Annotated in this window: 53 protein-coding genes and 9 pseudogenes (1 of these 62 running past the window's edge); 28 read left to right on the forward strand and 34 right to left on the reverse strand. The window is 69.1% G+C overall.

The window, feature by feature from the left end; genetic code table 11:
* Together ACFYZB_RS37895 and ACFYZB_RS37900 are read right to left on the reverse strand one after the other, a co-directional pair.
* Positions 1–85 (reverse strand): helix-turn-helix domain-containing protein (locus ACFYZB_RS37895; RefSeq protein ID WP_388766411.1); only part of this gene is annotated, 85 nt, incomplete at its 3' end.
* A 106-nt stretch (positions 86–191) separates the two neighbouring features.
* Positions 192–476, reverse strand: coding sequence for a DUF6233 domain-containing protein (locus ACFYZB_RS37900; protein WP_388766225.1), 285 nt, complete (start codon positions 474–476; stop codon positions 192–194).
* Positions 477–623: 147 nt separating this feature from the next.
* Between ACFYZB_RS37900 and ACFYZB_RS37905 the strand changes: the two genes are divergently transcribed.
* The gene (locus ACFYZB_RS37905) at positions 624–1,118 is read left to right on the forward strand and encodes a protease pro-enzyme activation domain-containing protein (RefSeq protein ID WP_388766413.1); all 495 of its coding nucleotides are present in this window, start codon (positions 624–626) and stop codon (positions 1,116–1,118) included.
* A 70-nt stretch (positions 1,119–1,188) separates the two neighbouring features.
* Here ACFYZB_RS37905 and ACFYZB_RS37910 read toward each other — a convergent pair whose 3' ends face one another.
* Positions 1,189–1,560 (reverse strand): hypothetical protein, encoded by a 372-nt coding sequence (locus ACFYZB_RS37910; RefSeq protein WP_388766227.1) that lies wholly within the window; start codon positions 1,558–1,560, stop codon positions 1,189–1,191.
* Positions 1,561–1,599: 39 nt separating this feature from the next.
* Here ACFYZB_RS37910 and ACFYZB_RS37915 point away from each other — a divergent pair, with 39 nt between their 5' ends.
* Entirely contained in the window at positions 1,600–1,734 is a 135-nt protein-coding gene (locus ACFYZB_RS37915; RefSeq protein ID WP_388766228.1) for a hypothetical protein, read from the forward strand.
* A gap of 854 nt (positions 1,735–2,588) precedes the next feature.
* Positions 2,589–3,488 (forward strand): FG-GAP repeat domain-containing protein, encoded by a 900-nt coding sequence (locus ACFYZB_RS37920; protein WP_388766231.1) that lies wholly within the window; start codon positions 2,589–2,591, stop codon positions 3,486–3,488.
* Between the two features lie 7 nt (positions 3,489–3,495).
* Here ACFYZB_RS37920 and ACFYZB_RS37925 read toward each other — a convergent pair whose 3' ends face one another.
* Entirely contained in the window at positions 3,496–4,182 is a 687-nt protein-coding gene (locus ACFYZB_RS37925) for a cysteine hydrolase family protein (RefSeq protein WP_388766232.1), read from the reverse strand.
* Positions 4,183–4,239: 57 nt separating this feature from the next.
* On the opposite strand from ACFYZB_RS37925, the gene ACFYZB_RS37930 reads away from it, so the two are divergent.
* From ACFYZB_RS37930 to ACFYZB_RS37940, 3 genes and pseudogenes are all read left to right on the forward strand, one after another.
* Positions 4,240–4,752, forward strand: coding sequence for a PadR family transcriptional regulator (locus tag ACFYZB_RS37930; RefSeq protein WP_388766234.1), 513 nt, complete (start codon positions 4,240–4,242; stop codon positions 4,750–4,752).
* 70 nt (positions 4,753–4,822) lie between these two features.
* A pseudogene (locus ACFYZB_RS37935) lies at positions 4,823–5,335 on the forward strand (transposase); the annotation flags it as partial.
* A gap of 132 nt (positions 5,336–5,467) precedes the next feature.
* Positions 5,468–5,935: an SRPBCC family protein gene (locus ACFYZB_RS37940; protein ID WP_388766235.1), complete on the forward strand. Its 468-nt coding sequence runs from the start codon at positions 5,468–5,470 to the stop codon at positions 5,933–5,935.
* A 132-nt stretch (positions 5,936–6,067) separates the two neighbouring features.
* Here ACFYZB_RS37940 and ACFYZB_RS37945 read toward each other — a convergent pair.
* The 4 genes and pseudogenes from ACFYZB_RS37945 to ACFYZB_RS37960 all read right to left on the reverse strand — a co-directional run.
* Positions 6,068–6,292, reverse strand: a pseudogene (locus ACFYZB_RS37945) (IS256 family transposase); the annotation flags it as partial.
* A 363-nt stretch (positions 6,293–6,655) separates the two neighbouring features.
* Positions 6,656–8,161: a UbiD family decarboxylase gene (locus ACFYZB_RS37950; protein WP_388766236.1), complete on the reverse strand. Its 1,506-nt coding sequence runs from the start codon at positions 8,159–8,161 to the stop codon at positions 6,656–6,658.
* The gene (locus ACFYZB_RS37955) at positions 8,136–8,738 is read right to left on the reverse strand and encodes a UbiX family flavin prenyltransferase (RefSeq protein WP_388766238.1); all 603 of its coding nucleotides are present in this window, start codon (positions 8,736–8,738) and stop codon (positions 8,136–8,138) included. The genes ACFYZB_RS37950 and ACFYZB_RS37955 overlap by 26 nt, the downstream gene beginning before the upstream one ends.
* A 29-nt stretch (positions 8,739–8,767) precedes the next feature.
* A complete protein-coding gene (locus ACFYZB_RS37960) occupies positions 8,768–9,640 on the reverse strand; it encodes an SDR family oxidoreductase (RefSeq protein ID WP_388766239.1) in 873 nt (290 codons plus the stop codon).
* A gap of 161 nt (positions 9,641–9,801) precedes the next feature.
* Here ACFYZB_RS37960 and ACFYZB_RS37965 point away from each other — a divergent pair, with 161 nt between their 5' ends.
* On the forward strand, positions 9,802–10,698 hold the full coding sequence (locus ACFYZB_RS37965; protein WP_388766240.1) for a LysR family transcriptional regulator: 897 nt from the start codon (positions 9,802–9,804) through the stop codon (positions 10,696–10,698).
* On the opposite strand, the gene ACFYZB_RS37970 is transcribed toward ACFYZB_RS37965, so the two are convergent.
* Positions 10,655–10,993: a hypothetical protein gene (locus ACFYZB_RS37970; protein WP_388766242.1), complete on the reverse strand. Its 339-nt coding sequence runs from the start codon at positions 10,991–10,993 to the stop codon at positions 10,655–10,657. The genes ACFYZB_RS37965 and ACFYZB_RS37970 overlap by 44 nt on opposite strands.
* A 140-nt stretch (positions 10,994–11,133) precedes the next feature.
* Between ACFYZB_RS37970 and ACFYZB_RS37975 the strand changes: the two are divergent.
* Positions 11,134–11,517: pseudogene (locus ACFYZB_RS37975) on the forward strand (NAD(P)H dehydrogenase); the annotation flags it as partial.
* A 468-nt stretch (positions 11,518–11,985) separates the two neighbouring features.
* On the opposite strand, the gene ACFYZB_RS37980 reads toward ACFYZB_RS37975, so the two are convergent.
* Entirely contained in the window at positions 11,986–12,720 is a 735-nt protein-coding gene (locus ACFYZB_RS37980) for a nitroreductase (RefSeq protein ID WP_388766244.1), read from the reverse strand.
* Positions 12,721–13,162: 442 nt separating this feature from the next.
* Here ACFYZB_RS37980 and ACFYZB_RS37985 point away from each other — a divergent pair, with 442 nt between their 5' ends.
* From ACFYZB_RS37985 to ACFYZB_RS37995, 3 genes are all read left to right on the forward strand, one after another.
* Entirely contained in the window at positions 13,163–13,849 is a 687-nt protein-coding gene (locus ACFYZB_RS37985) for a TetR/AcrR family transcriptional regulator (protein ID WP_388766245.1), read from the forward strand.
* Positions 13,850–14,021: 172 nt separating this feature from the next.
* Complete coding sequence (locus tag ACFYZB_RS37990; protein WP_388766246.1) at positions 14,022–14,555, forward strand: DUF4863 family protein; 534 nt, start codon at positions 14,022–14,024, stop codon at positions 14,553–14,555.
* A 264-nt stretch (positions 14,556–14,819) separates the two neighbouring features.
* Positions 14,820–15,719, forward strand: a complete 900-nt coding sequence (locus ACFYZB_RS37995; RefSeq protein ID WP_388766248.1) for a DMT family transporter — start codon at positions 14,820–14,822, stop codon at positions 15,717–15,719.
* Positions 15,720–15,739: 20 nt separating this feature from the next.
* On the opposite strand, the gene ACFYZB_RS38000 is transcribed toward ACFYZB_RS37995, so the two are convergent.
* From ACFYZB_RS38000 to ACFYZB_RS38010, 3 genes are all read right to left on the reverse strand, one after another.
* Positions 15,740–16,132, reverse strand: coding sequence for a nuclear transport factor 2 family protein (locus ACFYZB_RS38000; protein ID WP_388766249.1), 393 nt, complete (start codon positions 16,130–16,132; stop codon positions 15,740–15,742).
* A gap of 52 nt (positions 16,133–16,184) precedes the next feature.
* The gene (locus ACFYZB_RS38005; protein WP_388766251.1) at positions 16,185–18,386 is read right to left on the reverse strand and encodes an FUSC family protein; all 2,202 of its coding nucleotides are present in this window, start codon (positions 18,384–18,386) and stop codon (positions 16,185–16,187) included.
* A gap of 83 nt (positions 18,387–18,469) precedes the next feature.
* Positions 18,470–19,099: a cysteine hydrolase family protein gene (locus ACFYZB_RS38010; RefSeq protein WP_388766253.1), complete on the reverse strand. Its 630-nt coding sequence runs from the start codon at positions 19,097–19,099 to the stop codon at positions 18,470–18,472.
* Between the two features lie 334 nt (positions 19,100–19,433).
* Here ACFYZB_RS38010 and ACFYZB_RS38015 point away from each other — a divergent pair, with 334 nt between their 5' ends.
* Positions 19,434–20,414, forward strand: a complete 981-nt coding sequence (locus ACFYZB_RS38015; protein ID WP_388766255.1) for a GlxA family transcriptional regulator — start codon at positions 19,434–19,436, stop codon at positions 20,412–20,414.
* A gap of 3 nt (positions 20,415–20,417) precedes the next feature.
* On the opposite strand, the gene ACFYZB_RS38020 is transcribed toward ACFYZB_RS38015, so the two are convergent.
* The 3 genes from ACFYZB_RS38020 to ACFYZB_RS38030 form a co-directional block, all read right to left on the reverse strand.
* Complete coding sequence (locus ACFYZB_RS38020; protein ID WP_388766256.1) at positions 20,418–21,416, reverse strand: GlxA family transcriptional regulator; 999 nt, start codon at positions 21,414–21,416, stop codon at positions 20,418–20,420.
* Between the two features lie 202 nt (positions 21,417–21,618).
* Positions 21,619–22,257: an HD domain-containing protein gene (locus ACFYZB_RS38025; protein WP_388766257.1), complete on the reverse strand. Its 639-nt coding sequence runs from the start codon at positions 22,255–22,257 to the stop codon at positions 21,619–21,621.
* 304 nt (positions 22,258–22,561) lie between these two features.
* Positions 22,562–22,963 carry an aquaporin gene (locus ACFYZB_RS38030; protein WP_388766259.1) on the reverse strand — a complete coding sequence of 134 codons (402 nt, stop codon included), beginning with the start codon at positions 22,961–22,963 and terminating at the stop codon, positions 22,562–22,564.
* 26 nt (positions 22,964–22,989) lie between these two features.
* Between ACFYZB_RS38030 and ACFYZB_RS38035 the strand changes: the two are divergent.
* Positions 22,990–23,151: pseudogene (locus tag ACFYZB_RS38035) on the forward strand (hypothetical protein); the annotation flags it as partial.
* Between the two features lie 448 nt (positions 23,152–23,599).
* On the opposite strand, the gene ACFYZB_RS38040 reads toward ACFYZB_RS38035, so the two are convergent.
* Entirely contained in the window at positions 23,600–24,760 is a 1,161-nt protein-coding gene (locus ACFYZB_RS38040; protein WP_388766260.1) for an aromatic acid exporter family protein, read from the reverse strand.
* A 281-nt stretch (positions 24,761–25,041) separates the two neighbouring features.
* Between ACFYZB_RS38040 and ACFYZB_RS38045 the strand changes: the two genes are divergently transcribed.
* The 3 genes and pseudogenes from ACFYZB_RS38045 to ACFYZB_RS38055 all read left to right on the forward strand — a co-directional run bounded on the left by ACFYZB_RS38045 (position 25,042) and on the right by ACFYZB_RS38055 (position 26,933).
* Positions 25,042–25,386, forward strand: a complete 345-nt coding sequence (locus tag ACFYZB_RS38045; RefSeq protein WP_388766264.1) for a hypothetical protein — start codon at positions 25,042–25,044, stop codon at positions 25,384–25,386.
* Positions 25,387–25,459: 73 nt separating this feature from the next.
* Positions 25,460–26,216 (forward strand): annotated as a pseudogene (locus ACFYZB_RS38050) (transposase); the annotation flags it as partial.
* Positions 26,217–26,387: 171 nt separating this feature from the next.
* Positions 26,388–26,933, forward strand: a complete 546-nt coding sequence (locus ACFYZB_RS38055) for a hypothetical protein (protein WP_388766266.1) — start codon at positions 26,388–26,390, stop codon at positions 26,931–26,933.
* A gap of 195 nt (positions 26,934–27,128) precedes the next feature.
* Here ACFYZB_RS38055 and ACFYZB_RS38060 read toward each other — a convergent pair whose 3' ends face one another.
* From ACFYZB_RS38060 to ACFYZB_RS38070, 3 genes are all read right to left on the reverse strand, one after another.
* Positions 27,129–27,734, reverse strand: coding sequence for a dihydrofolate reductase family protein (locus ACFYZB_RS38060; RefSeq protein WP_388766268.1), 606 nt, complete (start codon positions 27,732–27,734; stop codon positions 27,129–27,131).
* A gap of 194 nt (positions 27,735–27,928) precedes the next feature.
* Complete coding sequence (locus tag ACFYZB_RS38065) at positions 27,929–28,366, reverse strand: cupin domain-containing protein (RefSeq protein ID WP_388766270.1); 438 nt, start codon at positions 28,364–28,366, stop codon at positions 27,929–27,931.
* Between the two features lie 470 nt (positions 28,367–28,836).
* Positions 28,837–29,502 carry a nitroreductase gene (locus ACFYZB_RS38070; protein WP_388766272.1) on the reverse strand — a complete coding sequence of 222 codons (666 nt, stop codon included), beginning with the start codon at positions 29,500–29,502 and terminating at the stop codon, positions 28,837–28,839.
* Positions 29,503–29,866: 364 nt separating this feature from the next.
* Between ACFYZB_RS38070 and ACFYZB_RS38075 the strand changes: the two genes are divergently transcribed.
* Entirely contained in the window at positions 29,867–30,379 is a 513-nt protein-coding gene (locus tag ACFYZB_RS38075) for a GNAT family N-acetyltransferase (protein WP_388766273.1), read from the forward strand.
* A gap of 303 nt (positions 30,380–30,682) precedes the next feature.
* Here ACFYZB_RS38075 and ACFYZB_RS38080 read toward each other — a convergent pair whose 3' ends face one another.
* Entirely contained in the window at positions 30,683–31,411 is a 729-nt protein-coding gene (locus ACFYZB_RS38080; RefSeq protein WP_388766275.1) for an SDR family oxidoreductase, read from the reverse strand.
* 100 nt (positions 31,412–31,511) lie between these two features.
* On the reverse strand, positions 31,512–32,180 hold the full coding sequence (locus ACFYZB_RS38085) for a nitroreductase (protein WP_388766276.1): 669 nt from the start codon (positions 32,178–32,180) through the stop codon (positions 31,512–31,514).
* Between the two features lie 147 nt (positions 32,181–32,327).
* Here ACFYZB_RS38085 and ACFYZB_RS38090 point away from each other — a divergent pair.
* Positions 32,328–32,984 (forward strand): annotated as a pseudogene (locus ACFYZB_RS38090) (FMN-dependent NADH-azoreductase).
* Between the two features lie 382 nt (positions 32,985–33,366).
* On the opposite strand, the gene ACFYZB_RS38095 reads toward ACFYZB_RS38090, so the two are convergent.
* Both ACFYZB_RS38095 and ACFYZB_RS38100 read right to left on the reverse strand, forming a co-directional pair.
* On the reverse strand, positions 33,367–33,852 hold the full coding sequence (locus tag ACFYZB_RS38095; protein WP_388766277.1) for a MarR family winged helix-turn-helix transcriptional regulator: 486 nt from the start codon (positions 33,850–33,852) through the stop codon (positions 33,367–33,369).
* A gap of 115 nt (positions 33,853–33,967) precedes the next feature.
* Entirely contained in the window at positions 33,968–36,037 is a 2,070-nt protein-coding gene (locus tag ACFYZB_RS38100; RefSeq protein WP_388766280.1) for a SpoIIE family protein phosphatase, read from the reverse strand.
* 355 nt (positions 36,038–36,392) lie between these two features.
* Between ACFYZB_RS38100 and ACFYZB_RS38105 the strand changes: the two are divergent.
* The 4 genes and pseudogenes from ACFYZB_RS38105 to ACFYZB_RS38120 all read left to right on the forward strand — a co-directional run bounded on the left by ACFYZB_RS38105 (position 36,393) and on the right by ACFYZB_RS38120 (position 39,792).
* Positions 36,393–37,004 (forward strand): annotated as a pseudogene (locus tag ACFYZB_RS38105) (alpha/beta fold hydrolase).
* A gap of 292 nt (positions 37,005–37,296) precedes the next feature.
* Positions 37,297–37,935 (forward strand): HD domain-containing protein, encoded by a 639-nt coding sequence (locus ACFYZB_RS38110; RefSeq protein ID WP_388766282.1) that lies wholly within the window; start codon positions 37,297–37,299, stop codon positions 37,933–37,935.
* A gap of 439 nt (positions 37,936–38,374) precedes the next feature.
* Positions 38,375–39,313 carry an NADP-dependent oxidoreductase gene (locus tag ACFYZB_RS38115; protein ID WP_388766284.1) on the forward strand — a complete coding sequence of 313 codons (939 nt, stop codon included), beginning with the start codon at positions 38,375–38,377 and terminating at the stop codon, positions 39,311–39,313.
* Positions 39,310–39,792 (forward strand): cupin domain-containing protein, encoded by a 483-nt coding sequence (locus tag ACFYZB_RS38120; protein ID WP_388766287.1) that lies wholly within the window; start codon positions 39,310–39,312, stop codon positions 39,790–39,792. Before ACFYZB_RS38115 ends, ACFYZB_RS38120 begins: the two co-directional genes overlap by 4 nt.
* A gap of 182 nt (positions 39,793–39,974) precedes the next feature.
* Here ACFYZB_RS38120 and ACFYZB_RS38125 read toward each other — a convergent pair.
* A pseudogene (locus ACFYZB_RS38125) lies at positions 39,975–40,127 on the reverse strand (hypothetical protein); the annotation flags it as partial.
* 677 nt (positions 40,128–40,804) lie between these two features.
* On the opposite strand from ACFYZB_RS38125, the gene ACFYZB_RS38130 reads away from it, so the two are divergent.
* Entirely contained in the window at positions 40,805–41,479 is a 675-nt protein-coding gene (locus ACFYZB_RS38130; RefSeq protein WP_388766288.1) for a hypothetical protein, read from the forward strand.
* 339 nt (positions 41,480–41,818) lie between these two features.
* Here the strand turns inward: ACFYZB_RS38130 and ACFYZB_RS38135 are convergent, their stop codons facing one another.
* Positions 41,819–42,673 (reverse strand): NAD(P)H-binding protein, encoded by an 855-nt coding sequence (locus tag ACFYZB_RS38135; protein ID WP_388766289.1) that lies wholly within the window; start codon positions 42,671–42,673, stop codon positions 41,819–41,821.
* 87 nt (positions 42,674–42,760) lie between these two features.
* Here ACFYZB_RS38135 and ACFYZB_RS38140 point away from each other — a divergent pair, with 87 nt between their 5' ends.
* Entirely contained in the window at positions 42,761–43,357 is a 597-nt protein-coding gene (locus ACFYZB_RS38140; RefSeq protein WP_351217632.1) for a TetR family transcriptional regulator, read from the forward strand.
* Between the two features lie 293 nt (positions 43,358–43,650).
* Positions 43,651–43,908: pseudogene (locus ACFYZB_RS38145) on the forward strand (ATP-binding protein); the annotation flags it as partial.
* Positions 43,909–43,994: 86 nt separating this feature from the next.
* Here the strand turns inward: ACFYZB_RS38145 and ACFYZB_RS38150 are convergent.
* The 4 genes from ACFYZB_RS38150 to ACFYZB_RS38165 all read right to left on the reverse strand — a co-directional run bounded on the left by ACFYZB_RS38150 (position 43,995) and on the right by ACFYZB_RS38165 (position 49,569).
* The gene (locus tag ACFYZB_RS38150; RefSeq protein ID WP_388766415.1) at positions 43,995–45,092 is read right to left on the reverse strand and encodes a MerR family transcriptional regulator; all 1,098 of its coding nucleotides are present in this window, start codon (positions 45,090–45,092) and stop codon (positions 43,995–43,997) included.
* An 811-nt stretch (positions 45,093–45,903) separates the two neighbouring features.
* Positions 45,904–48,417, reverse strand: coding sequence for an FtsX-like permease family protein (locus tag ACFYZB_RS38155; RefSeq protein ID WP_388766290.1), 2,514 nt, complete (start codon positions 48,415–48,417; stop codon positions 45,904–45,906).
* Positions 48,418–48,425: 8 nt separating this feature from the next.
* On the reverse strand, positions 48,426–49,193 hold the full coding sequence (locus ACFYZB_RS38160; RefSeq protein WP_388766292.1) for an ABC transporter ATP-binding protein: 768 nt from the start codon (positions 49,191–49,193) through the stop codon (positions 48,426–48,428).
* Positions 49,194–49,197: 4 nt separating this feature from the next.
* Positions 49,198–49,569, reverse strand: coding sequence for an MmpS family transport accessory protein (locus ACFYZB_RS38165; protein WP_388766294.1), 372 nt, complete (start codon positions 49,567–49,569; stop codon positions 49,198–49,200).
* Between the two features lie 32 nt (positions 49,570–49,601).
* Here ACFYZB_RS38165 and ACFYZB_RS38170 point away from each other — a divergent pair, with 32 nt between their 5' ends.
* On the forward strand, positions 49,602–50,909 hold the full coding sequence (locus ACFYZB_RS38170) for a sensor histidine kinase (protein WP_388766296.1): 1,308 nt from the start codon (positions 49,602–49,604) through the stop codon (positions 50,907–50,909).
* Positions 50,910–50,926: 17 nt separating this feature from the next.
* Positions 50,927–51,598 carry a response regulator gene (locus tag ACFYZB_RS38175; RefSeq protein ID WP_388766297.1) on the forward strand — a complete coding sequence of 224 codons (672 nt, stop codon included), beginning with the start codon at positions 50,927–50,929 and terminating at the stop codon, positions 51,596–51,598.
* Positions 51,599–51,777: 179 nt separating this feature from the next.
* On the opposite strand, the gene ACFYZB_RS38180 is transcribed toward ACFYZB_RS38175, so the two are convergent.
* The 4 genes from ACFYZB_RS38180 to ACFYZB_RS38195 form a co-directional block, all read right to left on the reverse strand.
* Positions 51,778–52,071, reverse strand: coding sequence for a hypothetical protein (locus ACFYZB_RS38180; protein WP_388766299.1), 294 nt, complete (start codon positions 52,069–52,071; stop codon positions 51,778–51,780).
* Between the two features lie 271 nt (positions 52,072–52,342).
* Positions 52,343–53,269, reverse strand: coding sequence for an MBL fold metallo-hydrolase (locus ACFYZB_RS38185; RefSeq protein ID WP_388766300.1), 927 nt, complete (start codon positions 53,267–53,269; stop codon positions 52,343–52,345).
* 84 nt (positions 53,270–53,353) lie between these two features.
* Positions 53,354–54,562: an MFS transporter gene (locus ACFYZB_RS38190; RefSeq protein WP_388766302.1), complete on the reverse strand. Its 1,209-nt coding sequence runs from the start codon at positions 54,560–54,562 to the stop codon at positions 53,354–53,356.
* Between the two features lie 198 nt (positions 54,563–54,760).
* On the reverse strand, positions 54,761–55,321 hold the full coding sequence (locus tag ACFYZB_RS38195) for a TetR/AcrR family transcriptional regulator (RefSeq protein WP_388766304.1): 561 nt from the start codon (positions 55,319–55,321) through the stop codon (positions 54,761–54,763).
* Positions 55,322–55,532: 211 nt separating this feature from the next.
* On the opposite strand from ACFYZB_RS38195, the gene ACFYZB_RS38200 reads away from it, so the two are divergent.
* Positions 55,533–55,544, forward strand: partial view of a hypothetical protein gene (locus ACFYZB_RS38200; protein ID WP_388766306.1) — the 5' end (the start) only. Its footprint extends 147 nt past the window's final position; 12 of the gene's 159 nt are visible here — the first part of the coding sequence; its start codon is at positions 55,533–55,535; its stop codon lies beyond the right edge, outside the window.

The raw sequence follows: 55,544 nt of genomic DNA on the forward strand, positions 1-55,544 counted from the left end.
CCGACCGGCACACGTCCGCGAACTTCTCACACTGCTCTGCCTGTTCGGCCGTCAGCTCAAGCCGGTACCTGCGACCCGACAGCATAGGCCCCCCCACGCCAACTGATGTGATGACGCTAGCGCGGGCCACTGACAACGCAGCGAACTCCGCCGCTTCGCGGCTCCGGCACGAGGATGAGCCAACCCCGTCCTCAAGTACGGGGCTTGCGCTCAAGACATCCGGTCAACTGGCGCAGCCCTTCCCGGCGTAGGACTGTGTGCGATAGGAACCGCTGACGGGCGGGGTTGAGCAACCAGCTCCGCGCCAGGCTCCCCGCCCGTGCGGCAGGGCACCTGCCGCAGCATCCCGCGACGCGTCCGAGCTTGGCGTCGGGTTCGCACAGCGGGCAGGCCCGGACGCCTTGTGTGACCGCGTACCGCGCGGCGGCCTGGTCGATGTCCTTGCTGCGGCGTCCAGCAGTCTCCAGCCTGGACACACGGCGCCGCCGAGTCTTTGTTCAGTCCCATTCCAGCAGGCACTCGGGCGCCCGGCGGCCGGGCTTCTTCGCCGCGTTGCTGCTCCGTCTGCCGGCGTTGCTCGTCGGCGCTTCACTGGTCGATGACGGCCAGGTGTCGCGCAGTGGCTGAGCGCCGAAGGCCTGACGCGGGTCGACATCAGCCGGGGCCGCGACTACGTCTCGGCGACCGGGCCGGTCTCGACGGCCCGGTCGGCGTTCCGGGTGCGGATCAACCGCTACCGGACCGAAGACGCCAACGGCACACCGACGGTCGTTCAGTCCAACGACCGCGACGTGTCGGTCCCGGCCTCGCTCGCACCCGACGTCCTGGGCGTGACCGGGATGAGCGGCGCCCGTCCGGCCACATCCCGGAGCACGACCGTACGGGAAGGGCCGGGGCGGCCCCTCGCGGCGGCGCCGGCACCGACGTGCTCCCGGTACTGGGCGCAGCACACCCACACCCTCGCCCCGGCCTACCGGGGCAAGCGCCTCGAACGCGGTGGCCCCGCACCAGGCGAAACGATGGAGACCGCAGCACAGGCCCAGTACGAGGTCTGGGAGATGCTCCGAGCCATGAGAACCGCTATGCGCCATGACCTCGGTGTGTCGCATGAAGATTGAGGGCTGGCACTCAGCGCCGTGCGGGCTCTCTTGTCTACCTCGACCAGCCGAAAAATGATCGAGGCCGAGGTTAAAGCGCAAGCTTCAACGTTTCCGCGACGATTGGGAGGCTCGAGTGAGCACCCCTGTTCCCCGATCCCGCCGACGCCTGCGCGTCCCCGCGCCCGACACAGCCGCCGCGCCCCGCCAGCCGGTCGATCAGGCGAAGGTCGGCCCCCGCTCGGTCCGCCGGCGTGCCACGGGCATGAGTGCCACTGAGGCCGCGGCTGCTCGCCACCACCGGCGACGTCCAGACCCGTAGGCCGACGCCGTCGTCCAGGACGAGCTCGCCGCCGACGCCGAAGACGAACGGGCGCAGCAACTGCAGGACGAGCAGCACCGCCAGGAGCAGGAAGCCGAAGCCGCCCGCAGCGCCGCCCTCGCCCCGGACGTCCTGCGCCACGCCCTGCTGGGCACACTGGCCCGTACCGGCCTGCTGGACTTGTTCAGTGAGGATGAGCGGGCGGGCGTGGGCCGACTGCCCGGGCCCGACCCTGCGGCCGCGCTCGCCTTCAACGCGCTGCTCGCCCGCGCGTACAAGGCCGGCACCGCAGCTCGCGCGGGGACCGCATCATGACGGGCCGCCCGGAGGAACTGGTGGTTGCCACATGGGTCGAGCCGACTGCCCGGCGGCATCCGCCACAAGGCGCTCACCGCCGACGGGCAGGTCCAGGTCGAACTACACGCCTCCGCTCGGCGAGCCGTACTTCGAGGGCGACGACGCCTCCGATCACAACCCGATCGGCAACTACCCGCTGGGTAGGTGCTGGTATCGGGCTGGTATCGGGTGGATCGTCACCACCCGAACTCTCGTCAGGTCACGGCTCCTGGCGTCCAGCATCGCGACCATGTTCTTCGTGCGCGGCTGCGGCAGGGCGGACGCCGACGTGGCGGCGTTGAGGCACACGGGCGTTGGCGGGCATGACGAAGCCGGTGCCTCGCGTGAGGCACCGGCTCCAGGGCGAAACGGAAGGACTCGCTGTTCAGCGACGCTCGGTGAGAGCCCTTCTGCTCGGGGTCTGAACCGGTCGGACGCGGCGGGACGGTGCGACGCGCACATGTTCCTCGACGCCTGAACAGTCCACCGGGCCGATCGAAGGCGGCGTCACGCAGGGCGAGCGGGCCATTCCGACCACGGTGGCCTTGGACGGAGGTCCGCCGGATCTCACACCAGGCACGCCGTCGTGAACACATACGGCCAGCCGGCCTCCGGCAGCTCGGCGAGCGCCTTGCCGACCAGCTCCTCGGAGCGCCCGAGACCGTACACGGCGCGGTGTCGATCCAGTTGACGCCCGGCTCGACCGCCTGGTGCACGGTCTCGACCCCTGGGCGGAGCGCGTGGAGTTCGGCAAGGGGCGGAGTAGCGGTGGTCTTGTGTACGCTGCCGCCCAGCCGGCAGCAGCCTGCGCTCTCCTCTTCTGGGGGTACGACTTGAGAACGCGTTGGCGTGCTCTGATCTCCGCCTTCGCCGCGCTCGCGGCCACCACGATGACCACGCCGGCGCACCGGGCCGACGCGGCTCCGCCGCTCTTCGCCTGCTCCGGCAGTCCACGGGACTTCAACGTCGACAAGAAGGCCGACGTGTACGGGTTCGACCGCTCGGCGCGCATCTGGCTGATGCGGGGGACGGGGTCGGCGAGCGCCCCGTTCAGTCATCGGATCGCTGCGCAGGACCAGGGCACCTGGGACCACCACGACAACTTCACGTACGTCGGCAGGACGAGGAACTGGCCGTGCGCGGTGTACGCGCGCGACACCACAAACGGCACTCTGGAGGCCTTCGAGCCCGACCGGTACGGCCGCGTCCACGCGTTCTGGTCGAGCATCAACATGCGCGCCTACAGCATGTTCACCGGCGTCGGCGACCTGACGGGGAGCGGGTACGGCGACATGCTCGCCCGTGACAAGGCGGGGGCTCTCTGGCTCTTCCGCGGAGAGAACGGGCCCGACTACTGGGACGTCTTCAAACCACCCCTCCGCGTGCCCGGCACGTGGAAGTCCGTCACCGCGCTGGTGGGTGCTGGAGACGTGACTGGTGACGGAAGGCCCGATCTGCTCGCGCGGGACGGCACCGGAGTCCTGAGGCTCTACCCGGGCACCGGTCAGGCCACCAAGCCGTTCGGGCCCGCGGTCCGGCTGGGCGGCGACTGGAAGTGGGCGACGGCCTTCATCGGCGCAGGCGACTACACCGGTGACGGAAGGCCCGATCTGCTGGCCCGGGACGGCACCGGCCGGGTCTGGCTCTCGCCCGGCAGGCTTTCGTCGGCCGCACCCTTCGGCGGGCGCACGGTGGTCGGTACGGGCTGGGGCGCGTACACCTTCCTGTTCTAGTGCCGCATCAGGCAACGTTCGCCCGCTCCTCGTCCTGTGATGCCGGGGTGGCTGCGGTCAGTCGGTTGATGATCTCCTCGGCGGTCAGCACGAGCGCGAAGCCCTTGCGCAGGACGGCGAGTTCGGGTTCGTGCCTGGACTCGTCATCGGTGGCCGTGACGTCGGATCCGAAGACGACCTTGTAGCCGCGTTCGTATGCCTGCCGGGCGGTGGTGCCACAGCAGTAGTTGGTGAGCGTTCCCGTGACGATGACCGTGTCGCGGCCGAGGTTGCGCAGCATCGTGTCGAGCGGGGTGTCGTAGAACGCCCCGTAGGAGGGCTTGCGGATCACGGCCTCGTCGGGGCGGCGGCCCATCGGGGCCCACACCTCGGCAGGGCCTGGTCGGCGCCACTCGGTGTCGGCGTGCGGGAGGAACTGCAGGGCGTGCGGCCGGTCCAGGCCGAGATGGGTGTCATCGAAGATGGTCCAGAGCACCGGGACCGAGGCGCCCCGGCAGTCTTCGACCAGTTGCTGCAGCCGTGGCGCCATCCGAGTGGCCGCGGGCACCCAGTAGGGACTCCAGCCGGGCCGGACGAACTCGTCCTGCATGTCGATGACCAGCAGTGCTGTTCGTTCGGGCCGCACGCCGAACGATGCCCGGCCGCGCTCGTAGGCGTCACGCGCTCGCGTGGTCACCCATTCCTCGGTGTACATACCCTCGCCTCCTACATCGGTTCGAGGTACCTCGATTCGATGTGCGAGAGTAGCAGCATGCTCGAACTCGCGATCCTGGGATTCCTGGCTGAGGAGCCGCTGCACGGCTATCAACTGCGCTACCGCATAGCTCAGTTGTCGGGCCATGCCCGGCCGGTCAGCGACGGCAGCCTCTACCCGGCGATCAACCGGCTGGTCCGCGCCGGACTGCTCGATCGGCGGACCGAACCGGGCGCTTCGGCCGCTCGGCGGCACACCCTGCGCCTGACCGATGCCGGGCGCTGCGAGCTGCTGCGCCGACTGCGGGATGCCAACGGCCTGGACATCAGCGACAGCACTCGCTACTTCACGGTCCTGGCCTTCCTCTCCCATCTGCCCGACACCGCTGACCAGCACGCGGTACTGCGCCGCCGACTGGAGTTCCTCGAACAGCCGGCGAGCTTCTTCCACGATGGTGACCGCCCACTGGGTGTCGACGACACTGACGATCCGTACCGGCGCGGCATGCTGACCATCGCCCGTGCCACCAGCCGCGCGGAAAGGGCCTGGCTTCGGGAGGTGTTGGGCTGACGCGGGCACCACCAGCAGGTACCTCCCCCGTTCTCAACTCGGACCCTCTCCTTCCCGAGAGACTGTGCGGGTGGCAGAGCCAGTACGGGTCCGCGAGGCCGATGACGACGGGGGGCAGCGTCTGCTGCGGATCATCCGCCGGGGCACCGGCTCGGTGGTGACTTGGCGGCGGGCCCAGATGGTGCTGCTGTCCGCGCGCAGGGCATGGCCGTGGCGAAGATCGCCGAGGTGACCTTCACCAGCGACGACCGGGTCCGGGACGTGATCCACAACTTCAACGCCGACGGCTTCGACTCCCTCCCCCCCCAAGTACAAGGGCGGCTGACCGAGGACCTTCACGCTGCCCGAGCGCCGCGAGATCAAGAAGATCGCCAAGTCCAAGCCGGCCGGGCACGGCCTGCCGTTCTCGACGTGGAGCCTGGCCAAGCTGGCCGACTTCCTGGTCGCCGAGGCGGTGGTCGATGACATCAGCCACGAGGGCCTGCGGGTCCTGCTCCGCGAGGAGGGCGTCTCGTTTCAACGCATAAAGACCTGGAAGACCTCCCGTGACCGGGACTACGCCGCCAAGAAGGCCCGCGTCGAGCCCCAGCAAGCTCGGATGTCTGTGGATCATCGTGTCATGCGACTTGGTGGTCGTTCCTGGTTCCGGGGCGGCTTCTTCGGCGAGTTGGTCGCTGAGGATGGGCTGGCGGAACCCCGGTCGTAGAATCGGGCCATGGGTAGGACAGACCGCGCCAGCCGGGTGATCGCGGCACCACCGGCGACCGTCTACGGCGCCCTCCTTGACCGGGAGTCCCTCGAGGTCTGGCTGCCGCCGGACGGCATGCGCGGGCGGGTCGAGCGGTGGGATCCTCGGCCTGGTGGCGGGTTCCGGATGGTCCTCACCTATCTCGACCCCGCCGACAGCCCCGGCAAGACGTCAGATGCGACGGATGTCGTCGACGTCGGGTTCGCCGCCCTGGTGCCTCCGGAGCGCGTGGTGCAGCGGGCGGTGTTCGAGGCTGACGATCCATCGTACGCGGGCACCATGACGATGACTTGGCATCTCACTGCCGCCGGTGAGGGGACCGAGGTGACCGTCACCGCCACGGGCGTGCCACCCGGCATCAACCAAGCGGACCACGAGGCCGGGATCGCCTCCTCGCTGGCCAACCTGGCGTCCTACGTCGAAGCGGCCGACTGACTCAGTTCGGCTGTCGCGCTGGGCTCGGCCACGTCGTCGAGGAAGCGGTCGAGCACTCACATCCGTCATCGCGCGCATTCCATCAGATGACGGCGGAGGAATTGCCAAGATCAATGGAACTGGTGAGGTTGTTCAGGCTGCGTGGGCTTCGGGGCGTTCGACAAGGTGGCCGCGTTCGAAGCGGGCTCCGGCGCGGACGAGGGCGACGAGGTGGGGTGCGTTCATGGCCCGCCAGGGTGCCTGGGCGGACTCGACGGGCTTGAAGATCATCGCCAAGGCTGCCGCCGCGCTGCCGGTGCCCTTGGTGACCTTCGTGCGGAGCCGGAGGGTGGAGAAGGTCGACTCGATGGGGTTTGTACCCGGTATGAACATCGGTGGAGGCCCGTTCTGGTACCGGTAGTGACGGGACGTGGTTCTCGCCGAACGGTGCGACCGTCCGGGCCAGGGGCATCCGGGGATTCGGTATGGGCAGGCAGGTGTTGAACGATGGGCTGTGCGCCCGAGTTGGTAGTTGGCCGCCCCTGCGACCTGCCAGGATGCGCTGCGAGCGCGTCCGGCACGTTTGACACCGTCCGGCGGTGATACGCGTGCACCTTTGCCGTCGGCGTCCCGCACACCGGACACGGCACCGCCACATCCCGAGTGTGGGCCGCGACCACCACCGCTACTCGGCTTCACCACCGACTACGGGCCAGACCAGTTCGCTGGACACACCCATCCCTACTCTTCCGGCCGCTCCGGGTAGCCGTACGAGGTGGTCCAGTTCGCCAGGATGCGCTCGCGGATGTGGGCCGGCCAGCCGTTGGTGAAGCTGCCTTTGACCGGGCGCTGGTCCTTGGGGAAGCGGTCGGCGAGCAGGCAGTTGTGGACGACCTTACCGGCGCGGTAGGTGTGCTGTTCTTCCTCGGTGAGGTAGACGGAGAGTGCGGCGGTGGGTTTGGCGGGGAAGTGGACTTCGCCGCGTTCAGGGTGGGTGCGAGTGGCGAAGGCCCAGACGACGTCGTTGACGTCGGCGATGTCGATGTCGTCCTCGACGAGCAGTACCTTGGGGACGCCGAAGCCGGCCTTGCCGGTGAAGACGATGTCGCCGACCCGGCGGGCCAGTTCGGGGGAGGATGTGGCGAGCGTTTCGTGCCAGTCGGGGGTCACGGAGACGATCAGCCAGTGCAGGGCGGACTCGTAGGAGAACCAGGCGGAGGCTGCCGGCAGGCCGGCCTTGCGGAGTTGGTAGAGGATCTCGGCTGCATGCATGGTGCCGGTGCCGGTGTGGTCCTCCTCGACCGGCGGCCCGGCCGCGACGACCGGGAGGATCGCCCCGTGCCGGTGGGTGATCGCGCTGACGTGGAAGACCGGCTTGGGGGAGGCCTCGAAGCTGTTGTATCCGGGGTACTCGTTCATGGGACCTTCGTCGGCCGTCTCGTCGAAGGCGATGTGTCCTTCGATGACGATCTCGGCGGTGGCCGGCACGGACAGGTCCACGGTCTCGGCGGGGACGACCGCGATGCCCTCGCCGAACAGGGCGCCGACGAAGTGGCTTTCGTCCGCTCCTTCCGGCAGCGGCATCGCGCCCGCATACGGCAGTGCCGGCTCGACCCCGAGGGCGAGTGCGATCGGCATCGGCTCGCCGCGCTCGGCCCATTGGGTGCGGATGATGCCGAGGTGCTGGGGCCCGGGGATGAGGCAGGCGAGCCGGTTCCTGCCGGCGATCATCATGCGATTGATGGACCAGTTCGTCCAGGAACCGTCGGGCGTGCGGGCGATGTTCATGCCGTAGGTCTGGATGTACCGTCCGCCGTCGTTGCCGTGGATCAGCGGGGTAGGGAAGGCGAACAGGTCGATGGCGTCGCCGAGCAGGACGTTCTCCTTGCAGGGGGCTTCGGCTGCCGGGACCTGGATCGGCGGGATGCCAGGGCGGGCGCGGGCGGCGACCACGGCCTCCATGATGTCTCTGCCGGAGGTTTCGGCGGGCAGGCCGAGTGCGAGGGCGATCCGGGCCAGCCGGTGCCGGGGCCCGGACAGGCCGCCGGGCGCGCCGAGTACCCGGAAGCCGGTGCCGGTGTAGCCGGAGATCGTGTTGAACAGTGGGGCGGGGGCCTTGAGGTCGTAGGAGCGGCGGACGATCGCGCCGATCTCCAGGTTCCAGTCGACCTCGGCGTCGATCTCGTTGATCTCGCCGATCGCGTCCAGCTCCGCGATGAACTCACGCAGGCTGCGCAGATGCTTCATGGGATTCCTCGTCGTTCGGTCGCCGGGCGGCACTGCCGTCCCAGCGCGCAAGCTCGGATACCTCGATGCCCAGCAGATCAAGGGAGCGGCCGACGGTGTGGTCGATGATGTCCTCGACCGTGCCGGGCCGCAGGTAGAACGCGGGTACCGGAGGCATGACGATCCCGCCGGCCTCGGTCACCGCAGTCATGGCGCGCAGATGGGTGAGGGTCAACGGGGTCTCGCGGACCATCAGGACCAGGCGGCGGCGTTCCTTCAGCGTCACGTCCGCGGCGCGGGTGAGCAGGTTGTCGCCGCCCGCGAAGGCGATCGCGGACAGGGTGCGCACGGAGCAGGGCGCCACGATCATCCCGTCGGTGGGGAAGGAGCCCGAGGCGATCGCGGCCCCGACGTCGGCGGGCCGGTGGCTGACGTCTGCGAGGGCAGCCAGGTCACGGGCGCTCAGATCCGTCTCGTACGCCCTCGTCCGCTGGCCCGCGGGGGTCACGACCAGGTGCGTCTCCACGCCCGCCTTGCGGGCCAGTTCCAGCACGCGAACGCCGTAGGCGATGCCGGTCGCGCCGCTGATGCCCACCACCACACGACGCGGCTGGCCTGTCCGGCTGTTCAGTGGTCCGCCCCGCTCTGCCAGGCGGCCGCGTGTTCGGCTGCGAAGGCGGCGAACGACCGCGCCGGTCGGCCGGTCAGCTTCTCCACGTCCGTCGTGACGGCCGACGCGCCGTCGGCCGCGTACAGCCCGTACAGCTCGACCATGCCCTGCGCCCGCCAGGGATCCCACCCGTCGGCGAGCAGCCCGGCGAGAGCCGCTTGCGGGTCCGCCGCCTCGTACGTCACCGGGTGGCCGGCCGTCTGGCCGAGCACCTCGGCGATCTCGGCGTGCGTCAGCGCGGCCGGGCCGGTCAGCGTGTAGAAGGCGCCGTCGTGGCCGTCGCCGGTCAGCACCGCGACCGCGGCCTGCGCGACGTCCCGCGTGTCGACGTAGGACACCGCGCCCGTTCCGCCCGGCAGCGCCAGCCGGCCGCTGCGCACCGCCTCGGCCATGCCCAGGAAGTTCTGGAAGAAACCGTTCGGCGCCAGCACCGTCCAAGGGAGCCCGGACGCGCCCAGGTGCGCGAACCCGGCGGTGTGCGCGGTGAGGAACCGCACGCCCTCGCCATGCTGCCCGACCCCGGCGGCGGTGTGCAGCACGATCCGCGGGTGCCGCCCGGTGCGTACGGCGGCGTCGATCACGTTCCGTTCGTGCGCGTCCATCTCCGGGTGGACCGCGACCAGCAGATAGACGACGTCGGCGTCGGCCAGGGCCACGTCCAGCGAGGCCGGGTCGGTGAAATCGGCGGCCACCACCTCCACACCGGCGTCCCATCCGGCCGGTACCGCCGAGCCCGCCCGTACCAGCGCCCGGACGTGAGCGCCCTGCGCCCGCAGGCGGGTGACGACGTCCGATCCGACGGTTCCGGCCGCTCCGGTGACGACGATCATTCATTTCCCCCTGAGTCGACTGCCGCAGTGGTGCCTCGAACACCGCGGGGGACCGATCCAGTCGCCCGCGCCAACCAGACGATCTCAGCCGGGAGTTGCTGGAACAAGGCGGGATCGGTACACAATCGATCAGCCACACTCATTGATCAGGGGGCAGTGGAGTGGACCTGACGGAGATCGAGGCCTTCCTCACGCTGTCGGAGGAACTGCACTTCGGCCGCACCGCCGAGCGGTTGCTGCTGTCCCAGTCCCGGGTCAGCCAGCTGATCCGGTCGCTGGAACGCCGGATCGGCGCACCGCTGTTCACCCGCACCAGCCGCCGAGTCGCCCTGACCCCGCTGGGTGAGCACACCCGGCACACCCTCGGGGCGGCCTACACAAGTCTCAGAAAGAGCTACGAGGAGGCACGCGCGATCGCCCAGGGCGTGACCGGCACGCTCTGCGTCGGCTTCCTCGGCTGCCTCAACGGGCCGCCGCTGACCGAGCTGATGCTCGACTTCGGCCGCCGGCACCCGGCCTGCGAGATCACGGTCGCGGAAGTGCCCTGGACCGACCCCTACGGACCGCTGCGCAAAGGCGAGATGGACGTCGTGTTCACCCTGCTGCCACTGGACGAACCGGACCTGAAGGTGGGGACGGTCCTGGTGTCTCATGGCCGCGTGCTGGCCGTGGCCCGCGACCATCTGCTGGCGCGGCGGGACTCGGTAGATATCGAGGACCTGGCGGACTGGGTGCTGCTCGACGGCCCCGCCGAACTGCCCGAGGCCCTGCGGCACGGCTTCTGCCCGCCCTTCACCCCGCTGGGCCGGCCCCTGCGCCGCGGTCCGGGCGGCCGCACCTACCAGGAGGCGCTGCACCGGGTCGCCACCGGGGAACGCGTGTGGACCACTCACGAGGGGCTCTTCCAGACTTACGCGCACCCCGGAGTGGTCCACCGTCCGTTGACCGGCCTACCCCCGGCCAGCGGCGCGCTGGTGTGGCGTGCGGACGCGGAAACCGCCAAGTTGCGCGCCTTCACGGCGCTGGGCACGCAGATGGTCTCCGGCTGGACCGGGTGAGGAGCCGGGTCGCCGGGTTCTCCGCGACGTCGAGGGCGCGCTTCCAGCCGAGCAGCGGCACGACCTTCGCTGCGTTCTCCGGCGCCTGCAGAAAACGGGCGCTCGCGCGGAGGCGTTCACCGGCACGGCGGGGGTCTGCAGCTGGGCGGAACTTGGCCACGGCCTCGGGGAGCACTGGGTAGTACACCCAGGTGGCGCGCCACTCGGAGCTGGCCAGCAAGGCCTCGCGCAGCACCGTCAGATGGTGGGAGACAGCCGGTTGCAAGACGTCGAACGGTCCGATCAGGTCGCACACGCACGCCTCCCCGCCCTCCCGCGCAGTCGACGCACTGACCATGGTCGAGCAGGTCGAACAGGATGTGCCGTACCCGCTCGGCATCGTCGGCGGCCTCCTCCTTCGACGTGGCGAAAGCAGCGGCGGTGAGCTCTGCCATGGACGCGATCGTCTTCGGTACCGCCACCCGCTTCGGGAACATCTAGTCCCAGCGGAAGCAGTTCATCGACACCCTGGGCGGCCTGTGGGCACAGGGCAAGCTGGCCAACAAGGTCTTCAGCGGCTTCGTGACGACCGCGACGGCCCACGGCGGCCAGGAGTCGACGCTGCTTGCCCTGTACGACTCCATCCACCATTTCGGCGGCATCATTGTGTCCCCGGGCTGCACCGACCCCGTCGAGTTCGTCGACGGCAACCCCTACGGCACCTCGCAGGTCGACGCCCAGGGCAACAACCCGGTCGGCGAGCACACTCGCAACGCCGCCCGCCACCAGGCCGAGCGCGTGGTCCAGGTCGCTGCCGCCCTAGAGGCCGGTCTCGCCTGACCTGCCCCGCAACGCGGCGGTCCCAGGTCCGCCGTGGGCCTGTCCGCACCGTGAGTCCGGCAGCCGCCGCGCTGCCGGACTCACGGCGCGCGCTTTCCCGGGCCGCCGGCCGGGTGAGCGCGTGGAGGGGGCACCTCGACGCCGCCGCCGTGGTGCGGAAGGCTGACACGGCAGGCGGGTGACAACCGGCCGTCACAACGTCGTCCATGGCGACGTCGGCCCGCTGTGCCCCCGGATCGGTCCCGGTGGAGGGCGGGACGTGGGAGGCAGGCAGTCCCGGGGAGGGCCCGTCGGTCGGGTCGGAGCGGTGAAGTGCGCGCGTCTCCACACGTGTGAGGACGTGGCGCTCCATCTCGACGGCCGGTTCCGTAAGGGGACTTGTGACCCTCGGCATGCGCAGCGTGGGGGATGTGGATCATTCGGGACGAGGACGGATCGCGGAAGATGCCCGACGTGCTCGGGAGGCCCTCAGCCGGCTTCGTCTCCGTGGAAGGTGGCGAAGGAACCGACGGGTTCGCGCCGGGTGCGCAGCCGGTTCAGGCGGTGCGCGGGGTCGGCGTACCCGAGGGCGACTGCGCAGACGATCAGCTGGTCGTCGGGGATCAGCAGGTGCCGGCGCAGCACGGGAGAGAAGTCGATGAGGGATGCCTGGGGGCAGGTGTCCAGGCCGTCGCCGCGCGCGGCGAGCATCAGGGCCTGCAGGAAGAGGCCTGCGTCGAGGAGGGCGCTCTGCAACGGATGGCGGCTGGTCGTGAGGACGATGCCGACGGGCGCGCCGAAGAAGTCGTAGTTCCGCCGGTGGTGGTCGAGCCGTGCCCCGGTGTCGTCGGACCGGATCCCGAGCGTGTCGCGGTAGAGGCTCTCACCGAACCGGCGGCGTCGTGACCGGAACGGCTCGCACCAACCGTCCTGCTCCGGCTGGTAGGCGTAGTCCCGTCCCCGCCCCTCGTCGTCGCCGGCATGAGCCTGCAGGAGGGCGGCCGTGAGTGAGCGTTTCGCCGCCCCGGTCACGACGTGGACCTGCCAGGGCTGGCAGTTGGAGTTGCTGGCGGACCGCGCCGCCAGCGCCAGCAGCCGCTCGACCCTGGGCCGGGGGACGGGTGTCGGCAGGAACGCTCGCACGCTGTGCCGGGTGCGGAGGGCGGACTCCACCGTGACCGGGGCGGCGGCGGGGGCGGGTGCCGTGGCCGGAGTGTGGTTCATGATCCTTCCATGGGCAGATCGAGGGATGGGTGGTGGGGGAGGAGAGGCGTCCGGCCGGCTGGGGAACGGCGTGCTCGTCGTTGCGCCCCTCACGGCCGGGCGGTACCCCGGCGACGGTGCCGTCCGGCTCGCACCGCCGGGTTCGTGGCCTCGCCCGGGCCCGGGCGTTCGGGTCCGCGGCGGCGCCGGGGCTCGCTACGCCGTGGCCGATCAACCGCTGGGCCGTCTTCATGTGAGGCTCTCGCCTTCGGTTGCGTGACCGCGCTCCGTATGGCGCGTCACGCTAGGCCTCGATTCAGTTACAGTCAAGAGCTGTAAATAAATCGGGCTGACCCGTCCGGTGAAGGCGCTGCGGGTGACAGGCCGGAGTTCGCGTAATGTGCCGATGCGGCGGGGCCTGATGGGCAACCGGCTCCCGCCGGCTTGTGTGGGAAGGAATGAGATGGCGAAGGCGAAGGCGACGCGTTCCGATGAACGGGCCGGCGGGCGCGGCGGGCGCTCGGGAGCGGAGCCGGCGGCGCCTGCCGGCGGACGGCCCAGGGACCCGGCGATCGAGGAGGCGATCATTCAGGCCACGCGCAAGCGGCTGGCCACCGACGGCTACTCCTCCATGACGATCGGGGACATCGTCGCGGACGCCGGTGTCACCCGGCCGACCCTGTACCGGCGGTGGGCGAACAAGTACGACCTCGTCATCGACGCCCTGGAATACGGACTGCGCAAGCAGCGCGAGGCCTACCCTCCGCTGGACATGGAGCAGTTGGCCCCATGTGAGGCACTCGTCGAAGCGGTACGGCGTCTCGACCCCCGCTACCACAACGAGCGGGCCATGGCCCTGCACGGCAACTTCATGGCGGAGGTGGAGCGGGCGCCAGGCCTGCTGGAGCAGTTGCGGGAGTACGGCGTGCGGCCCCGCTGCGAGGAACTGCTGATGACGCTGGTCTCGCTGCAGCGCCGCGGTGCCGTGCGTGAGGACGTGGACCTGGACATGGTCGTCACCCTTTGCTTCGGCAGCTACTTCGCCGACTACCTGCGGACCGGCCGCGAGGTCCAGGACGACTTCGCGGAACGGGTCGTCGCCACGGTCTGGCCGGCGATCGCTGTGGACGGCGAGGTCCGCCCCGTCTGAGAGTGGCCCTCGGGGGCGGCGTCGGGCAGGCGCGGGTCCCGGACGGCGTCGGGCAGGCGCTGCATCAGGGCCCACGGCAACTTTCGTTACAGCTATTGACTGTAACGAAAGACGGCGGCATCGTTCTCATGTCAGACCTCAGACCCAGGGGCAACACGAGAGGACTCCGCGCATGAGCGAGGACAGCCGCAAGGCACTGATAGACCGCAGCATCCCGTTCCTGGCCGAGGTCAGGAACCGTACGGCCGGCAACGACCTGGAGAGCTGGCTGAACACCACCTACGGACCCGACAGCGAGCTCTACCAGGACCTCGCGCGCCTGATCAAGATCGGTGTCCTGGAGGAGGGCTGGGCGGCGAACATCGAGGTCGACGGGCCCCGCTACCGCCGCAGCCTCATCGCCGAACCGACTGCGGAGACCCACTACTTCAGCATCACGGCCGTCTACATGGACAGTGTCGAGCGCTACCGGGGCCAGTACCACGCGCACCCGTACGGTGAACTGAACCTCGTCGCCCCCGTAGACCCCGGAGCCCAGCTGGCGGGGCCGAACGGCTGGCAGGGAGCGGGCTGGACCGCGCCCGCCCCGGGCAGCCACCACTACCCCGAGGTACGGGGAGGCGCGCTGATCGCCCTCTTCTACCTGCCCGCCGGACGCATCTCGTACGACATCCGTCCTTCCCGGTCCGCCGCTGCCGTCGCATAGGAAGGCGCCACAACGAGCCGCTCGCCCCTCCCGCGGCACCGCGACTTCCGGCACCACCCGTCGGCTCCGGTAACCGTGAAGGGGGGTGAGGCTCGCGCCTTCCTCGGCTCGCTCGCCGGGAGCACTTCACGCCGTTCCCGCTCCCGCGGCAGCCAACGGGTCAGAGAGGACGCGGCGCTCGGCGGAATGCCGCGTCGGCGGCCTCGGTTCTTTCCCTGCGTAGTGGTGGACGGTGTACAGGGGTGAGAGAGGATCGTTGCGGCCATGGCCCTTTCCGTCGGTCTCGCCGTTCTCGCGGCCTGCAGCAATGCCCTCGGAACGGTGCTGCAAAGGCGTGCCGCGCTGACCGTCCCCGCGTCGACGTCACTGCGCCTCGGGCTGCTGGCCGATCTGCTGCGGACGCCCGTCTGGCTCGCGGGCATCGTCGGTGTGACGCTGTCGGCGATACTCCAGGCGCTCGCCCTGGCTTCCGGTTCACTCGCCGCCGTCCAGCCCGTCTTCATCCTGGAGCTTCCGCTGGCCCTCGTGATCGGCGGGTTGGTCTTCCATGTGCGCCGGTCACGCAAGTCCTGGGCGTCGGTGACGTGCATCGCCGCCGGGCTCGCCGCCTTCCTGTTCTCGCTTGCACCTTCCGGCGGACGCGCTGAGGTACCGGTCCTCTGGTGGGCACCGACCGTCGTCGTCACCGGTGCCCTGGGCGCGGCGCTCGTGCTGACCGCCCGTGCCCGGCCTTTCGGCCGGGCACGGGCGGCCTGCCTGGCCGCCGGTGCGGCTCTCGGCAACGCGCTCGCCGCGGCGCTGATGAAGTCGGCCATGGGCGTACTGGACGATCAGGGAGTCGTGGCGTTCCTCCTGTCGTGGCAGACGTACGGCTTCGCGGTGATCGGAGCCGCGTCCCTCTTCCTGCTGGGCACCGCGATGCAGGCCGGCCCGCTGATCGCCTCCCAGCCCGCTCTGACCCTCACCGACGCCGTGACCGGTGTCGTGCTGGGAGTCACGCTCTACGCCGAGCAGCCCCGTACGGGATTGTGGATCCTGCCGGCCCTGCTCGGCTTCGGCCTGCTCACCTACGGTGTCTTCACGCTCTCCCGGACACGTTGCCTGGCGGACTGCCTGAACGTCGACGAGGAGGCGCCGGACCAGACGGAGCAGGCCGCGGTGTAGCGCCGCGTCGCCGCGTGCGGTCAGCCGATGCGGAGGTCGGCGATCAGGCCGCCGCGCAGGCGGAAGGTCATGGGCCCGGTGCCGTTGTACCGGTTGCTGGTGACCTTCAGCGTGACGGCATAACGGTCCTGGGCCGGACCGGCCACCGCATCGATCAGCTCGAAGTGGGCCTGCACCCTGATGTTGTCGGTGCGGTCCCAGTCGCGCACACGGTCACGTCCGTGGAACGCGCGCCCGTAGTCGTAGAGGTGGGCGTCCTCGGCGAAGGCGGCGGCGAAGGCCTCGCTGTCGCCGCGGTTGGTGGCTTCGATGAAGGTGCCGATGGCGGCGGGGACGTCGACCGCGCTGTAGTGCCGATTGACCGCCACCCACCGGGCCGACGGCGGGAAGGGAAGCCCGGTTCGCTCGCCCAAGGCCCCCTTCGGGCCTCATGAGTGAGTGACTGCCGACCTGCGAGAGCCCGCGTCATGGCTTGTCGCGCACGGGCGTGCCGAGCGTCCGAGCCAGCCCCTGGATGCTCTGGTCCACGCGTTGCAGGTGCCGTAGCACCCGCAGCGTCATGTGGACGTCCTCGGTACGTGTCCCGTCCCCGCCCACCGGGAACCAGGCGAGGACGCCCGGACCGCGCTCGAGCGCCGTGCCGCCCTCGCCTCCCCCGGCCACCTGGCTGATCAGGGCCGCCAGGTTGCGGTCGATGCGGCCGGCCTCGTCCCTGAGGTACGGACCGGCGCGGAGGCGGATCCCAGCCGGCATCGGTGCGGCGGTGCCCGCCAGGCTGCGGGTCTGCAAGGCCGCGGTCTCAAGCAGCCCCAGCACCGCGAGCGCGGCGCGCCGCCGGGACCGCAACGGGCTGATCGGAGTGATCAGCGGCTGCATGGACAGGCGCAGGCTGTCCAGGGCCGAATCCAGCGCGCGGGCCGGGCCGAGCAGATCCCCGACGGGCTCGCCGCCCAACCGGGCCAGCGACTGGCAGAGCACCGCGCGCAGCCGCTCCAGCACCTCGCGAAGCAACCGGTCCGTGTGCTCCCGGGTTCGCGTCGGCAGCACGAGCAGTGCCGCGGCCAGCCCGCACGCGATCCCCAGCGCGGTTTCCTCGATCCGCACCAACAGAACGCCCGGAGTGAGGGCGTGGAGCAGGGTGTACAGCATGCCGATCATCGTGGTGACAATGAAGGACATCAGCGTGTAGGACACCGCGGTCGTGTAGTACATCCCGAACACGCCCAGAATCGCCAAGGCGAATGCCAGCCGGGGATCGTTACCGATCAGGGCGGCGAGTGCGAGCGCGGCGACGGCACCCATCACCGTGCCGAGCAGCCGGCGGTATCCCCGGACCAGGATCTCACCGGTGGAGGAGGTGCTGATGTACACCACCCAGCACGTGAACACCGCCCAGTACCAGCGCTGCGGCGACAGCAGATCACCGCCGCCGATGGCCAGCGCCGATCCGGTGGCCACCTGGAGCGCGGTCCGGGTGGTGGGACGGACGCGGGTGCCCTCCAGCCCCCGTGCGACGTCCTTCGCCGGGCCGGAGTCCTGCGCATCGAGCCCTCCGGTGCACCGTGGCGCCTCGGGGCAGTCCTTGGGAGCCGAGGTGGGCGCGTCGGCGGCGAGGCGCAGGTCGCGCAGTGTGCGCGCGAAGTCCTCGACGGAGCGCAAGATGTCAGCCGTAGCCGGGGCGGCGTCGGACCGGTACTCGTCGTTGCGGTGGCCGAGCAGCCCGTCGCGGACCAAAGCGGGATCGGTGGGCGCCGGTCGCGGCCGACCGGGACCGATCGTCGCGCGCAGCCCGCGCAGCTCCGAGACCAGTGCGGGCGGCGCCGCCGCGTCCCGGGCGGCGAGGCGGGAGCCGGCACGGCGGCCCTTCGTCAGATGCCGGGTCAACGTGTCCATGTCGGCACCGGGCCACAAGAGCCGCATCACGAGGATGGCCAGCCGTTCCGCGGCCGTCTCTGCTGCTGCCACGCGGCGCTGGATCGCGCTGGCCGTGCACCGGTCCGGCGCTCCGGTGACCAGCCAGTTCTGGATCATCAACGCGCCCGTGTGCAGCCGGGCCGCATGCCGGCGCAGGTCGTCGACCGCCCGCTCGGCCCGCAGCGCCTCCTGTCCGCCTTCCGCCATCTCGATCAGTGCGTCCAGGACCAGCCCCAGCTGCAGGAGGAAAGCCCGGTGCAGCCGTGCCAGCGTCCGCTCCGGCGGCGAGCGCAGGATGGCGAAGCGGACCACCGCCGAGCTGCCGAAGGCCACCAGGACGGCCGGGCACAGCTGCGGCAGCTGCTCCAGGCGGGTCTCGATGAACTGGGTCACGAAGAACAACTGGAAGGCGAAGACGCCCAGCGTGGTCGCGCGCGGGCCCCGCCGCCGGATGTAGATGGCCGCGAAGATCAGCACGACGAACACCGCGTCCGCCAGGACCCGGTACGGCGTCAGCGCACTACCGAGCGCCATGACCGCCAGCGCAAGGGGCATTCCGGCCGCAAGGGTCAGCGCCTGGTCCTGCGGTCGGCGCTCGGTGACCGCCACCGTGCTGACCATGGCGGTGAGAGCACCCGCCACCAGGGTCGGCACCGGCGCGTGCATCGCCGCGAGCGCACCGAGCGTCAGCAGCACCGCGCAGACCGCGCTGAGCGCGGACAGCAGCCGGAGCAGTCCGGGATCGGATGCCACGAACCGGTCCCGGACGCCCGCCGGCCTCACTCGTGCCCCATACACGCTCCGGCCTCTCCCCTCACCGCACTGACGGTGAAGCGTTACGCCGCCGTCTTGTCGAGCGAGGCCAGGAAGTCGTCGACGCCGACCACGCTGTGCGAGACCATGTTCAGGCCGCGCATCATCGCCTGGTACGTGACAAGGCCACCGGGGGCGGCGATCGCGTCGGTGAACGTCGTGACGTGGTAGCCGCGCTCCATCGCGGTCCGGGCCGTCGACTCCACGGCCATGATCCCGGAGACCCCGGCGATGGCCAGGTATTCGACGTTGCGCTGCCGCAGCTGGAACTCCAGGTCGGTGTGGTGGAGCACGTCGAGGCTCTTGTGCGGCGCGAGGATCACGTCACCCGGCTGGGGAGCCAGGTCCTCGTGGAACTCGGTGCTCCACGTGTCCGCCTCGAACAGGCGGTTGTCGAACATCTGCCGGTGAATCCCGGAGACGTGTTTCCACGACGAGTAGTCGTCATCGGTGAAGGCGGTCCTCGAGTAGAAGACGGGAATGTCCTTGTGCCGCCGCACCCCGGTGATGAGCTTCTTCAGGTTGTCGATCGTGCCGAGCCGTTCGTACTCCGGTGCGTAGATGGAGTAGGCCTTGCCGTCCTCCGAGAAGTTCTCATTGACCAGGTCGACGAGGAGCAACCCCACTCGACCGCGTTCGTAGTCACTCGCCATGACCGTCCTCCGGTGCAGAGATCGTCGGCGGCCGGACACCTCCGGCCATACATTACAGATAATGACTGTAACGTAATCCTCGCGCACAATCATCCAGAACTCACGGAGCTGCCGATGCAAGGGGTGAAGGCGAGGGTGTCGACATGCGCTTCCGGCCAGAGTCCGGCCGTCACGACCGGGCCCTCCCTGCGATGATGACGGTCATGACATCCGCGCTTCCGATGCGGTGGAGGACGAGTGGGCAGTGGCCGTCCTCCGTAGTCCGGACCGCGGAGCACGCGCGGCGTCGGTCCGGCCGCCAGTCACTGGATCCAGATGCCGGAGGAAGAGAACCGTGAGCTCCGACGCGCACCACCGGGTCACCATGCTCGTCTACGACGGGGTGAAACTTCTGGACGTCTCAGGCCCCGCCGAGGTGTTTGCTGAGGCGAATCGACTCGGCGCCGACTATCGGATCGCCCTGCTGTCGACGACCGGTGCCGACGTCACGTCGTCGGTCGGCATACGGATCACCGTCGACGGCAGCCCCGCCTCCGAGCCGGCTCCGGACACGCTCGTGGTGCCGGGCGGCGACATCTATCCCAGGACTCCCGTCGCGCGCGATCTGGTCGAGGCCGCGAGGGACCTGGCGGCCCGCTCCGGCCGTGTCGCCTCCGTCTGCTCCGGGGCGTTCGTCCTGGCTGCCACAGGCCTGCTGGACGGAAAGCGTGCCACCACTCACTGGAAGGTCGCCGGCGAACTCGCCGCCCAGTGTCCGAAGGCCCGGGTCGAGCCCGACGCCATCTACGTACGCGACGGCACCACGTACACGTCGGCGGGCGTCTCCGCCGGCATCGACCTGGCGCTGGCTCTCGTGGAGGAGGACCACGGGCCCGAACTCAGCCGGGACGTCGCCCGTGCCCTGGTGGTCTACCTGCAACGCGCGGGCGGTCAGTCGCAGTTCTCCGCTCCGCTGCAGGCCACGCCACCCAGGTCTCCCGCGCTGCGCAGAGTCGTCGACCTGGTCCAGGCAGATCCTGCGGGCAATCACTCCCTCGGCGAACTCGCCAAGCATCTCAATGTCAGCCCCCGCCATCTCACGCGGCTGTTCCGTGAGGAGCTGTCCACCACGCCGGCCCGGTACGTCGAGTCGATCCGGTTCGACCTCGCCAAGGCATTCCTCGATCAGGGGCATTCCGCGACCCAGGCAGCCGCCCTGGCGGGATTCCCGAGCTACGAGAGTCTGCGCCGAGTCTTCGCACGGGAGCTGTCCATGAGTCCCACTGCCTATCAACGCCGCTTCGGCACGGCTCGCCGCGCGCAGGCGGGGGCGTGACGATCAGCCTTGTGCGCGGCGGCCCGTTTGTTCGGGGACGTCGAAGTCGTGCGTTGTCGCGAACCGGGCGCGGTAGTGGCTGGGTGAGGCACCGAGCCGGGACATGAAGGCCCGTCGCAGCGTCTCGGGACTGCCGAACCCGGCAGCGCGGGCGCTCTCGGACACGCTGTGACCGGCGTCGAGCAGGGCCTTTGCGTGATCCAGCCGCACGTGTTCGACGAACCTGGCCGAGGTCCTGCCGAGCTCGGCGTTGAACTGACGGGTGAGATGACGGGGGCTGACACCGACGAGGGCCGCCGGCGAATCCGTACTGTGCTCGAGCGCGGGCTGCGCCGAGACGAGGTCGACCACTGCCCGCAGTGCGGGCGTGCGCGGCACGCTCACCTTCAGCGGCGCAGAGAACTGGGACTGCCCTCCGGGGCGCTGCATGAACATGACCAGGTTTCGGGCGACGTCACGTGCCAGATCCGCACCCTGGTCGCGTTCGGCCAGGGAAAGCGCAAGGTCGATGCCGGCCGTGACGCCCGCCGAGGTGAAGATGTCACGGTCCTCGACGAAGAGGGAATCGGGCTCGACGCGAATGTCGGGGTAGGCGCGCGCGAGCAGCTGGGCGTGACGCCAGTGAGTGGTCGCGCGTTGCCCCGAGAGCAGGCCTGCGGCAGCGAGAACGAACGAGCCGGTGCAAATGGAAACAAGCCTGCGCGTGCGGGGACCCAGCAGCCGGACGGCCTCCGTCAGATCCGACGGGATCGGCTCGGTGACGAGTGGATCCGCACCCGGGACGACGAGTGTGTCGGCGTCGGCCTCTGCCGAGGCCGCGTCGACGGGCAGGCGCGTACCGATGGAGGTGCGGACCGGCTCGCCGGACGACGAGGTGTAGCGCAGCGAGTAACAGGCGCCGAGAGTGTTGGCTTCCGCAAACATTTCCACAGGGTCGGAGACGTCGGGCATCTTCACTCCGCCGAACACGAGGAAGAGGAAGGCGACACGATGGACGGTCATGCGTTTGTCAGTTCCTTTCCTCGATCACGTTCCTTGATCAAATCGCGGCGTCCGAGTGCGGGGGAGTCCCTCGCCGTCCGGATCGGTCCAACTCGCGGCGCAACGGGCCGCTCGGTGGGCCGGCCTGGGCCAAGAGCGCCGGCCGGCCCCTCGCCGGCTGCTGGCCGACCCGCGACGCCGCCAAGGGTGATCGCGAATCAGGTCACTCGGGCCAGGCGTTGGACCGTATGACAGCGACGAAGTCCTTGCGCTGAAAGGTGGGGTCGAAGTGCGCCAGGACGTCGTCGTTCATCGTGCCGAACGTGGTGTCCGGCCGGTCGGCCATGCCGTCGTAGAAGGCCTGGAGAATGCGGTTCTTGAAATCCGGACGGGGATGGGCGGCGACGACCTCGGCACGATGTACCGGGGTGATCTGCTCGAGGTCCAGGCCCAGGACGTCGGTCTCGACGCCGAGCGTCACCACGGCGACTTCGGGCGCCAGGTGGAGGGGCACCTCCGGAGTGGTGTGCAGCGCGATCGCAAGCCAGACGTTTCGTGCCTCCTCCTCGCTGCGCCCGTGGTCACGCAGGAAGCCGTACGCCGCCTCGGCGCCGTCGAGCTCGAAGCGGCGGTCCTTCGTGCGGTAGTCGGCCGTCAGCCCGAGATCGTGGAAGAGGCCGCCGACGTAGGCGAGTTCGGGGTCGGCCTCGAGTCCCCGGACAGCGGTCTTGAGCATTCCCCACAGGAACACCCTGCGGGAGTGGTGGAACAGCGTGTCGTCGGCCGACTGGCGTACCAGAGCGGTCGCTTCGCGGACCAGGGCGGTGTCCGGGACCGTGATCCCGGCAATCGTTTCGGGCATGGGTACTCCTGAAGGGAAAGGTCGAGGAATGGGTCGCATCCGATTCATCTCCACGGTCTCCATCCGGTCCGGTAGCCGGAAGTGTCCAAACGGACATGCATCCCACAGATCCTGACGCGGGATCTGCGGGCGGCGACGGCCGACCGCTCCGGGCCCGGCCACGGAACGAACTTCCCGTGGCCGAGTAAGTGCGGGGACGTGAGCTTGTCGGCCGGCTGTGGCCGGGTATGGCGCTCGGCTGCTTTGACGGTGGATGCGGCGCGCCGCGGCCTGGCTCGGCCGGCCCTGCCCTGCTCCGCACCGGTTACCGGCTGGGCAGGAGCAGTGCCGGTGTCCCGACAACGACGGCTGCTGTCATCGGCCCGGCCAGGTACGGCCAGATCGGGCCGGGCGCGCCGGCCATGACCCCGGGGCCGAACTGGCGGGCGGGATTGAGCTTGCCGCCCGTGGTGCCTGCGGTGAGAAGGATCAGGACGGCGAGGGTCGTCCCGATGACGGCAGAGGCCACCTCTTCCTGGTCGGGATCGCCGACCACGCGGAGCACGATGACCGGCAGCACTGCCGTGGCGACCGCCTCACGGATACCGATCAGGACGGGTGTCCGGCTGATGGCGGGGCTCACAAGGGCGTACCGGACGTTCGGGCGGGCGAGAGGGGTGCCGAGCAGGGCACGCCCCAGAGCGGTGCCCGGCAAGGACCCGGCCATGGGGCGTCGACGGCGCCGCCTGGTATCCCGGCGTGGGTCTGGTGCTTCTGCTTTGGGACAAACTCGGGGAGACGGCCGACCCGCAGAAGGTCACCGTGGCGTTCGGTGACGCCGTGTACGACGACGCCGTCGACCTGGCCGGCTGGCCGTCCGACTTTGTCGACCCCGCGTACACGGCTGGTACATGAGCCGGACACCGGCGGAGATCGTACGGGGGCCCAGCACTACCGGTCGCCGAGGTGAGGAAGAAGCTGGACCGGTTCGAGGAACGCCCCGAGCCGGCCTTCGCAACAGCAGGCGCAGGCGGCACGACGAGCAGGAACACTTCAGGGCAGGGCATCCCGACTCCGCCGGAGCGCCCGGGTACCCCGGCACAGCAGCATGCGGCCACGTTCGACGCGCGCTCATCGACGACGACAGTTTGGCCATGGGGAGGCACCTTCCGGGACTGATGACCGCGAGCTGCCGGGCATTGCGCCGGGCCGGGCAGTGGCAGGACCTCTGATCAGCGTCTCCGACGGCACCCCTCGGGCCCGGTGACACCCCCCATGTCCTCCGATCGCCAGGGGCACAGCCCACCGCCCCGAACGGCAACCCCGATATCTTCTTCGCGGTCCAGCAAGAGGGCCACTGGGGTCAGTGTTTGTGTGCGTGGTCCAGGTCGGTCAGCAGCCTTTCCAGGTCTGTCATGAGTGAGCCGTAGACGTGCCATGCGCCTGGTTTGGTGAGTTGTCCCTGGCCGATCATGTCGGTCATGGCGTGGTGCCAGGTGAGGGTCCCGTCGATGGCTGTCCGCAGCCGTTCGCGGGGGGAGGCGTGGGAGGGGTCTGCCGTCAGGTGTGTCGTGACGGAGTCCTGGACGGCTGCGGCGGCCAGGTGCAGGGCGTGGGAGTACCGGTCGAGGAACTGTTGTCCCAGGTGGTGATCGGTGTGCCCGTCGTGGGCACTGTCGGCCAGGGTGCGGGCGATTCCGCGAACCTGGATCGCTATGCCGCGCAGCACCTTGAACGCATCGCTGTCCACGTGCGCCGTGTTCCTGCGTCGGGCGTGTGCGACACAGCGCGTGTTCCAGCGCAGGCTCTCGTCGGCCTGCTGTACCTGCTGCTCCGCGTGCGTGAGCCGCTTGTCCAGGGCACGGGCCTGGTGCAGCCAGCCGTAGCCCTTCGAGGTGAGCTGTCGCCGGGCGAGGCCGGATCCCATGTCGTGCAGCAGTGAGCCCAGGGCCTCGGCGAGGTCGCGCAGGGCGGAGTCGGACTCGTTCAGATACAGCGGAGGCAGCACCAGAGCGTTCACCGCGATGCCCGCGACCGCGCCGGTGAGCGTCTGCAGTACGGGGTAGAGGAGGTGGCCCATGGGATCGGTCGCGGTGACGGTCAACGCGATCACTGCCGTGGAAGCGATCTGGAGACGGTCGTCGGCGGTGCGGCGAGGTCCGGCCAGGACCGCGATGAGAGCGATGACCGTGACGGCGCCCGCGGTCGGTCCGAGAAGCCGCGCGGTCACGAGGGCGAGGATCAGGCCGGCGATCCTCGCCACCACGCTTTGCGCCGCTTTCCTCACCGATTCGTAGACCGTGGAGGCATTGACCATGAGCACGGCTGTGGCGACGGCTGGGTAAGGCTGGTTCTGGGGGACCCACGGGGCGACGACCGCCCAGGTCAGCAGGGCAGCGATGACCGTCTTGACTCCGTGCACCACGTGATCGGCGTGCTTGCCTTGGATCCGGCGGGTGAGGGCGCGTACCGGTGCGGTGACCGGCATCGCCGTGCGCTCCACCATGATGGTTGAATATTGCACGACGCCGATAGTGGCACCGTTTGCCCTCTTTGGCCGTGATGTCGGCCACGGTCATCGATGGATGGTCCGCCTGTGCGAACCCCCGGCGGGCCGCCTGTGTCGGACCGCGTGTGCCCACCCGAGGCGCGGGTCGCATTTCCCCTCAAAGGGGTGTTTTGTCTCACTCTAGTAGTTTATTGTTCAACCATGCTTGGAGTGCGTATGTTCCATGGCGCAGTGACACCGGTGGGTTCCGCCGTTCGCAGTGATCAGACCGCCGGGCTGCCCAAGGAGGAAAGATCATGAAGAAGATCATGTCGCGTGTGGCGCGTGCGGGCGTTTCCGCGGCGCTCATCGGGGGCGCCCTTTGGACCGCCGGTGGTACCGCGACTGCGGCCCCGTCCCAGGCACGCGGGCACATCAAGGCGGTCGCCGGCGACAGCCGAAACCTCCCAGGTCACGGAAACCGGACCAACGGATCCGGGTACGCCGGTGCGCGGCGGGAAGCGCACGACCGCCCCGATCCCTGGGTCGCAGGCCAGTTGGCCATGTTCGACCCGTGGATCAGCGACCAGCTGGCCATGTTCGACCCCTGGATCAGCGACCAGTTGGCCATGTTCGTGTCCGCCGACGGCCACGGCCGGTGAGCCGTCACGGACAGGCTTGCTACGGCGTTGGCCCGCCTGCGGACCTTCCGGCCGGGGCTTCCTGCCGCTCTCTGCGTCCTTACACATCTGCTCCTCCCAGGCCTCGGCCTGCTCACGCAGCCGAGGCCGTCCAGAAGCCCGGGAGCTCCTCAGAGCCGCCCCGACGCCGACCTGCGCGGCGAAGTTGACGCGCACGCAGCTGGCGGCCGCACTTCGAAGGGCCGGCCGCCAGCGAGGCATCGATGAAGAGGTCGGCCGACTTCGGGATGCCCTCCGTACCGACTGGGCTCGTCAGCCACCGCTGGTCGAGGAGGTGCTTGGGCAAGCAAATGCTCGCCCTCCTGGTCCAGTTGGCGGCCGCCTGCACCGCCGCCGACGACCTCGCCGAGGCGGTGGAAGAGGCTTTTCCTCAGCACCCGGACGCTGAGGTGATCTTGAGCTTTCCTGGGCTCGGTATCCAGCTCGGCGCCCGGGTGCTGGCCGAGATCGGGGACGACAAGGCTCGTTTCACGGATGGCCGCGGCCTGAAGGCGTACGCCGGAGCCTCGCCCATCACCCGGGCCTCCGGCAAGAAGTCGAGCATCACCCGCCGACGGGTCAAGAATGACCGCCTCAACCATGCTGGCTACCTCTGGGCCTTCTCCTCGATCACCGCCTCGCCCGGCGCCAAAGCTCACTATCGACGCCGTCGCGACGCCGGGGACTGGCACGCAGCAGCTCAGAGGAACCTCTTCAACCGTATGCTCGGCCAGCTCTACTACTGCCTTCAGCACGGTGCCCTGTTCGACGAACAGACCGCTTTCGCCGCCGAGCTCGCAGCCGCCGCTTGACACGTTGAGTGCCTGAGATGTCTACACGCCCGCTGGTCACTGGCCGACCTGACCTCCGACCGCCAGCGCCCGCCCACCACCGCCCCCGACCGGCAGCCACCGGCCGACCCGAGCGCACTCGCCGCGCCCCGGCCTCCGGGCCTGGAGCCGGGGGAGCGGGAGACACCCCGCGTGCCGCTGCAGTACGAACGGGCCGTCCTCTCCGGCGCTGCGGTCCGCGAGAAACTGCGCTCCACCGTCGCCACGCGCGGCCGGGCGTACGACGTCGTCGCGCACCAGCAGGCGGCGATGCCCGAGCAGCTGCTCGCGCCCGAGGCGGCCGACCCCGACCACGACGACGAGGAGCAGGAGCCCGGCCGACAGGAGGCGGTCGACCTGACGGCGCTGCGGGCCCTGCGCCTGATCCGCCTCGAGGACGCCTTCACCGCGGCGGCCGACCGGGCCCGCGCCACGATGGACCGCTATGCGCACCGCGACGATGCCGAGAGGCCGCACCCGGTGCGCGAGGACGACCAACGAGCGCACCGCCCGCAGGAGCCCGGACCGCACCGCGGCCGGGAGGCCGGCCACTGGGTGCATCCGATGCCGCACCCGATGCTGTGCATCGCAACGGCGATGCCGCGCATCCACTCCACTGGGTGGGCTCCACTCCACCGAGTGGAGTCCACCGGCCGGGAGTGGTCGACACCGTGCTCGGCATCCTGTCCTTCACGTTGAGCGACGGCACTTGTGCGTGAGTTCCGGAGGCAGTTGGTGATCAATCCAGCGGGAGATGTTCGCGGGTTTTGACAGCACCGTGGTGCTGCCGCCGCCCCGGGCGTCCTGACGTTGGCCGTTCGCCCTCTATTCGCTCTTGCTCCGCGCCCGTCGGCGCCGGTCTGGCGGCCGTTCAGACTGGCGGACGGGGCGACGTCACGCCGGGACGCCGAGCGGCGGGTGCTCAAGCACGCGGGGCTTGTACTCGACCAGCTGGATGCGGCCGTCGAAGGTGCGGTGCTCGATCATCTCGAGGGCAACGTCCGGATAGCCGTCGTAGATGCGTTCTTCGCCCGTGGCCCCGGTGATCACCGGGAACATCACGACCCGGAAGCGGTCGACGAGTCCGGCTCGTAGCAGGGACCGGCACAGGCTAAGGCTGCCGATCGTGCTGAGGAGCCCCGAGCCACTCGACTTCATGGCGCGGACCGCCTCGACGGCGTCGTCGCGGACGAGCGTGGAGTTGGCCCACGTCAGTGGCTCCTCGAGCGAGGAGGAGAACACTACCTTGGACGCTTGCGTGAGCTCATCGACGGACGCCTCTTCTTCGGGCCTGAACTCGTCTTGGCCATACGGGACCTCGCCTGCGGCGAAGCCCGACATCAGGCGGTAGGTGTTCGCTCCCATCAGGTAGGTGGCCTCGGGCTGCTCGCCGAGCCATGCGAGGTACTCCGGGCCCTCGAGACCCCAGAACCCGGGCCATCCCTCTCCCGATGCGTGGCCGTCGAGGGAGGTGATGAAGTCGACGAGAAGCTCCGACATGGCGGTGTCCTTTCCTAGGGCGTCACGAGCTAGGACCGGCCGGGAACTACAAACTCATCGGCCGCGCTGTGGAGTAGGGAGAAAACCCATGACGCTGCAGCCGATCAGGTCGGCGGAGCGGCTTCCCCGGAGGCCTGGGGCCGTATCAGGCAACGATTGGCCTGTTGTGAAGTGACGCGTGCCGATCTCGCGGGTTAGCCTTCGGAGGGACGCGGGGCGCGCAGGTGCGCCCGTTCCTTCAGCTCCTCCTCGTCGACCAACGTGAGCATCGGCTGGCCCGGCGCGCACACCATGGTCACCACGAACTTGGTCGGTGCGTCCGGCAGGGCGTTGCCGTCCTGGTAGTGGATCACGTCACCGCCCGGCTCCCAGAACGTCCCACCGGCCTCGACCACACGCTCCGGCTCACCCTCGAGCTCGAACCGAAGCGCGCCCTCCATCACGTAGCCGAACGAGGGGCCCGAGTGGCGATGCGGAGGGAGCCCGGGATGACCAGGAGGCCACTCGACGAGAATGGTCATTCCCGAACCACCTTCGGGAAAGAAGGGGGGAGTGACCTCCTGCAGCAACTGGACCTCGGGCGGCAGGGAGACCTCATTGGCGGTCCCGTGCTCCGGGTTCTTCTCCGACATGCGCCACACCTCCGTGAGCCCGTCTCGAGACCACCCTGCCTTCCGTCGGCAACCGCCACAATCCGGGAGCCGGTGGCACCGTCTCCCACGCCCCCATATCCCGGGCCTGTCGATTTCCGGGTACGCCGGTCGGCTCTGCCTCATGGCTCCGCGCCTGCCATGCCCAACACTGTGCCGATGACACAGCGTGCGGAGGGGCGAGCGCTGTCCGCGTTGGACTGCTGGCTGCGGAGGCGGGCCGCGGAGCCCAGGGATACCGGCCGGGGCTGTCCCGTTCGTGCGGACGGAGGACGACGCCAGGGCGTGGAGACACCTGCGGGGGCGACCGCTTACTGGTTGGCGGCACCGAAGCGACGCAGACGGAGGCTGTTGCCGATGACGAAGACCGAAGAGAAGGCCGTCAGGAAGTCGGCGTCGCCGCCGATCAGGATGGCGTCCTGGCCAACCATGATCGTCAGGCAGTCGCGAATCTACCCCTCGACGAACGTGACGGTCTCGTCGATCGGCGCCCGGCCCGTATGGGTGTAGCCCACGCTGGCGTCCTCGAAGCCGATCGACATGCCGCAGAAGAGGATGAGCTCGTCCGGGGGTGACAGGATCTCCGCGACGGTCTTGCGATACACCGACCAGGCCATCTGCGGGCAGCTGTGCAATCCTTCGGCGCGCAGCAAGAGCATGACGGTCTGCAGATACATGCCGACATCGGACCATTGAGGTCGGCCCATGTCGCGGTCGATGTAGCAGAAGAGGGCGGCGGGCGCACCGAAGCAGTCCCAGTTCGCGGCCGCGGCCCTTTGGCGTGCCTCCCAGTCCTCGCGCTCGATACCAAGTGCGCTGTAGCGCTCATGGCCGAAGGCGGATCGGCGCTCATGGTAGGGAGACTTCAGTGCGGGCGGGTACATCTCGTACTCCCGCTCGTCCCAGGGGTCGGCTGTGGCCACGCGCTCGCCGGCTCGCCTCTTGAGCTCAGCCAGCGGCTCACCGGTCACCACGTAGGCGCGCCACGGCTGGAGGTTCGATCCGGACGGTGCCCAGGCGGCGGCGGACAGCACTCGCTCCAGTACCTGCCTGGGGACGGGCTGGTCGGTGAACGCGCGCACCGCCCGTCGGCTCGTGACCGCCTCATAGACATCCAAGACCATCTGCCTCCCTCGCCTGCTCCACCTGTTGGCTCTGACCACGAGAACGGACAGCACTTCCCATCCCACCTTGGCACCTGGATTCGAACACCGGATGCCGATGTGCACGAGTTTCGACAGCGGCAAGGTCGTCAGGACAGTGGGTGGGCTCTCGGGGCCGTGTAGGGTGGTTGCATTCGTGCTTGACCAGGGACTGGAGATGGGAGGTGAGGTTGATGATCGCGCTCATGGCCACCGTGCGTAGCGTCCAGGTCTCCCTCACGTCCCGGGCCGTGGCCTGACTCTCTGTCCTGCCTTCGCTGAGAGCGTGAGCTCGCGGGGCCACCACACGAACGTCTCCCGAAACGGATCTCCCATCGTCATGGGCACCATTTGGTTCGCGCGCGCCGAAACCAGCGCCGACATCCCCATCATCCGCGACATCAACCTTGCCGCTTTCCCCACCACTGCCGAGGCTGACCTCGTCGACAGCCTGCGCGCCGACCCAACCGCCTGGATCGAGGGCCTCTCCCTCGTCGCAGCGGACGAGACCGGCCGCCCGGTGGGCCACGCGCTGCTGACCCGCTGCCACATCGACACCACGCCGGCCCTGTGCCTGGCCCCGTGCGCCGTCCGACCGGAGCAGCAGCAGACCGGTGCGGGTACCGCGGCGATCCGTGCCGCCCTGGCCGCAGCACGATCCCTGGGGGAGCGGCACGTGGTCGTCCTCGGGCATCCGGCCTACTACCCCCGGTTCGGGTTCACCCGTGCCTCGGACCACGGCATCGGCCTGAGCATCGACATCCCCGACGACGCCCTGATGGCACTCAGCCTCGACGCCGGCCATCCGCTCCCCAGCGGGACCGTCCACTACGCCGCCGCGTTCGGTATTTGACCCAGCCCGTGCCGCGCGGGGCAAACTCCCGCGCGGCACGCGCACCGGGCGCCGATCTCAGGGCTGCTCACCGTGGTGCTGCCCATTCTCATGAACATCGAACACGGCTCGGTGATGGTGCCTCCCGAAGCCGTGAATAGCTGCTGGCGCGACTGATGAACAAAACCAACCTGTCTACTCAGTGACAGTCCAGGACTGCGGATTCCGACGAAGCCCCTGAAACGTCACAGCCGTTGGCTGTAGCGGGACGCTCCCCGTAAAAGGGACCACACTGCCGGGCTGGGACGGACCGAGGCGGAGATGTCAGGAGAGCCAGTCGGTGTAGCGGGTGGGAGCGAGGTGGGCGTTCTTGTCGGTGAGGACGTCGCCCTTGACGACGGCGAACATGCCGGCGGTGGGGTCGGTGACGACGGTACGGCTGTCGCCCTTGTGGGACAGGGTGATCCGGCCCAGCTCGTCCAGGGTGAAGACTTCGGGGCCGGCGATGTTGCGGATGCCGTTCAGCGGGGCGCCGGCGGCGACCTCCGCCACCGCGTCGGCCACGTCCTTGGAGGCGATGGGCTGGATGGGCGTGGCGGGCAGCCGGACGGTGTCGGCGTCGGCGGTCCAGGACATGGCGGCGTCCATGAACTCCATGAACTGCGTCGCCCGGACGATCGAGTAGGGGATCGGCCCGGCCGCGAGGATCTTCTCCTGGAGCGCCTTGGCCCGGTAGTACTCCAGCTCCGGCACCTGGTCCACGCCGACGATCGAGAGGATGACGAAGTGGCCGACGCCGCCCTTGCGGGCCGCGGCCAGGAGGTTGTCCATCGAGGTCTGGAAGAAGGCCAGGGAGGCGCCGTCGAAGGTCGGGGAGTTTGTCAGGTTGACAACGACGTCGGCTCCCGCGACCGCCTGGTCCAGTCCCTGGCCGCTGATGATGTCGACTCCGGTGGACTTCGAGTGCGGTACCGCCTCGTGTCCGGCGGTGTTCAGGTCCTTGACGACCTGCGACCCGATCAGGCCGGTACCGCCGATGACTGCGATCTTCATGACATGCCTTTCGTCTGTATTACGTGCGCAATATTGCATATAGACCCCTATGTGGGGGGCGAAATGAAACGGTCGTTGATCGACCAAGGAGGGGTGAGCGTCAAAGGCCGTCGACGAACGTGACCGTCTCGTCGAGCGGCGCCCGGCCTGTCCGGGCGTCACCCGCTGTGACGTCTTCGAACCCGATGGACATGCCGCAGAAGAGCATGAGCCCCTCCGGGGGTGACAGGACTTCCGTGACGGTCTTGTGGTACTTCGCCCAGGCCATCTGCGTGCAGCTGTGCAGTCCTTCGGCGCGCAGCAGCAGCATGACGGTCTGCAGATACATACCGACGTCGGCCCACTGGGGCGAACCCATGTCCTTGTCGATGTAGCAGAACAGGGCGGCGGGTGCGCCGAAGCAGTCCCAGTTCGCGGCGGCCGCCCGCTGACGCGCCTCCAGGTCCTCACGCGCGATGCCGAGCGCGCCGTAGCGCTGCTCACCGAAGGCGGATCGGCGCTCGCGGTACGGAGACTTCAGCTCGGGCGGGTACATCTCGTACTCCGGAGCGTCCCAGGGGTCACCCGACGCCAGACGCTCGCCGGCACGCTTCTTGAGTTCGGCCAGCGGTGCGCCGGTCAGCACGTGGGCGTGCCACGGCTGGATGTTCGATCCGGACGGCGCCCAGGCCGCAGCGGACAGCACCCGCTCAAGCGTCTTCCTCGGGACGGGGCGGTCGGTGAATCGGCGCACCGCTCGTCGGCTCGTGACCGCCTCGTAGACGTCCATGATCACCCGCCTCCATCTCTCGTCGGGTTCACCTTCATCACACTCAAGACGGTATCACTCGATACCGTATCGTCCGCAACTATCGTCGAGCATGAATTTCCCAGCCCCTGGCTCCCCGCCTGGGGCGCCGTTACGAGGAGAAAACCCATGGCCACGCTGTTGCACATCGACTCGTCTGTGTTCCCGGGCGAGGCGTCCTCGTCCCGGTCGGTCACGGCCGCCTTCCGCAAGACCTGGGGGAGCAGCACCCGGAGGGCACGGTGATCTACCGCGACCTGGCCGCCGACCCTGGTCCGCACATCACCGCCGCCGCATGGTCCGCCGGTCACGCCGCCCCCGCCGAGCGCACCCCGGAGCAGTCCGCCGCGTTCGCCGCGTTCGCCGCGCGAGTCAAGCTCATCGAGGAGCCGGAGCAGACGGACGCCGTCCTGATCGGCGCCCCCCATGTACAACTTCCCGATTCCCTCGGCCCTCAAGGCGTGACTGGACAGCGTGCTCCTGCTCGGCCGCACCGCGGGTGAGACCCCCACTGCCCAGGGCAATCCGGTCATCGTCGCCAGCCGCGGCGGCTCCTACGCGCCGGGCACCCCGCGCGAGGGTCACGAGTTCGTACAGAACTACCTGGAGGCCGTCCTCAAGAACACGCTCGGCCTGGACCTCCACTTCATCGTCCCGGAACTCACCATGGCCCCCCGCAACCCGGCCATGACAGAACCGGTCCCCCTCTACGAGGCGTCCCGCAAGCGCGCCCTCGAGGACGCGACCACCAAGGCGAAAGAACTCGCAGAGCGTCTTGCTGCGTAACTCCCGGGCTGTGAACGCCGTGTGATGCCCCACCTCAGGAGGTCACACGGCGTCCACGGCGCGAGCGCCCTGTCCGGCGGCGCCCGTAGCGCGCTACATCTGGGGGTAGGAGGGCGGGTCCTGATGGCGGCCGATGCTCGGCCTGTCGCCAGGGCGCGCATCGAGACGACGACGATGCTTGGTGAGGGCGAGGAGCGCACCATCGGCCACGCATGCGGGCGGCACCAGCGCGGACGACCCGGCCCCGTCGGCGACAGCCCCGCCCGGCCGCCGGTCGCCAGGCCGGCCCGCGACGATGGCCCCAGCCCTCAACCGGGTCCGCCGCCAAAGCGGCGTGAGAGCAAGCGCGCCGATGCGGCCGACAACCGGTGCGCCCGCGCGCTTACGCCTTGCCGTCTGCCGGATGAGCAAGCCGGGTCAGCAGATCCTTCAGCTTCTCGGGCTCACCGGGTCCCAATTCCGCAACCAGGCGCTCAGCCAGAGGCCCCGCCGCCACGTGGGCTGCATCGAAGAGCTCCAGTCCCTGAGGAGTGATCTCCACTGCCCGCACCCGCCGGTCCCCCGGAACGGCTTTGCGTACGGCCAGGCCCTTCCGCTCCAGGTCGTCCACGACCCGCATGATTCCCGCCTTGTCCGACCCCGTCGCCGCTGCCAGATCCCGTTGCACCGTGGGCCCGTGATTGACCAGCTCGATCAGTACCGCGAAATGCCGCAACTCGATGCCGAGCGGCCGAAGCGCCTCCCCCATCACCGCGGCCGCGCGCCAGTGCGCCCGGCGCAGCAGCAGACCGAGCGCGAAAGGCGACGCATCCCCGGGGCGGTCGGTCGCATGGGAGGCGGCGGTTCGGTGAGGAACGTCAGTGCCCATAGGGCCAGAATACTTCATTCGATACGGTATCTCCTGAAACTAAATGGCGCATCCGCTACAGCCCACCCTTGCGTCGGCCTGCCAGTGGACGTGGTCGCTGAGTTACGGAAGAGAGCTACGCAGGGCCTCGATGTGTACTGCCGCGTTGCTCCGAGTCAGCGGCGGGGTGGGGACGGGCCAGAAGGAGGGCGATGTCGTCGTCCGCCGGTCCGTCAGGGGCCAGGGTGTCGAGGACCGATGTGCAGAGGTCGTCCAGACTCGAAACAGGGCCGCTGAGAGCGGTGCGCAGCCGCTGCAGTCCTTGGTCGATGTCGTGATCCCCCTCGATCAGACCATCGCTGTACAGCCCTATCACGCTGCTGTCCGGTAGCTCCACTTCGGTCGATTCGTAGGAGCCCAGTCCCACCCCGATGGGTGGACCTGGCGGTACTTCGACGAAGTCGACCGATCCGTCTGGGAAGATGATCGCGGGTGGGGGATGGCCGGCATTGGAGATGGTGCATCGCTGAGATTGCGGGTCGTACACACCGTAGAGACAGGTGGCGTTGAAAGCCGATGGTGTGAAGGTGCCGTCGTCGGGACGGTCACGGGCGATGTCGACGGCGAGCTCATCCATGAGACGCAGCAATTCGTCGGGCGGCAATGGCAACTTGCTGAGCGCACGGGTCGCAGCGCGCAGGCGTCCCATGGTCAGCGCTGCCTTGATGCCGTGACCGACAACGTCTCCCACGACCAAGGCCACTCGGGCATCGGGTAGTTGTATGACATCGAACCAGTCGCCGCCGACGCCGTCGTGCGTGTCCGCGGGCAGGTAGCGGGTGGCCACCTCGACTGTGCGCCCTCCTGACAGGCGGTGCGGCATCAGGTCGCGTTGTACGGCAAGCGCGGCTGTTCGACCTCGTGTGTATCGCAAGGCGTTGTCGATGATCAGTGCGGCCCGGGCCGCGAGTTCCTCCGCCAGAGCAAGGTCCGCTCTGCTGAACGGGACCGGGTTCTGGCTGCGCACCAAGACGGCGATGCCGAGCGTCGCACCGCGGGCCTGCAGCGGGACGATCATGAGGGAATGCATTCCGGTCTGGCGAATGACCCGGGCCCGATCCGGGTCGTTGTCCAGCCAAGTGCCGGGAGAGGTGTCGAGAACAGGCTCGAAGTGGGACCTATGATCTTTGAGTACGGTGGTGAAAGGCGAGGTCGGTGGTACGTAGACCGGCGTTCCGCGCGTCCAGAGAGACTCGCGGAGGTCGTCGTGGATGGATGCGGCGCCCGCGCGATAGAAACCAGGGATACTCGTATCGGTGGTCTTGAGGCGTCTCAATGGCTCCTTGTCCAGCGGCACGGCCTGTACCAGGTCGATGGTGACGTAGTCGGCGAGGTTCGGTACCGCTGTCTCTGCCAGCCTCTGACTGGTAACCAAAGGGTCCAGATCAGTCCCGATGCGGCTTTTCGCTTCATTGAGCAGACGAAGGCGTCCGCCTTCCTGTCCCGTGCGGGCCTCCACAGCCACAGAGCAGACGCCCAGTGGTCGTCCGTCCGATCCATCGAGACGGACCAAGTCAACACGGTAGTAACGGTCGTGGTCCTGATCCTTGGCGGGCCACAGTTCGTGCCCGAGGAGCGGCAGGCCGTTGCGGAAGACGCGCGCCATAGCTCGTTCCAGAAACTCCGGGTGACGGGCCCGGACCATGTCGGTGACATAGCCGCCCAACTCCGGCTCGGCGTTGTAGATGTCTTGATTGTGAACGCTGTCGTTGAACCAGACGCAGCGCAATCCCCGGTCCCAGATGGCCAAACCGATCGGCGAGTTGTGGAAGAGCGCATCCACCGCAGCCGGATACAGGGTTGGCCGGCCAAAGGTGTTCGGCCCCCATACGAGCCAACCCGCTCCGCCGTCAGTGTCCAAAGGGGTAACCCGCAGGTCCGCACTTGCCGCATGGCCGTCGTGGCGGCGGATTCGCACCCGACCCGACCACGGGCTGCCCGCGAAGACACGGTCGATTTCCGGGGTGCCCGGAACCAACAGCCTCCCGACGGGACTATGGAGCACTTGGACAGCCGAATAGCCCCACAGGCGCTCGGCCGCGCCCGTCCACACGGAGACCGTCATGTCGGCACTGAGCACTGCCAGGACGTCGCTCGGTTCCGCAGCCCACTCTTCAGCCGAGGATTTAGCACCATCGGTGGACATACTGCAACTATGCCGCGCATGTGCCGGTCCCTCCAGGGCAGAGGACCGCGCTGATCCCGCCTCGACGCGCCATCGCCTGATCCGAAGGGGACGCTGCGCCCTGTCTTCTCAGCGCCCCCTGACGCCGACGCGTATGGGGCCGCTGTTGACAACCCGCCGTGCTGAAGTAGGGGCTCCCGAGTAGAGTGGGCCCCACGGCGTGCTCATGGGCCGCTTTCCGCTGCGGGCCCTCTCTGCGCCCCCTATGCGCGTCCGCTGTTGATTGTGGCCTCTGAAATGCGGCTCGGCGAATCCGAACGTTCACATCCGAACGTTCACGAAATCCAGAATCCCGGACAAGGCTGGAGGGGCAGTCATGGCCTTTGCCACTGCCAAGGACGGCACGGACATCTATTTCAAGGACTGGGGATCGGGTCCACCCGTGGTCTTATCCCACGGCTGGCCACTGATCACGGACGTCGGTCACTCGACCGGTGGGGGGAGGGCACGCGCTACATCGGCCGGCACGGCTCGAGTCGTGTAGTCAAGGTGGTTCTGCTCGGTGCGATCCCCCCCGCTGATGCTCAAGACGCCGGCGAATCCCGAGGGACTGCCGATCGATGTCTTCGACGAGATCAGAAACGCCGTGCTGACGAACCGCTCCCAGTACTACAAGGACCTCAGCGCTCCCGCGACCAGTTTCTGGCTCTGGAGCATGTCGGTGGGCATCAAGAGTGCCCACGACTGCATCAAGGCGTTCTCCGAGACGGACCTCACCGAGGATCTCGAGAAGTTCGACATCCCCACGCTGATCATTCACGGCGATGACGACCAGATCGTTCCCATCGTGGCATCCGCGAACAAGTCGTCGCGGATCGTCAAGGAGGTGACCCTCAAGGTCTGCCCGGGTGCCCCGCACGGCTTGTCCATGATCCCCGAGTTCGCGGAACGGTTCGACGCCGACCTCCTTGAATTCGCTCGGGGCTGACCGGCCAGTCCGCATCGCCCGCCGGCCTTCACGTGTTCCGGTCGGCGCGGAGCTGTCCACCAGAACAGCCATCTGTTGGCGGCCCGGTCACGGGTCGGCTCGCACACGTGCACTGCGCCGGACAACCGTACGCCCCGATGGGTAGCGGAGCCCCTACCCGCGTTGACCGCCTGTCCGGATTCGGGTGACTCATGGCCGGACCGAGGCAGCGCCGGACACCAGGTGGTCGGCACTGTGGAAGACGAACGCATCGTCCATGGGTAGCACACTCATAAGGAAAGGCGCAGAGGTTATGAGCGAGATGATCGCCGGGGTCGAGATTCCTGAAACGCAGGCGGTCGCGGAAGCCACCCGCCTCATGCAAAAGATGACCAGTCCCCTCATCTACCATCACTCCCGGCGCGTATTCGTCTTCGGCGTCATTCACGCTCGCAGACTCGGCCTGGAGCCCGACCCGGAACTTCTCTACCTGTCCGCCATGTTTCATGACACCGGCCTCTTGACGCCGTTTTCCGACGTGGAGCAGCGCTTCGAGGTCGATGGAGCCGACCACGCACGTAAGTTCATGCTCGACCGCGGTTTCTCCACCGCGGCCGCCGACGTGGTGTGGACGGCGATCGCACTGCACACCACCCCGGGAATTCCCGGGCGGATGGGCCCGGAGATCGCCATCACGAATTTCGGGGTCCTGACCGACGTGATCGGCTTGGGCCTGGACGAACTGGATCGCGGCCAGGTGGACGAGATCATCGCCGTTCATCCGCGGGGGGACTTCAAGAACGAGTTTTTGCAGGCCTACGTCGAAGGACTCAGGCACCGCCCGGAGACCACGAACGGAACCGTGAATTCGGATGTGCTGGAGCACTTCGTTCCCGGATTCCGTCGCACGACCACGGTCGAGCGCATCCTCGGCGCCGCCTGGCCGAGCTGATGCACCCGGACGCCGTCTACGTCACCGACGGCGGCGGCAAGGCCGCCGCGGCACGCGAGCTCATCCACGGAGGCGAGCGCGTCGCCGAGATCATGGTGCGTACGGCGCGACAGTGGCACCCGGACCGCACGACTTCGCCGAGGTCGGCGGCGAGCTCGCCCTCGGGTTCCACCGGGAAGGCCGGGTCTGGCCCGTCGGCACGGTCCAGATCAGGGTCATCCATCCCGACGAATTGCCGCGCGTCCGAGCTGGCACACCCGCGGGGGCCCCTCGTCTCCCTGATGAGGACGCACAACGGGCGGCGAAGGAACACGCAAGTACAGGTGAGATCGATCGTGCAGAACGGCATACATCCCCCTGCAGCCGCTGTGCGCCCATGTGAGCCCTGCGCGCGAGCGCAGGGCGCTCGGGCCGCCTCTCCTCCCAGTAAGGACCTTGTATGCAAGCCATCACTGTGCGAGACCGTGACGCCGGTCTTGCCGGGATGTCCCTGACGGACATGCCCTACCCTCACGCGGCCGAGAACGACGTCATCGTGCGGGTGCACGCCGCCGGGTTCACCCGTGGCGAGCTGGACTGGCCTGCCACGTGGACCGATCGCGCCGGCCGCGACCGGACGCCGAGCGTGCCCGGGCACGAGCTGTCCGGTGTCGTCGTGGAGCTGGGGTACGGCACCACCGGCCTGAGCGTCGGACAGCGGGTCTTCGGTCTGGCCGACTGGGCCCGTAACGGCGCGCTCGCCGAGTACACGGCGGTGGAGGCCCGCAACCTCGCCCCGCTGCCGGCGAACATCGACCACACCGTGGCCGCCGCGCTGCCGATCTCCGGGCTGACCGCCTGGCAGGGCCTGTTCGACCACGGCCGCCTCACCACGGGCCAGACCGTTCTGATCCATGGTGCCGCGGGCGGCGTCGGCTCGATCGCGGTACAGCTCGCCCGCGAGGCCGGGGCCCGCGTCATCGGCACGGGCCGCGCCTCCGGCAGGGACAGGGCACGCGCACTCGGCGTCGACACCTTCATCGACCTGCAGACCGACAAGCTGGAGGACGCCGGCGAGGCCGACGTCGTGTTCGACGTGATCGGCGGCGACATCCTCGACCGCTCGGCCGCACTCGTCCGCCCCGGCGGCACCCTGGTCAGCATCGTCATGCCGCCCAAAGTCCAGCCCAAGGACGGGCGTGCAATCTTCTTCGTCGTCGAACCCGACCGCGCCCGGCTCGCCGATCTCGCCGCGCGGCTGAGGGACGGCCGCCTCAAGCCGCTCGTCGGCGCTGTGCGGCCGCTTGCCGAAGCACCCTCCGCCTTCGCCCCCGGCGAGCGCCCCCCGGGCAAGACGATCATCCGCGTCACGGAAGACCGAACAGGAGACCGATCATGATGGGAATGCGGATCGCCGGTGGCTTGCTGGCCGTCGCCGCGCTGACTGCGGCCACGGCTTGTTCGACCTCGGACCAGCCCGCCCACGCCAAGGCGACGACCGCGGCCGCGGCATCGCCTGCGGCCATGTCCTCGACACGCCCCACCGAAACCCTCAAGCCGCTGCTCCAGCAGGCCCTGCCGAACGTGAAGGGCAAGACGTTCACCTCGGCGATCGTCGACTTCCCGCCCGACGCACGCGCGCTGCCGCACCGGCACGGCCAGGCCTTCGTCTACGCCTACGTCCTCGAAGGCACCCTGCGCAGCCAGCTCGAGGGCAAGCCCGTGCGTACCTACCACCAGGGCGACAACTGGGTCGAGCCGCCAGGTGCCCACCACGTCCTCACCGAGAACACCAGCCCGACGACACGGGCCAAGCTCCTGGTCGTCTTCGTCTCAAACACCGGAGACAAACTCAAGATCGACGACCCGGCGTCGTAGCCCGGTGGACGTGCAGCCGGCGGCACCGCCACGCGCAACACCCGGCTACTTCTCCGAGACCGACCGCGCCGCTCTCCGCCGCGGACGCCTTCGAGCAGATCAATGCCACTGCCTTGAGAACGCAACGTGCCGGTCTTCTCCGCCCGCAGCGCCGCCGGCAGCACCACGTCGGCCAGTTCCGTGGTCTCGGTGCGATAGCCGTCGGAGACGACGACGAAACACTGGTCGCCGGAGAGAATGCGCCGGATACGGGCCAGATCCGGCATGGACACCGCAGGGTTGGTGCCGGCGATCCACAGGAATCCGATCGAACGCTGCTCGGCGTAGCGGAAGATCGCGTTCGCGTCGGTCGGGGGCGGCCCAGTGGAGAATCACGATCGGGTCCACGTTCCACAACTCGGCCAGCTCGCGCACGTGCTCGGGGTTGTTCCAGTTGCGGAATCCCGGCAGTGCCGGTCCGCACTTCCCAGTTGTTCTGTGCCGAGGGCTGGCCGTTCATCTGCAGGATTCCCCCGCCGGGGCGGCCGAGCATGCCCCGAGCAGGTGCAGGTTGTTCGCCTGGCAGGACGCGGCGGTGGCCCGGCGCGACTGGTAGAAGCCCATCGAGCAGGTCGACACCCCCCTGTTGCTGGTGCCGAAGATCTCCGCCGCGGCCCGGATGCCGTCGGCCGGTACGCCGCAGATCTCGGCCGCCCACTCGGGCGTCGTCTCCCGGTGAGCCTGTCGAGCCGGTCGAAGCCCACGATGTGGGCGTTCACGTAGGCGGTGTCCACCCAGCCGTGGGCGCTCAACTGGTGCACCAGGGCGTTCATCAGCGCGAGATTGGTGCCCGTTGCGGATCGGCAGGTGGACGGTGGCGCGTTCGGCGGCCTTGGTCCGCCACGGGTCCACGCATACCAGCCGCGGCGGGTCGGGGGCGTCCAGGCGGTCCGGCCGAATGCCCACGATGCCACTCGTCGCGTCCCTCTGCTCCCTGTGCGACGAGGAGGGCGTCGGTGTCAACAGGAGCGCGATGACGAACTTGGGACCCGACGTCATCGCCAATCTGGAGACCCTGCCCGGCCTGACCGATCAGTGGCCCAACGGTTATTTCAAACAGGGCACCACCATGCATCTCTCGCACCTGTTCCAAGATCTGGTGGCCTGGTACGAACAGAACTACCCTCAGTACGCGGATCGCGTCCAGGCGATGGTCCAACCCGGCCTCTCGCCCGCGCCGGGTACGTATGCCTTCCAACCGCCAGGTCAGAGTGAGGCCGAAGTGGCGCAAGGGGGCAAGCGGTACCACGCCTACGGTCACACTGGGAGTATGTCGCAGGTGGACAGCACCACATCGTCGACGACCAGCAACTACGGGAAGGCCTACCCCACGGGGACGACCATCCCCGTGCGCGGCGATTTCGACACGCTGAACAATCCATTCCACTACACATCAGATCCGACGGGAGACTACTACAGCAAGAAGAAAGCGGCCGGGTTGCACTTCATTCAGTTCCAGCCGACGATTGGCATCTTCAATCGCGTTCGGCTCGCGATGGACGGCCACTATCCCGACAGGACACTCCCCATCGCACCGCGCAGCCCTCACGCCGGCATCAACTCGGTCCTGCGCACGACTCACCGGCAGAACTACCTGGTTCCACCACGTCGCCATCGCTCTTTTCCCCTCGCCGAGTTTCTGGCCTGACCCCGGGCCGGCGCAGTTCGATTGTTACCTGTGGCCCAGCTGCGACGACCCCAGACCGACACCTTGGGCGACAGCGTGTCTGAAAGATCGTGTAAGTCCGTGATGTGACAGGCTGGTCAGGGCTCTGACCTGGGCCTTCGGCCAGCCGGACGGACGGACATGAAACTACGGACGGACATGAAACTTCGGACCAGCCCCCTCGCAGCCACTCGTGCGGGCGCCGCCCTCATCCACGAAGCAGAGCACCTGCTCAGCCTCCTGGACGCAGCCCAATCCGCCGTCACCTGACCGGCGGCTCGACCAGCGTCAGGACGCGGTGCGCCTCGACGGCGAACCTGGCTACGAACCCTCCGTGAACGCGGTGGCGTGGTCGGCGGCCCACTGGCGAAACGTTCGCGGCGCCGTCCCAAGGATGTCGGCCACCGCAGTGGTGATGTACGCGGGCTGTCCGACCGCCGCGCTCCACGCGGCGAGCAGCATGTCGACGACCGAGCTGGGCGCCGCGCCCTCCGACAGCCTTCGGAACTCGTCCGGCGTCATCTCCTCGAATGCGATCCGGTGCCCCAGGACGTCACCGATGACGTCCACCTGCGCGGCTTGGGTCAGCGATTCGGGGCCCGTAAGCACGTAGTCAGCTCCGACGTATCCATCCTGATAGAGCGTCCGCGCCGCGACGGCTGCGACGTCGCGGTCGTCGACCGGTGCCGTCTCGGCAGCGCCGTAAGGCCACCGGACGACCTCGTCGGCCCGGATTGCGGGCGCCCACCAGGCCAGCGAGTTCGACGCGAACATCCCCGGCCGGATGATTGTCGACTCGAGTCTGGTGGCCGCGATGAGCCGCTCGATGTGGGCGTGCAGCGCAGCCATGGGATTGGGCTGCTGGAAGAAGGGGTGCGGCGTCTGGTGCGGGGAGGAGAGGAAGACGACCCGCCGCACGTGGACTGCCAGCCGCTCGACGACTGCCTCGGCGGTCTGAGGTGGGGCGGTCCAGACGAGGAAGACCGCACCGGCGCCCTTCAATGCCGGGTCGAGTGACTCGGGCACGGTGAGGTCGCCGGTGAAGACCTCTACCTTCGCCGGCAGTGTCGCCGCCATCTCAGCGCGACGGGTGAGGGCGCGGACCGGCACGCCGGCTTCGAGGAGTTGGTCGATGACGACGCGGCCGACCCGGCCCGTCGCTCCGGTTACGAGCACGGGAGGAATGTCTGTCTGATTCACACCGACCAGGAAAGCGTTACTCGGTTAAAAAAGCAACTCGGTAATGAATGTTACCATGGTCAGATGAGCGAGCCGACGGGACTGCGGGCCCGCAAGAAGGAGCGGACGCGCGACGCCATCGGCGACGCGGCCGTCTCGCTGTTCCTGGAGCGCGGCTTCGACCGCGTCTCGGTCAACGACATCGCCGCGGCGGCCGAGGTCTCCAAGCCGACTCTCTTCCGGTACTTCCCCACCAAGGAAGACCTGGTGCTGTACCGGTTTGCGGATCACCAGGGCGAGGCAGCACGCGTCGTACGTGACCGTAAGTCCGGCATCAAGCCGGTGACGGCGCTGCACCGGCACTTCCGGGCCGGCCTTGATCAGTATGACCCCGTAACAGGCCTCAACGATCACCCCGAGGTGGTGGCGTTCCATCGGCTGGTGTTCACCACGCCGAGCCTGGCGGGACGGCTCACGCAGTACCAGCTCGAGGACGAGGAAGCACTGGCGGAGGCCCTCGGTGAAGGCATCCAGGCACGCCTGCGAGCCGCCCAGGTACTCGTGGTCCAACGGGTGCTCGCCCGGACCAACTGGCAGAAGATCGCCGACGGTCGAGCCGCCCACGACGTCCACCCCGAAGCCGTAGCCGACGCCGACCAGGCATTCAACCAACTGCGGTGACAGGTGGCACTCCCGGTCGAAGAAGGCCCCGCGGCCCGGCGCACGCGTCGCCACGTGCCCGGTCAGGCCTCCCGGATGCTGGTGGCCAGGCTCGCCCGAGAACGTGCCGATGGACCAGGCGTGGGCCGATCCGGCGGCGACGTCACTACGGGAAACCGGCGTGATCGAGGACTGCGCGCCGCCGACTGGTGGCCGGGACGGCGCATCCCGATCGACCGCTGGCGCGAGACGCTCGAGAAGACCGGCTTGGTCCGCAGGCACGCGAGCCTCAGTCCAACGGTCCTCCCGGCCATGAGCTCGGCTACATGGAGCTTGACCGCAGGGGCGCTGAGCTGCTGTTTCAGGTTCTGACGGAGCGCGAGGAAAAGAACAGTGTCGCCATCGCTTCGAACGAGAGTTTCAGCGGATGGACGAAGACGTTCACCGATCTCCGGCACTGCGCGGCCATCGTCGACCGGCTGACCTTCAACGGCGCCATCATCCAGACCGGCACCGAGTCCTACCGCCTTGCCCACGCCAAGACCCAAACCGAACAGGCCCAGGCCGGCTGACCGGCCGCCACACGGGAGGGGCCGCCTGACAGCCGAACCCGCGGGCCGTCCAGGAGCCGCCATTGACGCTGAACCTGCGAGGCGGGTCAGGCTATGAGCAGGCGGAGGCCGAGATCTGCCGCGTCGAGGTCGGCGAGGTCGCTGTTGCGCTCGGCCCATCGGCCGGAGTCGAGGTCGTCGCTGAGGCTTCGCACCGCCCGCTGCTCGGCCTCCGGCCCGACCCTCGTCCACACCGACATCGCACGGCGCACGTGATCCTCCAGATACGCTCCCGGCCGGCGCCAGTACGCCTCGAACAGGCCGTCAGCGCAGTCCCACGGGATGGGCACCGGCTCAGCGCGGGCGCCGATCGCGTCGGCCATCCCGGCAAGCGAGGGAAATTCTGCGAGGACGGCGGCGAACTCGGGCAGGTAGTCGCGGGTAAGCCAGAACCGGTCCTGCCATCGAGGCTCGTCGGTGTCGAACGTGAGCACCACCACACGGCGGGCCACGCGCCGCATCTCGCGCAGCCCCGCTATCGGGTCCCCCCAGTGGTGAACGGTGGAGACGGCCATCGCGACGTCGAAGGACTGGTCCTCGTACGGCAGGCTCTCCGCGGCGGCGGCCACGCACGGCGCCGAGCCGGGAGGCCGCTGCCCCCGCATGACTGCCGATGGCTCCACCGCGGTCACGTCGCGATCAGCAGGTTCGTAGGAGCCGGTGCCGGCTCCGACGTTCAGTACCGTCTGCGCGTCCCCGAGCGCGTCCCAGATCTGCGCGGCGATCCGCGGCTCGGTACGCCGTGTCGCGGTGTAAGCGCCGCCGATCGCGTCGTACAGCCGTGCACCGAGCACCTCGAGTTGTTCCTCCGGTGTCACCTTCAGTCCCTTCGCCCGTGCCGCAAGTTCCCTGTCGATGGCGGCCACCATGGCGTCAGCGCGATCACGCTGCTCCAGCAGCAGGCCGCGCAGTCGGCGCAGGTGCACGACTGCGTCGGTGGACGGGTCCCCGACCAGTTCCGCAATCTCCCGCAGCCCGAAGCCCAACCGCCGATAGGCCAGCACCTCCCGCAGCCGCTCCACGTCGCCCGCCGAATAGGCCCGGTACCCGGCCGCGGTCCGGGCCGACGGTCGAACGAGCCTGATCTCGTCATAGTGATGCAGCGTGCGGACACTCACGCCGGCCAGCTTGGCCACGTGTCCCACGGTCCAGTGATCCTCCACGGCAACCGACTATGCAGCCTGACGCCACGTGAGGGTCAAGCCCCACTTACGGCGGCAAGAGCCGAATGCGAAGCAGCGGTCCGAGGCGACTCCAACAAGCCAGAGCGATGGTCTGGTTCAGAGAAGCCTCGAACCGGACGGAGTGGCCCCGCAGCGCCCGAGCGACATCAAAAGTCACTGACATTGATCACGCTGCCCGCCCTCAGAATGACTCCCGAAGTCACTACGAAGGACCCGCGGCTTTCTGCGGTGTGCGCAGGTGTGGCGAGCCTGCCGCGCTCGCGGTCTCACACGTGAGGAGGCGCGCGCCTGTGCGCCCGGGCCCTGAGGCGTGGCGCGGTTCCGGAGTGGGGGAGCATCTGCGCCAGCCCCACGTCGTCAAACGCAAGGTGTCCAACTGTCGGCGGGGCGGCGGCACCAGGTGCTGAGCGGATACTCGAGAGACTCCGATGTGGCAGCTGTAGCAGCCTGCGGGCATGCCACAGCTGCGCGTTCATGCGGGCCGCCACTGTTTCGGCGCTCAAGGTGGCGTCCGTGTGTGTACTTGGTGGTCTCGCCGTCGGACCAGCGGACGACCAGGTCGTCAGGCCAGCGGTTGGAATGGTGGCTGCCCGCTGTCGTCACCGAGTCGTGGGACCAGGTGCTGCCGGCCGGAGACATCTGGACTTCTCCGTTACACGCGCCGCTGTACGGCTCCTTTGCTCTCCGTTCGCGTGTTGCGATGGGAATCGGCCGCTGACGGTCTGTCGGAGGTTGACGATCGTCGTACCCTGTCTGTGCTGCGGGGGCGTGGTCATTCCGCCCGCAGAGCCATCATGGGTGAGACCGCTGCTGAACGCAGGACCGGGATCACTGAGGCACCCAGCACGAGGGCCAGGGCGCTCACGGACGTCACCGCCAGCTGCCCGTACGGGATGGTGAGGCTGCTGAGACCGGGCAGTGCGCCGAGCATCATCGCGCCGTAGAGTGAGCCCAGCGTGACGCCGGGGACGGCTGCGTACAGGCCGAGCAGTCCGGCTTCCCAGGCCAGCACGGAGCGCAGACGTGAACCGCGCATGCCTACCGCTCGCAGGACACCGTTCTCTCTCTCGCGTTCTGTCGAGGACAGGGTCAGGGTGATTGTCACACCTACGAGCGACACCAGCATGGTGATGCCGACCAGTCCCAGTGCCGTGATCCGCAGCTGGTCGATGGTCTGTCGCAGGGCGGCCCGTTCTTCGCCCTGGTGGGTGATGTGGAGCGAAGCGTTCGGCGGCAGTGCCTTGTCCAGCGGGGTGCGCAGGGACGACGGGTTGTCCGGGTGGACGGCGGTGATGTACAAGGACCGTACCGGGGGGTGGGGCGCCAGTTCGGCGAAGTCCTCTGGCAGGACGGCGACATCGCCCAACAGGGGGGAGGTGTTGTCCGGGTGGATCAGGCCCACTTCGGCGCTGGACTTCCGGTCGCCGGAGATCCGCAGCGAGATCCGGTCGCCGGGACGGACCCCGAGTGCCTCCGCCAGGGACGTGGAGACGGCTGCTTGTCCATGCCGTAGGCCTCCGCCGTGGGAGTCCGGTCGGCTGTCGGCGAGCAGTGCCGGGATGGGGCCGGGGTCGAGGCCTCGGACATCGATTTCCTGGTGGCGGCCGTTGCCGCCGAGGGCAACGCCGTCCACGCGGGTGACGGGCACTGCCGCGCGGGTCTCGGGCAGTGCCGCCACGGCGTCCACCACAGCCGGGGTCAGGGCCGACGAGCCGGTGGGCGCCGCGTCGAGCACGACGTCGAGCGGGTCGCGCTCCCGCAGCCGCTGGTCCGTTCCCTTCTCCACCGAGGCCAATGCCACAAGCACTGCGGCGACCATGGTGATGCCCACGGTGAGGACCGTCGCGCAGGCCGCGGTCCGGCGCGCGGCACGGCTCAGGTTGCGCAACGCCAGAACACCGTCCAGCCCGGCGGCCGCCCGCACGGGCCGGTGGAGGGCGCGTGCCGCGCCGCGCAGCAGTGTTGGGCCGAGCGCGAGGAGACAGCCGAACAGAGCGATCGCGGAGGCGAGTGAGCCGAGCGCCGCCGTGGCACCGTCAGCGCCGCCGAGACTGGCGAGGCCGATGAGCAGGAGCGCGCAGCCCAGGCAGAAAGCTCCGATCAGCGCGCGTGTGCGGCCGGTACGGTCCGCCACGTGGCGGGTGCTCGACACAGACAGGGCGGCGACCGGTGCGACGCGTGCCGCGGCTCTCGCTGCCGGCATGGCGGCGGCGAGGGCGGCGAGTACGGAGACGAGCACACATCCGGACAGGGCCGGCGGCGAGATCTCGGGGCCGGGCAGGCCTGCGATTCCGGTGATCGCGAAGGAGCAGCAGACCGCCGTGGCCGTCCCGACCGCACCGGCGATCAGGCCGGAACCCGCGGCCTGCAGCAGCATGGACCGCGTCACCTGCCCTGGCCTGGCGCCCACGCAGCGCAGTAGGGCCAGCCGTGTCTGGTCCCGGACGAGCAGCACCCGGTACGTCGTGGAGACGATGAGGGTTCCGGCGAGCAGGGCCACCAAGACGAAGATCGTGAGCAGGGTGGACACGGCGGTGACCCGCTTGGATCCGTTCGCCTCTGCTCGCAGTTGGGAGGCGGTACTCACGGAGAAGTCCGTGCCCAGCTCACCTTGTACCGCGGCCGCCACCTCGGCGGCGGGGCGGTCCGTGACGCGGAGCAGCGCCTGTTGCCAGCCGTCGGTGCCCAGCCATGAACGGGCGTTGGCGGGCGTGGTGAGCACCGCGGCTCCCATGGCCGAAGGGGTCTGGACGACACCCGAGACCGTCACGGTCACCGTTCGGGCAGGAGCGCTGCGGGCCGGGCCGTCCCCGGCCTGGGCGACGAGTGTGATCGGGCTGCCGACTCCCATCCCTGGGAGGTCGGCCAGCGCCCGCGTGAGCACGACTTCACCTGGTCCGTCAGGGAGGGTGCCCCGCACCGGGCGGACGAGGGACTGCGGACCTGTGAGTGCCGTGCCGACCAACGGGTAGGGGTCACGGCCCGCGCCGTGCACAAGTACGCTGCCCGTGGCCACGGGTTGGACCCCGGCTACCCCCGGTGTTTTCCCGAGTTCCTCGACCTGCTTGTCGGCGAGCGGCTGGTTGCCGTCCGCGCCGACCACCACGGCCGTCCCCGCGGCGACCGTCGAGAGGTCATCGGCCAACTGCCGCTTCATGGTGTCGGTCAAGATGATCGAACCGGCCAGGAAGAATGCCGTGACCATCAGGGTGCAGCCGGTGAGCAGCAGCCGTGACGGCCTGGTCGCGATCTGCCGTACAGTCGCCTTGGTCAGTCCCGATGCCATCAACGCCCTCACCGCCTGACCGGGTTGTGGAGCGCGTCGAGCACGGACTCGGGAGTGGGTTCGTCGACCCTTCCGCTGATGCGGCCGTCCAGCAGCAGCACGACGCGGTCGCAATACGAGGCCGCCACGGGGTCGTGCGTGACCATCACCACCGTCTGACCGAACTCACGGGTGGAGTACCGCAGGCACTCCAGTACGTCCCGGCCGGACCTGGCGTCCAGATTCCCGGTGGGCTCGTCCGCGAAGACGACTGCGGGACGGGCCGCCAGCGCGCGAGCGATGCCGATGCGCTGCTGTTGTCCACCGGACAACTGTGAAGGCCGACGTGAGAGGTGGTCACCGATCCGCAGGGCGCTCACGAGCGTGTCCAGCCAGCCCTGGTCGGGGCGGCGGCCTGCTATCTCCAGCGGCAGCAGGATGTTCTCGGAGCCGTTCAACTCTGGTAGCAGGTGGTACTGCTGGAAGACAAAACCGATGCGATCGCGACGCAGGTCCGTGCGCTGCCGCTCGGACAGCGCAGTGATCTCGGTGTCCTCCAGGGTGATCGTGCCGGAAGACGGACGGTCCAGGCCGGCAAGGCAGTGCATCAGGGTGGACTTCCCGGATCCGGAAGGTCCCATGACAGCCAGGAAGCTCCCCTTGCCGATCTCCAGGTCGACTCCGCGCAGCGCCTGGACGCCTGCCGCCGCCGTGGTGCCGGGCTCGTCCGCACCGTACACCTTGGTGACGGCCCTCGCGCGGACCGCCGTACCAGCGGACATGCTCGTCGAGGTCATCGGATCAGCCCTTCAGGGAGACGGAGCACGACAGGTATCCCTTGGCGTTGGGCTTCTTCTCCTCGTCCTTGAGCTTGTCGTCGACGTAGATGCGGCAGGAGGTGCCGGGTTCGGGGTTGTCGACGCTCACTTGGTTGAAGCCGAACCCGACGTTCTGCGCCATGGTCCAGGGCAGCTTCTGAAATGACGCGGTCTTCCCGTTGTTGTCGCCGGAGAAGCTGTAGACGACGTTGGCCCTGCCGGGGCCTGCCACCTCCATCTTCACGTCATAGCTGGGGCCCAACACGCCGCAGCCGGTGAGTGACACGGCTGCCGCGGCCAGGGAACCGGCCGTCAGCAGGGAAGTGACATGAGTACGGAACGCGGGGAACGTCACGGCAGCTCCTGGTGATGGGAGGAAATTGCGCCTTGCACGCACATCATTCTGTGGAGCGGCGACGGGTCGCGATGCCGTCGAAAGACCGTATTCGCTCCAGCGGCATCAGCCGAAAGTACGTACCGCTCCTCACCCTCCAAGGGGTCGGCCGGCGGCCGTCTAGACTTCTCGCCATGCCCCGCTCTCTCCGGCTTACCTGGCCTGCGACGGTGGCCGCGCTGGGTCTGTGTGCGCTGCTTGTGCTGCTCGACACGTCTGTGGTGAGCGTCAGCTACATCGGCGTGGCGGTCGTCGCGAGCGGGGTCACGGCTCTGGCCGCCGCCGCTGCGCAGATGCGGTTGTACCGGTTCGGCCGGCAATGGACGGCCTGCGCGTTGTCCGTCGTCGTGGCGACCCTTTCGCTGCTGACCACGTCCCTGGTAGAGGGCACCGTGCTGCAGCGCACCCCGGGGTGGGCAGAACTGGCCGGGTTGCTGGTGCTGCTGTGTCTTGCCTGCCGGTACGGGCGGCCTGTGCCGCTGGTGTTGTCAGCGGTCCCGCTCTTCGTGGCGGTGGTGCGGATCGAGGGCCGCGCTCCGGCGCTGTCGGATCTACCGCTGCTCAAGGACATCGACGGCCTGTTCACCCTGCTTCCGGTGGCGTTCGCACTGCTGGGCGGCTACCTGCGAACCGAGGACGGCCGACGCCGGACCGCGGCGCAGAACGTACGCCGGGCAGAACGCCTTGATCTCGCCCGTGACTTGCACGATCACGTGGCCCACTACGTCACGGCGGTCGTCGTCCAGGCTCAGGCCGGTGAACACATCGCGGAACGTGACCCGGTCACGGCACGCAAGCTGTTCGCCAACATCGAGCAGACCGGCCAGGAAGGACTGGTGGCGATGAGCCGCATGGTCCGACTTCTGCGTGACGTGGACGGAGCCATGACGCAGGCACCTGTCACTCCCGTCATGACGAGGATCGAGGCGCTCGTTGGCCAGTTCAGCGGCACGGGACAGCAGGCCTGGCTGGACGTAGCGGACGACGTGGACGGTGCCGTCTGGTCGACGCAACTCGCCAAAACGGTGGAACGACTGGTCCAGGAGGGCCTGACCAACATCCGCAAGCACGCCCGCACAGCGACCACCGTGCATGTCAGGCTGGAAACCGACGGAGACCGGCTCGTCGTCCGGGTACGTGACAACGCGGTCGGTCAGCAGCGCGGGCGGGTGTGGTTCCGCCCCAGCGGCTTCGGCATGGTCGGGCTTTCGGAGCGGGTGGCCGAACTGGGTGGTGAGCTCAACAGCGGCCGCATGCCCGAGGGCGGCTGGGAGCTGGCTGCGTCCATACCTGTGAAGTGAGGGAGTGGGAAGCCGTAGTGAGCGTCTCTGTGGTGATCGCCGACGATCAGGAGATGGTGCGGATGGGCTTCCGCCTCATCCTGGAGGGGCAGGACGACATCTCCGTGGTCGGGGAGGCATCCGACGGTGTCGAGGCGGTCGAGGCAGTTGACCGACTGCGACCGGACGTCTGCCTGATGGACATCCGCATGCCGAGGCTGGACGGTCTGGAGGCGACCAGGCGACTGCGCCAGGCGCAGAGAGCTGCGACGGACGGCACGACGGACGGCACAAAGATCGTCATCCTGACGACGTTCGACATGGACGAGTACGTCTACGGAGCGATCCGCGCCGGCGCCAGCGGCTTCGTGGTCAAGAACTCCGGCCCCCGACTGCTGATCGAAGCGGTGCATGCCGCTGTCAGCGGTGACGCTCTCATCTCGCCGTCCGTCACCGTCCGGCTCCTGCAACACCTGAGCAGACCATCGCGCGCCGAGACCGCAGCCGCCGCCGCACGACGGCTCACCCCCCAGGAACTGAAGGTCGTGAGCCTGGTCGCCCGCGGACACACGAACAGCGAGATCGCCGGACGGCTGACTCTCTCGCTCAGCACCATCAAAAGTCACCTCAGCCGGGTTCAGGACAAACTACCGGCCCGCAACCGTGTGGAGATCGCAGCCTGGGCCTGGGAACACGGCGTCGTCGGCTGAAGCCGCCGCGGCCCTGAGCCGTTGTCGTTGTCGGAGAGTGCATCCGTGCCGGTCAGGCAGGCCTGTCGGGGGGAGGCAGCGGGGAAGGCCGGCGAGGACAATGCGGTCCTCGGGCGCGAAGCGGGGGAGGCGGCCTCCGCAGAGCTGATGGGGCACCCTGTTCGACCTGCGGCGATTCATCAAGTGCGGTGGCAGTACTGGGCCAGGGTGCCGAGCATCACGTTGGCGAGGATACGCGTGTCCTTCGGGCCGTTCAGGATGGGCGCAGGGAACAGGCCCTGCGGGTCGATGCTGCTCATATCGGTCTGGTGGCGGTAGCCGCCCTGCCGGATGGAGCCGGCATGCGGATTTCCGCGCACGGCCATGTCGACGGCCCGCTCGACCTGGTTGGCAGTGGGCTGCAACTCCTGCGCCCTGCCGTCGTTGCGGGAGACGGAGCACCAGCGGTCGGGTTCGGTGGGGTCGAGCGACACAGCGGTGCCCGCGGTCCGCGTCAGTTGCGTGTGCTTGCCGGTCGGGCCGACTTCGATACACCGGCGAGGTGCTGGCTGGTCTTGACGCCCGTGCTGGTGACCGCGGATGCCACCGTCACCGGCGTGTCCGCCGTCACCGTGGCGGGTGCCTGCGCCGGAGTGTCCTGAGCTGCGGATTCGGTCCTGGTGAAACCCGTGCCCGCGTTGCCGAGCTGCTCAAGCCCTGCCCGGAGGCCAGGAGTCACTTGGCCGGTGACCGCGCCCCGTCCGGTCACCCCGCGGCGGCTGGGGTCGGGGTGCCGGGTTCGGGCAGCAGGCGGTAGCGGCCCTCGTCGCGGCGCACCAGGCCGGCGGTCGGGCTGGGGAAGTGGGTGCCGAGAAGCAGGTCGTCGGTGTCGGCCAGGTGGTCGAGGAGACGGCGGCGACTGCTCACGGCCTGCTCGGGGTCGATGTCGACGCAGCTGGTCAGGTGGGGGTGGGACAGCTGCACGGGGTGGTGGATGCTGTCGCCTGTGATCAGGGCCGAGCGGTCGGCGCCGTGCAGTTCCACGGCGATCTGGCCCGGGGTGTGCCCGGCGGCGGGGACCAGGCGGATGCCTGCCGCCACCTGGTGTCCCTCGGCGGGGACGTCGGCGAGGTCGAACTGCCCGTTGTCGTGGACGGGCAGGACCGAATCGAGGAACATCTGCCGGCGGTTGGCGTCCAGGTCGGCGGCCGCCCAGTAGTCCCACTCCGTACGGCTGGTGAGGTAGCGGGCGTTGGGGAAGCTCGGCACCCAACGCTCGCCGTCCAGGCGGGTGTTCCAGCCGACGTGATCGGTGTGCAGATGCGTGATGATCACCAGGTCCACCGATTCGGGCGCGAATCCCGCAGCCGTCAGGCGCCGCAGGTAGTCGGTGTCGAGGCCGTTCCAGGCGGGGTTGGCACGCTCCTTGCCGTTGCCGATGCCGGTGTCCACGAGGATACGCAGGCCCCCGGCCTCGACGGCGAAGGTGTGGCTGGCGAGGTGGGGCACCTCGGCGTCGGCGAAGTCGGGGCGCAGCCACGGCGCTTCGTCGATGACGTCCTTGGTGGCCGCGGGGAGGAGCCAGGGGCCGGTCTGCGGGGGCAGCGCGATCTCGTCGATCCGGCGGACGGTGATCTCGCCGAGGTCCCAGGAGACGTGGGTGTCGGCGGGGCTGGGCTGGTTGTGGGTCATCGGTCTGCCTTTCGGTGTGCTGTCCGTCCGGTGCGGCGTACGGGGTCTGCGCGAGGGGTCGGTTGGCGAGGTCTGTGCGAGGGATCAGTCGGTGGCGGGCCGGCGCCGGGGCAGGGGTGGTACGGCGAGGGCGGTCAGGGCCAAGAGGACGACGGTGGCGCCATAGAGGGACACGGCAGTGGTGAGGCCGTACCGGTTCGTCAGGACTCCGGCGAGGATCGCCGGGATGCTCATGGCGAGGTAGCTCAGCACGTAGTAGGCGGCGAGGGTCCCGGCGCTCTCGTCGGCTGCCGACCTGGACAGCAGTTGGCGCAGCGTGCCCTGGGTCACCGCCCCGAAGCCCACCCCGGAGAGCACCGTGCCGGCGAACAGCGCGACCAGGCTGTGCTGGTAGGGGCTGCTGAGGGTCAGCAGGGCACCGGGGATGAGCATCGCCGCACCGCCGGTGTGCGCGGTGCTCGCGGGCAGCGTCCTGGCGGCGACCACCGCCAGGGCAGCGGCGGAGCTCAGGGCGAAGAAGACCAGGCCGCCGACGGCCCGGGGCGTGAGGGGGTCGATCGTGCGGGCCAGGCCGGGGCCGAGCGAGGAGTAGAAGCCGCCGAGGGCCCAGGCGGCGGTCACACCGGGGGCGGTGAGCAGCATCGTCCGGCGGGCGCAGGGGGCGATGGCGATGCGGGGGCGCAGGGAGCGCCACGCCCCCGGGTGCGGGTGCGCCGTCTCCGGGGTGAGGGCGAGGGCAGCGGCCTGGGCGGTGAACAGTGCGAGCAGCACGAGGTAGACGGTGTGCGTCGGTGCGGGGGCGTACTGGACGAGAGCGGTGGAGGCCAGCACGCCGGCCGCCATGCCGCTCACCGGGGTGACGCTGTTGGCCAGCGCGGCCCGGCCCGGGCGGCCGGGGTACTCGAAGTCGAGCAGCGCGGCCCCGGCTGCTCCCGACGCCGCGCCGGTGGCCAGGCCCTGGACGATCCGGGCGGCGATGAGCTCGGCCACTCCGTGCGCGGTGGCGAAGACCGCCATGGCGGCGGCCTCGGCGAGCAGCGCCCCGGCGAGCACCGGGCGGCGGCCCAGGTAGTCGGAGAGGGTGCCGACGGCGAGCAGCGCCACGAGCAGGGCGAGCGCGTAGGCGCTGAACACGACCGTGACCGTGAGGGCCGAGAAGTGCCACTCGGCCTGGTAGAGGGCGTAGAGCGGCGTCGGCGCGCTGGAGGCGGCCAGCAGACCGACCAGGATGGAGGCTTGGAGGGCGAAGGACTGCCGGCGGGGGCAGGACCGGGTGGCTGTGAGGAGGGGCACGGAACGTCTCCGAACGAGCTTAAAGCAACGCCTTTGCGATAAGGAGTGTAGGCGTCACACAGCCACTAACGCAACGGATTCGCTTTTATGAGGTGAACACCGGCGGCGGCGCCGCCGGGCAGCCGCCGCCGGTACGCCTCGCCGAGGTGTCACGGCCGACGTCGCGCCGGCAGGACGGACGGCCGCGCGTCCGGACGCTCAGGACGGTTCGAGCGCCGCCGCCACCAGGCGGTGGACGTACTCCACCGACAGGCCGTCGGGGCGGAAGAGGATGCGGTACATCACCGGCGCCACCACGCGGTCCAGCAGTCCCTCTACGTCCGGCACCGCCTCGCCGCGCCCGGCCGCGCGCACTCCGATCGCCTTCAACTGCTCGACCGCGTAGTCGGAGCAGCGGACGGCGCCGCCGTCCGCCGGGTCGCCGGCCAGCGCGTCGTGGATGTAATGCACACCCACCGGCGAGGACATCTCCTCCAGGAACTGCTCCGCCCATGCCAGAAGATCCGCCCGAAGACTGCCGTGGTCGGCCGGGGGTGCCTCCGGGCGCAGCCGCTGCACCGCCACATCGGACAGCAGCGCCTGCAGATCGCCCCAGCGCCGGTAGACCGTCGAGGGAGTGACTCCCGCGCGGGCGGCGATCAGGGGCACGGTCAGCCCGGCCCGGCCGACCTCGGCCTCCAGTTCCCGCACGGCCCGGTGCACAGCCTGCTGGACGCGCGCGCTGCGGCCGCCGGGGCGTACTGCGTTTCGGATAGCCATGACACCCACTCTAACGCGAATGGTTTGCGTCAAGCATGGCCGAGTCCTACTCTTCAAGCGCGCATGGACCGCGGGCGCGCCGCGTGGCTGTGCTGGGCGGCAAGCCAGATCGCCCCGGCCATCCTGTCGTGCAGTGAGTGCACGGGATCAGGAGGATCTTGCCGTGGGCGTGGCACTGACCACAGAAAAGTGTGAGTGATTGAGGACTCACATGAGCAGGGAG

It is taken from the genome of Streptomyces sp. NPDC001852 (assembly GCF_042891825.1).
Lineage (GTDB): Bacteria > Actinomycetota > Actinomycetes > Streptomycetales > Streptomycetaceae > Streptomyces.

Coding starts and splice junctions, on each gene's coding strand:
- ACFYZB_RS37925 (WP_388766232.1), bottom strand. CDS start 4,182: ATGTACACCGAGGAATGGGTGACCACGCGAGCGCGTGACGCCTACGAG.
- ACFYZB_RS37930 (WP_388766234.1), top strand. CDS start 4,240: ATGCTCGAACTCGCGATCCTGGGATTCCTGGCTGAGGAGCCGCTGCAC.
- ACFYZB_RS37940 (WP_388766235.1), top strand. CDS start 5,468: ATGGGTAGGACAGACCGCGCCAGCCGGGTGATCGCGGCACCACCGGCG.
- ACFYZB_RS37950 (WP_388766236.1), bottom strand. CDS start 8,161: ATGAAGCATCTGCGCAGCCTGCGTGAGTTCATCGCGGAGCTGGACGCG.
- ACFYZB_RS37960 (WP_388766239.1), bottom strand. CDS start 9,640: ATGATCGTCGTCACCGGAGCGGCCGGAACCGTCGGATCGGACGTCGTC.
- ACFYZB_RS37980 (WP_388766244.1), bottom strand. CDS start 12,720: ATGAACCACACTCCGGCCACGGCACCCGCCCCCGCCGCCGCCCCGGTC.
- ACFYZB_RS37985 (WP_388766245.1), top strand. CDS start 13,163: ATGGCGAAGGCGAAGGCGACGCGTTCCGATGAACGGGCCGGCGGGCGC.
- ACFYZB_RS37990 (WP_388766246.1), top strand. CDS start 14,022: ATGAGCGAGGACAGCCGCAAGGCACTGATAGACCGCAGCATCCCGTTC.
- ACFYZB_RS37995 (WP_388766248.1), top strand. CDS start 14,820: ATGGCCCTTTCCGTCGGTCTCGCCGTTCTCGCGGCCTGCAGCAATGCC.
- ACFYZB_RS38010 (WP_388766253.1), bottom strand. CDS start 19,099: ATGGCGAGTGACTACGAACGCGGTCGAGTGGGGTTGCTCCTCGTCGAC.
- ACFYZB_RS38020 (WP_388766256.1), bottom strand. CDS start 21,416: ATGACCGTCCATCGTGTCGCCTTCCTCTTCCTCGTGTTCGGCGGAGTG.
- ACFYZB_RS38025 (WP_388766257.1), bottom strand. CDS start 22,257: ATGCCCGAAACGATTGCCGGGATCACGGTCCCGGACACCGCCCTGGTC.
- ACFYZB_RS38030 (WP_388766259.1), bottom strand. CDS start 22,963: ATGGCCGGGTCCTTGCCGGGCACCGCTCTGGGGCGTGCCCTGCTCGGC.
- ACFYZB_RS38045 (WP_388766264.1), top strand. CDS start 25,042: ATGAAGAAGATCATGTCGCGTGTGGCGCGTGCGGGCGTTTCCGCGGCG.
- ACFYZB_RS38060 (WP_388766268.1), bottom strand. CDS start 27,734: ATGTCGGAGCTTCTCGTCGACTTCATCACCTCCCTCGACGGCCACGCA.
- ACFYZB_RS38065 (WP_388766270.1), bottom strand. CDS start 28,366: ATGTCGGAGAAGAACCCGGAGCACGGGACCGCCAATGAGGTCTCCCTG.
- ACFYZB_RS38075 (WP_388766273.1), top strand. CDS start 29,867: ATGGGCACCATTTGGTTCGCGCGCGCCGAAACCAGCGCCGACATCCCC.
- ACFYZB_RS38080 (WP_388766275.1), bottom strand. CDS start 31,411: ATGAAGATCGCAGTCATCGGCGGTACCGGCCTGATCGGGTCGCAGGTC.
- ACFYZB_RS38085 (WP_388766276.1), bottom strand. CDS start 32,180: ATGGACGTCTACGAGGCGGTCACGAGCCGACGAGCGGTGCGCCGATTC.
- ACFYZB_RS38095 (WP_388766277.1), bottom strand. CDS start 33,852: ATGGGCACTGACGTTCCTCACCGAACCGCCGCCTCCCATGCGACCGAC.
- ACFYZB_RS38100 (WP_388766280.1), bottom strand. CDS start 36,037: ATGTCCACCGATGGTGCTAAATCCTCGGCTGAAGAGTGGGCTGCGGAA.
- ACFYZB_RS38110 (WP_388766282.1), top strand. CDS start 37,297: ATGAGCGAGATGATCGCCGGGGTCGAGATTCCTGAAACGCAGGCGGTC.
- ACFYZB_RS38115 (WP_388766284.1), top strand. CDS start 38,375: ATGCAAGCCATCACTGTGCGAGACCGTGACGCCGGTCTTGCCGGGATG.
- ACFYZB_RS38120 (WP_388766287.1), top strand. CDS start 39,310: ATGATGGGAATGCGGATCGCCGGTGGCTTGCTGGCCGTCGCCGCGCTG.
- ACFYZB_RS38130 (WP_388766288.1), top strand. CDS start 40,805: ATGACGAACTTGGGACCCGACGTCATCGCCAATCTGGAGACCCTGCCC.
- ACFYZB_RS38140 (WP_351217632.1), top strand. CDS start 42,761: ATGAGCGAGCCGACGGGACTGCGGGCCCGCAAGAAGGAGCGGACGCGC.
- ACFYZB_RS38155 (WP_388766290.1), bottom strand. CDS start 48,417: ATGGCATCGGGACTGACCAAGGCGACTGTACGGCAGATCGCGACCAGG.
- ACFYZB_RS38160 (WP_388766292.1), bottom strand. CDS start 49,193: ATGACCTCGACGAGCATGTCCGCTGGTACGGCGGTCCGCGCGAGGGCC.
- ACFYZB_RS38185 (WP_388766300.1), bottom strand. CDS start 53,269: ATGACCCACAACCAGCCCAGCCCCGCCGACACCCACGTCTCCTGGGAC.
- ACFYZB_RS38195 (WP_388766304.1), bottom strand. CDS start 55,321: ATGGCTATCCGAAACGCAGTACGCCCCGGCGGCCGCAGCGCGCGCGTC.